We start from the raw sequence: 57,671 nt of genomic DNA, 5'->3' as shown, positions 1-57,671 counted from the left end.
GAGTCGGGTAAGCCCGAATCGCTGACTGCGATGACTCCGTTCGAACGCAAGATCGTTCACGATGCCGTGGCGGCCGTGGACGGTGTCGCGAGTGAGAGTGAAGGTGTCGAGCCCAACCGGCACGTGGTCGTGATCCCGGCCTGAGAATGTCGAATGGGTAAGGTAGGGCCCCCGGTTCATCGGACCGGGGGCCCTACTCTTTGTGTTGATGGATTTCGACGGTCCGGAAGGATGTTTCACGTGGAACGAGGCGCGGGTGCCACACCTCAGCACTCCCCCGGCGGTGACTCTGTCGATCTGACGCCGCCCGCGGTGGCGGCCGAGGTATTCGGCGATCGCCTTCCGCTGGCCGAGCAATACTGCGCCGCGCTGGCGACCGCGGGCGTCGAACGCGGTCTGATCGGACCGCGAGAGGTGCCGCGACTCTGGGATCGACACATCCTGAACTGTGCGGTGTTGGGCGAGTTGATTCCCCTCGGTGCCTCTGTTGTCGATATCGGCAGCGGTGCCGGGCTTCCCGGAATTCCCCTCGGCATCGCGCGTCCGGATCTGCGCATCACACTCGTCGAGCCGTTGCTGCGGCGCACCAAGTTCCTGGCGGAGTTCGTCGAATCGGCGGGTCTCGAGATCACCGTGGTCCGCGGTCGTGCCGAACAGCCGGACGTCCGGAAGGAAGCGGGCGGCGCGGATTACGTGACTTCTCGTGCGGTCGCTCCCCTCGGGAAATTGGCGAAGTGGTCCCTGCCGCTGATCCACGAGCACGGCCATATGTTGGCACTCAAGGGATCCAGCGTCGCCGAGGAGCTCGAGCGCGATCGGGGGGAATTGGCGCGGGCCGGCGCCGGCCACGCGGCGATCCTCGAATGCGGCGTCGGCATCGTGACGCCGCCGACCGTGGTGCTCAGCGTGGAGCGTGTCCCGCGCGCGGAGAAGCGGGCGAACAAGGAAGCGAATCGACGCGCCCGACGCGCACAGTAACTTTCGTTGTTTCATGTGAAACAACGCCCAGCGAAGCCGCATTCGGCGGTCGCGACGAGTCATTCCGCGCGTGTCGCATAGTGATTGCCGCGGTTCAACTTCCGTATTCTGGCCGGTGCTGGCAAGCTAGTTGTCGTCGAGCGTGAGCGCGCGGTTTCGCGGTTCCCGGCAGCTCCGCGTTCTGCTTGTTCGAGCCATGCGGCGCCGGTGCTGCCTGGGCACGTGTCTGAAGTTCTCGGGGTTAGGAGCCTGTATGTCGAACCGTCCGGCGAATGTTTCACGGGAAACAACATCCCGGGTGCCCGGAATGCTGGACAGCGGCGGCCTCGAGGGAGATGAATTCGCCAAGACCGCATTCGGAAATATCTCCGCCGCCGAAACCCCTATCGCGGCCGAGGCGCATCGCGCCAGCCAGGTCCTGCACCCCGGCTCGCTCAGCATCCCCAAGCCTCGCGAACAACGCATCATCACCATCGCCAATCAGAAGGGCGGCGTCGGCAAGACGACGACGGCCGTGAATCTCGCTGCCGCACTGGCGCTGCAGGGAATGACGGTGCTCGTCATCGATCTCGACCCCCAGGGCAATGCCAGCACCGCGCTCGGCGTCGAACACCACTCCGGTGTGCCGTCGAGCTATGAACTGCTGATCGGTGAGATCTCGGTGCAGGACGCGATCCAGCGCAGCCCGCACAACGAACGCCTGCTGTGCATTCCGGCGACGATCGATCTCGCAGGCGCCGAAATCGAATTGGTCTCCATGGTCGCCCGTGAGGGCCGATTGAAAGCCGCCATCCAAGAGGCCAACCTGGCGGGCTACGACATCGATTACGTCATGATCGACTGCCCGCCTTCTCTCGGCCTGCTGACCGTCAACGCGATGGTGGCGGCCAAGGAAGTGATGATCCCGATCCAGTGTGAGTACTACGCGCTGGAGGGCGTCGGCCAGTTGCTGCGCAATATCGGTCTGGTGCAGGCACATCTGAATCCGGAGTTGCACGTCTCGACCGTCGTCCTCACCATGTACGACGGCCGGACCAAACTCGCCGACCAGGTTGCCGAAGAGGTGCGCGGTCACTTCGGTGACGCGGTGCTGCGCTCGGTGATTCCGCGCAGCGTCAAGGTTTCCGAGGCGCCGGGCTACGGCATGACCGTGCTCGATTACGATCCTGGTTCCCGCGGCGCGATGAGCTATCTCGACGCGGGGCGGGAGATCGCGGCCCGCTCGGCCGTCGTCCAGAGCCGAGCGACGCCGGGCCAAGAAGGCGCTGCGGTCGGTACGGCTGGTGCAGCACAGGAAAGGGGTCGGTAGGCCGATGAGTCAGGCGAAGAAGGGTGGCTTGGGGCGCGGACTGGCCGCGTTGATTCCGACCGGTCCTGCCGATGTGCAGGGACTCGGAAGTGCGGCAGCCAATGCGGTGATCGGACTCGATCCGATCGGCCCGCATCCCGCGTCGGCCTATCTGCATCGGGTTCCCGATGCGGCCGAGGAATCGGGTGCCGGTGCGGTGTATCGGGAGATTCCGCCGGAACAGATCGAGCGCAATCCGAAGCAGCCGCGGCAGGTCTTCGAAGAGGATGCGCTCGCCGAACTCGTCCATTCGGTGCGGGAATTCGGCCTGATGCAGCCGATCGTGGTGCGGGTGCTGGAGTCCTCCCCCACTCCGCGCTATCAGCTGGTGATGGGTGAACGGCGATGGCGAGCCTGCCAGGAAGCCGGCCTGGAGACCATCCCGGCGATCGTGCGGGAGACCACCGACGACGCCATGCTGCGCGATGCGCTGCTGGAGAACATCCACCGGGTGCAGCTGAATCCGCTCGAAGAGGCGGCGGCCTATCAGCAGCTGCTGGAGGAATTCGGCGTCACCCACGAGGAACTGGCGAACCGAATCGGCCGATCCCGACCGGTCGTCACGAATATGATTCGCCTGTTGAAGTTGCCGATTCCGGTGCAGCGACGGGTCGCGGCCGGCGTGCTCTCCGCCGGACATGCTCGTGCCCTGCTCGGGTTGGAAGCGGGCGCCGAGGCGCAGGAGCGATTGGCCGAACGCATCGTCGCCGAGGGGTTGTCGGTTCGTGCGACCGAGGAGGCCGTCACTCTCGCTAACCGCTACCCCGAAGACGAAGTGAAGCCGACGCCCAAGCGGAGGCAGATTTACGCACCGGGGTTGGACAAGGTCGCCGAGCGATTGGCCAATTCGTTCGACACCAGGGTGACGGTGAGTATGGGCAAGAAGAAGGGCAAGATCGTCGTCGAGTTCGGTTCGGTCGACGATCTGGAGCGCATCGTCGGGCTGATGGAGCAACAACAGCTCTGACGAGACAGACCCCTGGGGTTCGGCGAGAAACGTCACTGTGACACCGCTGTTTTTCGCGCCGATCCGAATGTGCCGCGATCGATAAGGGATGGGAAATGAGGCGTTCGCTTTGATCGCATATTCTTGCTGGCGAGAAGATGTTGATGCGGCGTGAGCATAGATGAATCGGAAAGCTGGAGGCTGAGCAGAGCGGTGTCGACCAGCGTGACCGCACTAACCCTCGGCGGACTGGACAAACTTCCGGCGCACGCGCGTCGATGCGTGTTCTGGGAGATCGACCCGGCCGTGGCGGCAGATTCCCGGGAATTCAGCGACCCCGTCTTCGAAAAAGAGGCGTGGTTGTCGACGGTGATGCTCGAATGGGGATCCTGCGGGCAGATCGCTGTGGTCGACGGCCAGCCGGCCGGATGTGCGCTGTATTCGCCGCCGAGTGTGGTGCCGCGCGCGGCATTGTTCCCCACCTCCCCCGTGAGCCCGGATGCGGTCCTGCTGACCACGCTGCGGGCCGAACCGCCGCACAATGACGGGGATATTGCCCATCGGTTGATTCAGGCCGTCGTCGGCGATCTGATGCGCCGAGGTGTGCGAGCGATCGAGGCCTTCGGAATTCGCACCGATCCGGCCGCGACCGCGCTGCCGGCCCGCGGAGTGCGGTCCATGTTCTTCATGGAGCGCATCGACTCGCCGGGGCACGGTATCGCCTCCGCCCCGCGGCAGAAGGCCAACAGCGCCTGTTCGCCCGAAAGCTGCATGATCGACGCGGACTTCCTCGAGGACGTCGGATTCTCGGTGGTGGCACAACACCATCGATTCCCGCGCCTGCGGCTGGAACTCGACAGCGATCATCTGTGGAAGGAAGACGTCGAGCGCGCTCTGGACCAGCTGCTGGCCGCCGCCGCCATGCAGGCCCAGCCGGGCGTTCCCTGCCACTGACACGAAAAAGGGCCACTGACAGGAAAAGGAAGGCGCCCCCGGGATCGAATTCCGGGGGCGCCTTCCTGTGGTATTTCGGGACCTACATCCGATCGGCCGCGGCCAATTCCTCGGCCAACAGCTCGGCGAAGGTATAAGTGCCGGTGGGCTGATCGTCCTGGCCGAGCAGATACAGCCGCTTGACCGAGATCAGAATGGCCTCCGCGATCACATCGCGCATCCGGGGATTGGTCAATACCGAGGCGTCGTAATCGTTTGTCAGGTATCCGATATCGACCTGGACGGTCGGCATCTTCGTCAGTCGCAGCAGGTCCCAGGTGCGGGCGTGGGTGCGGCAGTCCTGCAACGAGGTTCGTGCCACGATCTCACGCTGGATGAATCCCGCCAGCACCTGGCCGATCATCGACACCGAACCGTGCGAATTCCCGAAGTGGAAACTGGCCACACCGCCCGCGGACGAACTGAGATTCGCCGCACAGCGCAGCGAGATCATCAGATCCGCATCGAAGGTGTTCGAGGTCTCGGCGCGTTCGGCGTCGGTCGGGTTGGCACCCCACGGGCGGGACAGGAACGTCTCCATGCCGGTGGCGGCCATCCGGCCCTCCAGGCGGCTCGCCAGATCCCAGAGGATCTCCGATTCGTATACGTCGCCGAATTCCGTCGGCACGGCCAAACCCTTGTCCTCGCCGCCCATTCCGGGGTCGATGACGATGCGCTTCCCGGTCAGCTGCGGGCCGGCCCGGTGGACGACCTCCTCCTCGGCGATGCGATGCGGATTGCCACCGGTGACCCGCGCGCCGAGCAGTTCCAGCGAACGCAGGGTGTCCGGACCACAGATGCCGTCGGCGGACAGGCCGATCTCACGCTGGAAGGCGGTGAGCGCATCGTGGGTGTGCGGGCCGAAATAGCCGTCGATGCGATGAACGTAGAAGCCCAGATCCTGCAGGCGGCGTTGCAGAGTGGCGACGTCGTCGCCGTACAGCGGCGCCGAGAGCTGATAGATCAGGGTGCGGGCGCCGAGGCGATAGGAGGCCTCCTTCAACGCGCGATAGGTGGCGGGTCCGACGACGCCGTCGACCAACAGGCCGCGCTGCTGCTGGAAAGCGCGTACGGCCGAATCGAGTTCACGATCGAAGACGGCGTCGGAGTCCTTCCAGTACTCCCCCTGCCCACCGGACCGGTCGGTCCCGTGCGGGTGTGGATGGAATCCGAGACTTGCCAGGGTGCTCCGGACCTCAGCGACGGCTGGACCAGTATCGCCGTGACGAAGTCGGTGCATGCGTGAGAGCCCTTTCCTTCCGCCAACCCGGGTACCCACTTATGCGATGGCACACACCCTCGCACGACCGGAGCGTCGGTCGATTGTCTCAGACCCGAGCCGTATTTCGGCAATTCTCCGGGTGCCGAAATAGTACACAGCCATCGGGTCCCGGAGTGCCTCCTGGTGAAACCGCATCGGGGCCCCGGACCGGGCACGCTCGCGACGTACCCTGACCCGGGGCCTCGACCGGGAGAACTCAGATGATGCCCTCGAGTTCGCGCAACAGCGCGGCCTTACCCTTGGCACCCACGATGCGCTTGGCCTCCTTACCGCCGGAGAACAGGATCATCGTCGGCAATGCCATCACACCGTAGTCGCGGGAGCTCGTGGGGTTGGCGTCGGCGTCGACCTTCGCCACGGTGAGCTTGTCGCCGTGCGCCGCGGCGATCTCCTCCAGCACCGGTGCGACCATCTTGCACGGGCCACACCAGGAGGCCCAGAAGTCGACGAGCACCGGCTTGTCGCTGCCGAGCACATCCTGTTCGAAGGTGGCGTCGGTGACGGTCTTGGTGGCTGTTTCGGACATGGCGGAACTCCTAGCGGTGTGCGGTGACGCGATATTCGAGAGGCTTCGGGGGGCGGATCAGCCGGCGGTCACTTCCACCGGGTTGCCGGCGTGATCGAGGGTGTTGCTGGTGATGTCGCCCTTCTCGGCGAGCCAGCGCTCGGCGTCGATCGCCGAACGGCAACCGGTACCGGCGGCGGTAATGGCCTGGCGGTAGGTGTGATCGACCAGATCGCCGGCCGCGAAGACGCCGTCCACCGAGGTCGCGGTACCGGGCTCGCGAACCTTCACGTAGCCCTCGGCATCGAGATCGACCTGACCACGGACCAATTCGCTGCGCGGGTCGTGGCCGATCGCCACGAACAGACCGGTGGCCGCCAGTTCGGAGGTTTCACCGGTCTTGGTGTCGCGCAGGGTGAGACTCGTCACGGCCGTGTCGCCGTGCACCTGGACCACCTCGGAGTTGAGGCGGAAGCGGATCTTCTCGTTCGCCTTCGCGCGCTCGAGCATGATGCGGGAGGCGCGGAATTCCTCGCGGCGATGCACGATGGTGACGCTGGAGGCGAATTTGGTGAGGAAGGTCGCCTCCTCCATCGCGGAGTCGCCACCGCCGACCACGACGATGTCCTGGCCCTTGAAGAAGAAGCCGTCACAGGTCGCGCACGCGCTGACACCGCGGCCGAGCAGCTCCTGCTCACCCGGTACACCGAGGTAGCGGGCCGCCGAGCCCATGGCCAGGATGATCGCGTAGGCCTGGTAGACCTCGCCGCCGACCGTGACCGACTTGATCGGGCCGGAAAGATCGATCGCCTCGACATCCTCGGTACGGATATCCGCGCCGAAGCGCTTGGCCTGCTCACGCATCTCTTCCATGAGATCGGGGCCCATGATGCCGTCGCGGAAGCCGGGGAAGTTCTCCACCTCGGTCGTCGTCATCAGCGCGCCACCGAACTGGGTGCCCTCGAACAGCAGCGGTTCGAGCTCGGCCCGGGCAGCGTAGACCGCGGCGGTGTAGCCGGCGGGGCCGGAGCCGACAATGATCAGATCGCGTACAGGCGTGCTCATGATGCCCTTCCGAAGTGTGTTCAACAGGCGTGTCGGTCAACAACAGGGTAAACGTAGATGTTCCCGCCGCCGACCGGCCGTACTCGAGACCGCGCCCGGAAACATCGCCGTCGACGAGGCGTTCGCGCACCTCGAGCGCCGTCAGCCGATATCGCGCATCTCGAGGATCTGCGGATCCGCTGCGCTGCAGCCGGTCCGGACGACCAATGCGGTGATCTTGGGCGGACGCGGGCCGGTGAGCAGGATCAGCACGGCCGATTCACCGCGATATGTGACATTCGTCGAGCCGAGCACCGTGCGGTCCGGAACCGCGGCTTTCACGCAGCCGGCCATGGCCCCCGGGCCCGAGAGCGCGCCGGTGACGTCGTTGCGGCCCATGGCACTCAGCACGGCCTCGGAGGACAACTCGTCGTCGAGGGCGACGGTGGCGCTGTGCTGGGCCGGCAGGGCCTTCGGGCTCACCGTGCGATCGGTCACCGCGTCCACGGCGACCAGGGTTCCGGCGATGACGGCCACTGCCGCCGCGGCCGCGGTGAACCAGCGCCATCGCTTCGCGCGGTGACCGTCCAGCGATATCGGTTCGCCCGGGCCCGGCGCGCCGGGAACATCGGCGTCCTGCCCGAGCGATTCCTCGGGCATCGGTTCCCCGGGCAGCGCCTCCTGCGGTACCGCGTCCAGAGCCGGCATCGGACGGGTCGAGGGCGGCTCGCCGCCCGCTCCGTCGCCGTAGAGATGGTGGACGGTGGCGACCGGCTGCGGCTGCTCGCCGCGCGACAACTCGTCCAGCAGCGCGTCCAGCCGGGCCGCTACCCGGGGCGGGATCGGATGCAGAATGTGGTCGTCCAGGCTCAGCGCGCGTAACTCGGCGCTCACGCCGTCGAGCGAGTGCAGGAAACGAACGGCGTCGGGGTCCCGGCGAACTTGCGGCCACAGCAGCTCGGCCTGTTCGGGAGGGACGTTGTCGGCGTGCAGATCGGCCAGCAGATCGGTGGAGAACGGAGGGCGCGGCACCGGACGGGCTGCCATCACACCTCCTGTGTCCGCTTCGTCGCCCCACACCCCGGAACGGCGTCGCCGCGCGGCGAATTCGCCCTTGTCGTCCATCGCCTCTCCGGGTCCGGCCTCATGATGTAGTGCCTGTCATCGCAGCGATGCGGCGGCAGGCACAACGAATAATTGTCCGTCTATTAGTAATGACGCTTCTCGGCTACGTCCGGTTCCCCGGATTTCGCAGGAATTCCAATTCCTGTTCCAGCCGTTTACGGCCACGGGCGCAGCGACTTTTGATCGTCCCCTCGGCGACGCCCAGCAACTGCGCCGCTTCCGCTACGGTATACCCTTCCATGTCGATCGCAACCAGCGCTGCTCGCTGATCGGGCGGCAGTGTGAACAGTGCCGCGGCGACAACCATCTTCACCTCGCGCTGCGCGATGTCGTCGCGTTCCACCGCCGGTTCGGCCACCGACTCGTCCGACAGCGACGTCGCGGGCCGAGACTTGTTGCGCCGCATACGATCCAGGCACGCGTTGACCACGATGCGATGCAACCAGCTGCGTACCTCCGCATCCCCGCGGAAGGTGGCGGCATTGCGGTGCGCGGACAGCAGCGCGTCCTGCAGCGAATCGGCGGCATCCTCCGGAGTGCGGCAGGTGCGCAGCGCCAATTGCCAGAGCCGGTGGTAATGGCGGCGGAACAGAATGCCGAAAGCATCGCGGTCGCCGGCGACATGGGCGGAAAGTAATTCGAAATCGGTGGTTTCGTCCGGATCGATCGAGCGACGACGGACAGCAGACGACTCCGGTGTCCCCCCACTGGCGATCGCTTCGAACGACACACAAACCCCTTGGACAGCGCTCACGGCGGCACGAAGTCCTACACCGGACAGGCCGCTAATTCCGCATCATCCAGGACCGAGACACCAGATCCCAGGAAGCTCCCCTGCTGAGAGCGCGCTGTGAATCATAACGTTCATTACGAATCGGTAGCAACCAGAGCGAGGCGATATCACGGGGCCGGGACGGTCGCCGGCCGCGACGGCACGAATCAGGAAGCTGCCTCGAAGCGAATGTCGCCGAGCGATGTCTGGAACTGGCCGCCGTTGTTGGCCAGCTGGGTGATCCAGATCAGGACGTAGCGAGCCGGTTGATCGGACTGCACGGGGATCGTGGTGGTGCCGTCGGCCAGGGTGGCCTGGCCGACGAGCTGGGTTTGATCCAGGGTGGGAACCGCGGTGGGCGAGGTCCGCACCTCGACCACCGTGCCCGGTGACGCGGAATCGATGACGACCTTGCTCACCTTGCTGGGACCGGGCAGCGTCGCGAGCACGCCGATCCCCTTCTTCAGAGCCGGAAACTGCTGGAAGTACTGATCGGTGTGCCAGGTGGTGGTCGGATTTCCGTCGAGCAGCGCCGACACGTTGCCGGGACTGTCCGGGGTGCCCTCCGGGGAGTACACCGAGACGCCCGTGGCCTGCAGCGGAAGTCCGGCAGCCGTGCTCGGCGCGGGTCCCGCGGACTGCGCCGCCGGGGCAGTCGGTGCGACGCTGGCCGTGGTCAGGCCCAGTTTGCGCTGCTGTTCGTTGAGCGGTTCGTCGGCCGAGCCCGGCGCGAAGATGCTCAGCAACCACCAGATGATCACGCCGACCACCAGCGCCGCGAGCACACCCAGGCCGACCAGGATCCACAGCATTCGCTGCGACCGCTCCCGCTCGGCGGCGAGCAGTTCCGGATCGGCGAGGGTCTCGTCCGGATTCGCCACCGCACGCTGGCCCAGACGCAGGACCGGGATGAAGTCGGTCTTCTGGTCGACGACCGAGGCCTGCTCGAGCACGTGCTGCACGGTCGCCGCCGTCCGCACGCCCTTGTCGGCCTCGAGCGAGCGGACCGCCACCGCGGAGATCTCGAACGGCACCTCGGGACGAATCTGACGCGGTTCCACCGGAGAGCCGTCGCTGCCGAAATCGGCCAGCTTCAGCCCGCCGACGGTCGCCGCGGCACCGGTGACGCCGCCGGTGCGGATCGGCCAGCGGGCGGTGATCAGCGCGTACAGCATCGCGCCGAGGCCACGCACATCCGATTGCGCGTCGGAATCGGCCAAGGTGCCCGGGAAGGCCAGCACCGCATCGCCGGAGGCGCTGATGCGCACCCGGTCCGGATGATCGATCGACAGCGAACCGCCGCCGCGATGGGCCAGTTCGGCAGCCGCGGCGAGGGCCCGGATGGCCCGCGCCGCACCGATCGGCGAGGGCTTTGTCTCGGCCATCTCCCGCAGCGAGCGGCCGGGAGTCCACTCCGCGACCACGATGCCGCCGGAACTACCGCGCACCACATCGAGCACGCGGGCCAGGCCGGACGAGTTGATCCGGCCCAGGCGCAGCGTGCGCGAGAGGATGGCCTGCGGGCCGTCGTGGCCGGGATTGTCGGCGGCCTTCTGATCGGCATCGACGAAGGTGAGCGCGACCTCGCGGTCCAATTTCACATCCAAGGCCTGCCAGAACCGCAGTCCGCGTGCGCCGCCGTGGTCGGCGAGCAGCCGATAGCGGCCACCCGCCACGGAGGCGCCCGGAATCAGTTTCGGACCGCGCGGTACCCGCCGGGACGGCGGTTCCACCCGCATCGGGGGCATCTCCGGCGAACCGACCGGCAGCATGCCGGTGTCGTAGGCCGGATCCCGCGGCGGCACCGCTCCGGGCGGCACCGCTTCCGCACCGTTGCCGCCGACCGCGTCCGCGGTGTTCGGCACGTCGGGGACATCCCCGTCCACACCGGCTTCGGCGTCGGGCGCCGCACCGGCGTTCGACGCTTCCGTATGGTCGGATGCGGAGTCCCGAGTGCGGTCGGCCGGCGGAACACTCCCGGGCGGGACGTCGTCGGTGCGCACTGCGCCTGCCGCGTCGGCAGCCTCGGCGGAAGGCTGACCCTCCGCCGCGTCGTCGCTCACCCTCGCTCCTCCTTCGCCCTGAACTGTCGAAGTCCGTTGCGCCGGTGCAGCACCGGCATTTGCGTTTCTCTGCCGAACAGGGTACGGGAACTCGCCCTGGCCGGTGCGGTCAACCGCACCAGGACGGATTACCGGCAACACCATGGTCTGGGCGTCGGTGTACGGGTCGTAGCTGTAGTAATACGGAGCGGCCAGTTCCGGACGCGGCAGCACCATCGTGTCGTGCATATCGACCGCGGTGTCGTCCAGGCCGAGGTCGGGCGCCGGCGGGGTGAAGCCGAGGCGCCGCGACACCGCGACCGTGAGCGCGACGATCTCCGGAACACCCGCCAGGCGCATCAGGCCGAAGGCGACGCCGAACATGACGATCGCGTCCAAGCCGACCCGCAGTACCGAGGCGAGGCCGCCGTCGAGCCGGGACAGGCCCAGCACCTGATCGATGATCAGTGTCACCGCCGCGCCGGCCACCGAGGCCAGCACCACGCGGGTGACGGTCCGGCCGACATTGGCCATCCGCAGATCGCCGAGACTGCGATGCAGCAGCCAGCCGCCGATCACCGCGCCGGTCACGAAGCCCAGACCGTTGGCCACACCCAAGGCGATGACGACGTGCTCGTCGCTGAAGAAGACCGGCGTGAGCAGCGACAACACGATCTTGACGCCGGTGATGCCGAGGATGATCCAGGTCGGTGTCCAGGCCTGTTCCCGCGCGTAGAACACCCGCAGGTGAATCAGCACCAGCGCGTAGGGAATCAGCGTGAACGCCGACCAGGAGACCGCCTCGCCCAGGCGGCCCGCGTCCGAACTGCCGAAATGGCCGTACCCGTACAGCGCCTGGCCGATCTGCGGACCCGCGATGGTGAGGAAGGTGACCACCGGGACCAGCGAAATCATGGTCAGACGGGTGGCGACGCCGAGGTCGTCGACCACCGCCGGATTGTCGTCGGCGGCGGCATTGCGGCTCAGGCGCGGCATGATCGCGGTCAGCAGCGTCACGCCGAGCACGCCGTACGGCAACTGCAGCAGCAGCCAGGCATTCTGATAGATGGTCGGACCCGCGACGTCGGCGTGCGAGGAGACCCGGGTGGCGATGGTCCAGCCGATCTGGCTGATGAACACGTACAGGATGATGGCCGCGCCCATCCCGGCGAACTGCTTGAGCCGGGCGTCCACCCCCCACAGCGGGCGCAGATCGATGCCGAGCCGCCGGATGGCCGGCAGCAGGCTCACCATCTGAACGATGACACCGACGGTCACACCCACGCCGAGGACCAGCAGCTTCGGATCGCTCATCCGGACCGGATCGAGGCTGATCTCTCCCGGCGTGACCGCATACAGGGTCAGAATCGCCAGTACGACCACGTTGTTCAGCACCGGCGCCCAGGCACCCGGTTTGAACACCTGATGGGTGTTCAGGATCGCCATGAGCAGGCCCGACATCCCGTAGAAGAGGATGGCCGGCAGCAGCAGGAAGGCGAGCGCCGTGGTCAGCGCGGTATTCACCTTGCCGTCGTTGGAGAGGAAGATATGGGTGGTCATCACCGGTGCCGCGGCGACGGCCAGAACGGTGCCGATGGCCAACACCGTGAACGCCGCGGTGACCAGGCGGCGGACGAATGCCGCGCCGCGGTCGGGGTCCTCCTTCTCCGCGCGGACCAGGGTCGGCACCACGATGGCGGTGAGCACCGCGCCGAGCAGCAGCTCGGAGATCATGGTCGGGATCGTGCTGGAGACCGTGAACGCACTGGCGATGGCCGGGCCGAGCACGGTGACGAGCAACAGCTGCTTGACGAAGCCGGTGATGCGGCTGACCAACGTGGCGACCGCGATGGATCCGGAGTCGCGGACCAAACGCGAAGTCGACGAGTCTTCCGGTTCCTGCTCGATGACGGCCTGCTGGGCGGTGCGCGGACCTGCCGAATCGCTGCGCGCGCGTGTCGGCCGTGCCGAATCCGGACGCTCCCCTGCCGGCCGGCGGCGGGGCTCCGCCTCGGACGGCGGGATGTGGCGCGGCATCGCCCGCTCCGCGCGCGGTGCGCGAGGAACCCGGTCGACCGGACCGCTCGGCGGGCCCGGCGGATAGGACCGCCGCGGATCCGGACGCTGCGCATCCCGGCGCGGGATCTCCCGGTTCTGGGTCTCGCGGTATTGAGGGTCCCGGTACCGAGGATCCTGATTCGGAGGCTCGACCGGCGGGCGCGGGCCGCGCTGCGGCGGACGGGGCCGTCCCGGCGGCGCGCCGTCCTGCGGCGGGCGAGCAGCCCGATGATCCGTCGGGGGGACTTGACGGAACGGCTCGCTCGGTGGCGCATTCGGCGGTAGTGGCTGACGCGGCGCGTTCGGCGGCGTCTGGCGCAGCGGCGCGCTCGGCGGGCTCTGCCGGCGCGGCGGATTCTGCGGTCCCGGACTCCGGGGCCCGTCGGGTGAATTCGGCGGGCCCGGACGGGGCGATGCCCCCGGTGGAATCTGGCGCGGGCCGGCACCCGGGGTCTGACGGATGGGTGCGCTGGGCGGCGTCTGCCGGCGCGGCGGCGGAGTGGGTCGTGCTCCGTTCGGGCCGGGCGTCCGGCCCGCGGGCGGTACCTGCGGAATCGGGCCACTCAGCGGCCGCCGCGGATCGGCCGGATCGGGCCGGGCGTCGTTCGGCGGTAAGCGGTGCGGCGGCGTCCCGCTGGGCACGACACCGTTGGCGCCCGAGGGCGGCATCGAGGGATCGGGACTCAGCCGACGCGGTCCACGCTCCCACGGCGCGGCGGGCGCGCGTCGCGGAAACTGCTCGTCGTCGGCCTGATCGGGCACGACGGGGCCGTCGTACTCGGTCACCGGACCTCCGGTCTGCACGGCATTCGGGCCGGCCCGTGAATCACCTGGTCGGCACAGTAAGCCGCTGGGCGATTGTCGCTCACTGTGCCCCGTGACCTGCGGGACACCCGCACCCGGTCGGCACAGTAAGCCGCTGCGCGATTGTCGCTCACTGTGCCTCCTCTTCCTGCAGTACTCGTTTGCGGGCGCGCAGGTATCGGTTGAGCCTGCGTCGTTTTCCCGGGTCCAAACCCTTGTCGGCCGGATCGGGCTGTCCCCGGAAGCGGCGCCACAAGCGGCGACCGGCGAGCAGGAACAGCAGTGCACCGGCACATGCGGTAATTATCGCCAACGCTTGACCGTAAGCGTTCGAACGTACCGAAACCGAGGTGGCATTGCCGAGAGGCACTCCGGCCGGTGTGGTAAGGGATATCGGAATCACCAGGTTACGGCTGTCGCTCACCTTGGTCGGAATCTGGAACGACCGGGTACCCTCCGCCGGAAGCTGCTGCTCACCGATGTCGGTGATATTCGTCTCGGCGGGCGCTCCGATCTTGAACCGGATCCGGATCGCGACCGGCAGATCGTTGCGCGCGACCAGCAGCAGCGGACTCTGTTCCGAGGCCAGCGTGTACACCCCGCCCGGCGGCAGCACGCTCACCGAGGAGAACAGCCCGTCCATGGTCCGGGTGGTCTGTTCGAGTCGCCGCTGGGCGGCGGTGTCGGCCTGCGAATCGGTGCCGGTGCGGTCCGAGAGCGTCAGCACCCGGATGAGATCGTCGCGCAACGGGGTGAGGAACGTCCGTGGTGTCGGCTCCTGCTGGGGGATCTCCACCAGGGCGCTCATCAGATCGTCGATCCGATGTTCCTGCTGCCCGACCGGTGCGACGAACTGGTCCGGCACCGCCTGCGCCGCCGCGTCCCCGGAGTAGTCCAGGTCGTACGGGCGCGGATCGACCGGCTGCGCGAGCAGGTCGGTGAAGGAACGTGGTGTCGCCAGACCGCTGCGGAACATGAGCTCCAGGTGCGAGAGCAGCGCTCCGGCCTCGTCGCGGTCGGCGCCCCACTGTTGCGGCGGCATGAGGAGGGTGGCGCGGGGACGGGTCTCGGTCGTATTCAGCACCGGCCAGCTCAGCGCGCCCAGTGCGTCCTGTAGTCGAGCCGTGCGGGAGTCGTTGGTGACCGCGTACCGGACCCGGTCGGGAGTGAACGCCGGAGTCGGCGGATTCGACCCGACCGCGGCCAGCGCGGTCGCCGACCACATGTCGAAGGTCGCGACCTTCAGCCCGGAATCGGGCGCCGGCGGCGCGGCGTCGGGTTTGGCCGGTGCGGCGGCCGGCAGGCGCACCATCTCCGGCACCACCGGCGCGATGTCCGCGGCGACGGAGGCGGTACTGCGCACCGTCGCCTCGCCGCGCCCGGAACCCGTTGCGGTGCTGAGGGACCCGCCCTCGGCGACCGCATTGCCGGAGAGGACGGCGGTGGTGAAACCGCGCTCGGTCAGCATGGTCGCGGCATCGGCTCCGATGGCTCCGGAAGCGGGCAGACTCACCCCGCGCACGGATTTGACCGACAGCAGCGAATCGACGATATCCGCGGGCGCGGTGATAGCGCGGGCGACCAGATCGGCATCATGGACGCCGGCCAGCGCGGTCGGGTCGACCTGCGCGAACGGCAGCGCCACCGTGCACATCGTCGGCGCCAGCGCACGCAGCCGGTCGAGCCACGCGCGCGCGGCCTGCGGACCGGTGCCGTCGCGTGTGGGCCCGTCCGGATCCGACGGGGAGGCCAGTACCCGATATCCCTCGGTCATCTTCGACACGGTGAGCAGCAGATCCGGGTCCACGGCCAGGCACAGCGATCCGGCCAGTCCGGGACCCGCGCGGCCGGAATCGTGCGAGGGGTCGGGTCGCAGCGCCGACTCCAGGGCAGAGACCAGCTGATCCAAGCGGCCGCCCGCGGCCAGTTCCCCGGCCAGTTCGTCGTCGGTGAGCAGCGCCTTGCCATCCACCGAACCGGGGATGCCGGCGACCATGCGGGGCCGGTCGGCCAGCGGCCACAACATGGTGGTCGCCACCGGCGGCTGCGGTGCGGCCGGAACGGGTTGTGACCCCTCCGCCGCGGCATCGGCGCCGTTCGGCAGGGCGGGCAGGCCGAGCACCGGCAGCAGGAACCGCGCATCGTCGAGGTGCGCCTGAGTGCCGTAGGCCGGTTCGCCGTTCACATTCAGCAGCAGCGGATACACGCCCGGTTCGGTGATGCCGAGCGAGTCCGTGACCGGCGGATTGGCGGCCGCGTTGGACATGCCCTCGCGCACCCCGATCCGCAGGGTGAACTGTTTGCGCTGTCCGGGCCCCAACTGATCGGCGACGTCCTGGAACTGCGCGCTGACCGGGAAGTCCGATTGATCCTGGCGCAGCGTGGATCGCAGTTCGCCGGGTTCGGCGATGGCCGCTCCGCGCTGCACTCGCACGCTGACGTCGTCCACCACGCGATCGCCGATATTGGTCACCGTGCCGGTCAGCGCGAGGACGGAATCGCTGGTGGTGGTGATCGTGCTCGGCGACACCGAATCGAGCGTGAGTTTGAGGAATTTCGGCGCGGCGGTCGAACCTCCCGACCCGGACGGCTGCGCATGGCTCGACCCGGCCGACGGCACGCTCAATACGGCGAGCGCCAGCGAGACGAGCAGGAGCACCCAGCGGTGCCCACTGCGACTCGCACGCGTCATTGTCTGCCGCTCTCCATCCGATCTATCAGCCGATTCGCGACCTCGGCCAGACGCCGTTCGTCGGCGTAGGCGAGCCGGGAATCGAGTTCGCTCAACGGCACCCAGGCCACCTTGGTGACCTCGACGTCGGCATCGGAGAGCTCACCCCCCAACGACCGCATCAAGTAATGGTGCACGGTCTTGTGTACCCGACGGCCTTCGGTGACGAACCAGTAGTCGATGCTTCCCAGTTCCGCGACCACCCGGCCGTTGATGCCGGTCTCCTCGGCGACCTCCCGGACGGCGGTCTGTTCGGCCGTCTCCCCCTCTTCGATATGCCCCTTCGGCAGCGACCACAGCAATCGGCCGCGGCGGTCGGTGCGGCCGATGAGCGCGGCGCAGCGCTGTTCGGCGGGTCCGTCGAGGCCGTCGACGACCAGTCCGCCCGCCGAGGTTTCCCGGACGGTGCGCATGCGAGGTTTCGCCGCATTACCGGCCGAACCGCGGCGCCGGGGCTGGCGGCGTCGACTGTTCGCGCGATCGGCCGGAGACACCGGGTCAGTCTAGCCGCGCCGGATCGATGCACTGAACGTGTTCGATGCCGAGTGTCATGCCGCAGCGCGGCGGGGCATCCGTCCGGTCCGGGCGGGTGCGCACCAACTAAGCTGCGTTTCCGTGGTTTCGCCGAAGTCCGTTGACGCAGAAGTGGAGGACGGCACACAAGTGAAAGGAAGGGCCGTGTCCGACCCCGACGATGATCGCCGGACGCGATTGCTTGCCGCGGCGGCGATCACACTGGGCCGGCTCTCGGATGTGCTGACTCCGCTGGGCGGCCTGTTCGCCGCGCGCGGCCACGAGCTGTACCTGGTCGGCGGCAGCGTGCGCGACGCCGTGCTGGGCCGGCTCGGCACCGATCTGGACTTCACCACCGACGCCCGGCCCGAGGTCGTACTGGAGATCGTGCGCGGTTGGGCCGACCATCTCTGGGATACCGGCGGTTTGGCGTTCGGCACGGTGAGCGCGTCGAAATCGGGCCGGCAGCTGGAGATCACCACCTTCCGTAGCGACAACTACGACCGCGTCTCCCGTAACCCCGAGGTCACCTTCGGTGACAGCCTCGAGGGCGATCTGGTCCGCCGCGACTTCACGGTCAACGCGATGGCCGTACGTATCGGCCCGGCCGGTGATCTGGAATTCGTGGATCCGCTCGACGGCATGGAGGCCCTGCTCGCCGGTGTGCTGGATACTCCTGCGGCGCCGGAGGATTCGTTCAACGACGATCCGCTGCGCATGCTGCGCGCGGCCCGCTTCGTCTCCCAGCTCGGCTTCGAGGTGGCGCCACGGGTGCGGGTGGCGATCGCGTTGATGGCCGACGAGATCCGCCGCATCACCGCCGAACGGGTGCGTACCGAACTGGACAAGCTGATCGGCGGCGAATACCCCACCGACGGTATCGACATCATGTGCGAGACCGGGCTGGCCGAACGGGTGCTGCCCGAGGTTCCGGCGATGAAGCTGGAGATCGACGAACACCATCAGCACAAGGACGTCTATCAGCATTCGCTGACGGTGCTGCGCCAGGCCATCGACCAGGAGCAGGGCGATCCGGATCTGGTGCTGCGCTGGGCCGCGCTGCTGCACGACATCGGCAAACCGCCGACCAAGCGCAACGAGCCCGGCGGCGGTGTCAGCTTCCACCACCATGAGGTCGTCGGCGCGAAAATGGTGCGAAAGCGTATGCGCGCCTTGAAATATCCGAAGCAGTTCACCGAGGACGTGGCGCGGCTGGTGTATCTGCACCTGCGTTTCCACGGCTACGGCAAGGGCCAGTGGACCGATTCGGCGGTGCGCCGCTATGTCACCGATGCCGACGACCTGCTGCCGCGGCTGCACAAACTGGTGCGCGCGGACTGCACCACCCGCAACAAGCGCCGCGCCGCGCTGCTGCGCTCGACCTACGACGATCTGGAAGCCCGGATCGAACGCCTGCAGCAGGAGGAGGACCTGCAGCGGGTGCGTCCGGACCTGGACGGCAACGCGATCATGGAACTGCTCGGCCTGGAGCCGGGACCGCAGGTCGGCCGCGCCTGGCGCTACCTGAAGGAACTGCGGCTCGATCGCGGCCCGCTGACTCGCGACGAGGCCGAGGCCGCGCTGCTGGAATGGTGGAACGCGGGCGGACAGTAGCGCCGCGAACCCGACTCGGCGGTCCGGAGGTCTCAGAACACGATCAGCGTGGTTCCGGCGACGATGGCCGCACGCATCTGCCCCAGGTCGAACGAGCCGGTGACCTGCGGCAGTTCGAGCCGGAAATGTACCCGGTCGCCCTGCCGGTCGGCACGCACGATGCGCACGTCGTTGGGCAGGTCCGCCAGCGTGACCGGCGCCACCGAGACCCAGCGCCGCGGCACCCGGACGCCCGACCAGGCAGCCTGGTGGACCGCGATCGTGACGAGGTTGTCGCTGATGGCGGCGTCGACCAGTGCCTGGAATTTCCGGGTGCGATGGCGCGCGCTGATCAATCCGCTCGGATGCACCTCGAATCGCCAGTCCAGCCGCTCCTCGTTGAGCCATTCGACCAGCGCCGCGGTGGTCACGGTGCCGGTGACATCGAGTCCGGCGGTGCGCACCTTCGTCGGGACACCGGGAATCAGCCGCACTCCGTGCGCGATCACTGTCATCTCATCGATCGGATGTCCGTTCCAGCGCAGCTCGGTCAGCACCGTCTTGGTCTGGAAGTGGGCGCCGCGGCGGCGCACCTTGAGGGTCTGCAGGATCGCGGTCAGATCGTGTCCGAGCAGGGTCGCGGTGACCTCCCGGCCGCCGAAGCGACTCAGAATTCCCTCGCTGAGCAGCGTCATCAGCACATCCGGCATGAGTGCGGTAACCGTACCCGCGCCGAGATCCGCCACCGGGTCGAGCCATGCGGTGGTGAAAGCCGTCCATTGATCCAGCAACTCCGGGTCGAACAGCCGTCGGCCGAGATCCACTGCCCGCAACGGCGACCAGGATTTGGGATCGAAGTAGGTGGCCATGATTGATTCGAGAGTACTGGCCGCCGGTGAATTCGCCAGAGGCGGCGAATGACATTCTCGCGCGGTGCGGCGCGGGCCTACGGATCGGCGGGTTCCGGGTCGTTCAGCGTCGCGTGCATCAGGTAGACGTTGTAGCTGTCCCAGGCCGACATCGTGAAGTACAGGTCTTTACCCGTCGACCAGGGGTGGATGAATCCGCCGTAGGCCTTCGGATAGTCGTTCGTGTCGGCCAGCAGCGTGCCGTCGGTCCAGGTTCCCTGCGGTTCGGTCGCGGTGCGCAGCACGATCGCGTGCCGAGCCGGGTCCAGGTACACCATCTGCCACTGCTTGCTCGACTCGTCGTAGCGCACCGAGAGCTCGCCCGCGATACCGGGAAGCAGCGGCGTGGCGCGATTCTCCTGCGCGGGGGCCCACGTGCCGTCGACCCAGTACTGATACGCGGACTTGTTCAGCACGTCCTTCTTCGGCACCCGCGCCAGGCCGATCATGCCGATGCGGCCGTTGGGCGTACCGAACATGTAGACGTAGTCGCCGTGCGGCACCATCGTCGCGACCTGGAAGCGATCGATGCCGAACATGTTGTCCCACTTGGCGTACTGATCCTTGACCCAGGTACTGCCGCCGTCGTCGGAGTAGGCCAGACCACCGTTGTTGGTCCACCACATCCCCGGGACCCTGCTCCAGTGATTGACCGACATGTAGCTCATGTACTGCCGGTCGCCGAGGGCGAATCCGGAGGTGGGGATCACCGTGGTCTCGAAGTTCTTGATCTTGCGGCTGTTCAGCAGTTCGGCGGCGTGGCAGCGGCTGTCCTGCACCATGTCGTCGATGATCAGTCCCTTGGACAGGTCCCGTTCGGAGCTGAACCCGAGCACATTCGATCGCCAGTCCGGTCCGCCGGCCTGGCCGTACTCCCAGCCCTTGCCGAAGGTATCGCCGAATACCACCGCGACCTTGCCCGGTCCGGTCTCCCACATGATGCCGAGATCGGTCCCGTCGACCTGCCAGCGCATATCGGTGCGGTTGACCGAGCCGTGGCCGGTCACCTGATTGACCAGCTTCACGTTCTCGACCGTGCGCGGCGCGGGTGCCGCCGCGACCGCGCCCGGGTCGGTCGACGGCCGCACCGGCGTCGGCGGGGTCTCCGGCGCCGGCGGTTCGCCGCCGGGGATCGGGATCGGTTCGGGTTCGGGATTGATATTGATGTTCGGCAGATTGAACGGGCCGGAATTCGATCCCGAGCCGGTGCCGGAGCCGGACCCGGAACCTGTGCCCGAGCCGCTGTTCGAGCCGGGTGCCGAACCGGAGCCGGATGCCGAACCGGAGCCGGGGACGGATTCGCCCGGCGCGGAAGGATCTTCCACCGGCGGCGGTTTCGGGGTATCGCGAATGTCCGGGCACGGGTTGTGGCACGGGTCCGCCGGCAGGGGTTGCGGGACGATCCTGGTGTTGTCCGGCCGCGGGCCGGGTACGGGTACGGGCACGATCTCCGGCACCGGCACCGGGATGTCGATCCTGGGCGGAAGAATCGGCGGCGCAGGCGCATTCGGATCGGGCTGGCGCGCGAGCGGATCGAATCCCGTTTCCCCGCAGGCATTCTTCGGTGGCGGTGCCCACGGGGCGAGTTCGGCCGACGCGGGGACGGGTGCGAGCGTGCCGAACACCAGCAATCCGGTGACCGCGGGCGTGAAAATCGCCGAGGCACAGCGCTTTCCGATGTGGGTGGAGCCGCGCGCCGCCGCCGCTCCGCCGGCAGCAGCTCTCCCCGTCGCGTTGTTCCCGAACACCGCACTCCTCGACTACCACTCGCACCGCTGGTGACATGCACTGTCAGTCACCGCATCAGCTGGGACCGAGCACAGCGGCTAACAATCTAACCGATCAGCCGGGATGCGTCTGCGAACGTCCGGAGGAATCGCGTGGCGTGCGCCGGCGGCTGTTGACCGCGATCGCCGCGATCCCCAGCGCGTACAGTCCGGCGCCGGCCGCCACCACGCCGAGGGAACGGCCGTCGGCGGGAATGACCAGGGCGGTCACGGCGACGGCGACGACGAACGTGATGTTGAAAATCGTGTCCTGCAGGGCGAATACCTGTCCGCGCCGAGCGTCGTCGACATCGATCTGCAGGGTCGCGTCGCCGGTCAGTTTCACCATCTGCCCGGCCATGCCGAGCAGGAACGCGCCGACCAGCAGCAGTTGATGGGCCCGATGTTCGGCCGCGCCGGTGGCGACGGTGATCGGCGGGACCAATGTCGCCTGCACCAGCAGCGCCGCCGACAGTCCGGCGACCACCGTGCGCGGGCGCCCGAGCCGCGGAATCAGCAGCGGCGTCAGTACCGCGGCGGCGAGCATGCCCGCGGCGACCGCGGTGATCGCGACGCCGAAGCCGACCAGTCCCGAACTCGCCGACATGCCGGATTCGTTGGGGCGACGCAGGACCAGCACCATGAGCAGAGTGTTGGCGCCGAAAACGATGCGGTGGGTACCGACGCCGATCATCGCGGTGGTGCAATCCCGCGATTCGGCGACCGCACGGGCGCCGGTGCGCAGACCGGTCAGCACGGCGCGCACGGACTCGGCGGTCGCACCGCGCCCGGATGCACCGATTCGATGTTCGGGTCCGAGCTGACGGCGCGCGAAGCCGATCGCGGCCACCGCCGAGATCACCGACCCGCAGGCACTGGCCGCCACCGCCACCGCACCCGCGACGTCCCCCGCGCCCACCGCACCGATGATCGCCACCGCGACCGCGGCCCCCGCCCCGGCGCATCCCGATGCCACCGTGGCCAGGACCGAATTCATCGGCACCAGCCAGCGCTGTTCCAGCACCCGCGGCAGCGACGCCGAGATCCCGGCCAGGACGAATCGGCTGATCCCGACCACCGCGAGCGCCAGCAGCAACAGCGGCGTATCGCGGATTCCGGCCCACAGCCAGACCGCAGTCACCACGATCAACACCGCCCGCAGCACGTTGGCGATCAGCAGCACCATCCGGCGGTCCCAGCGGTCCAGCATCGCTCCGGCATACGGTCCGATCACCGAATACGGCAGCAGCAGTACCGCGAACCCGCCCGCGATGGCCAGCGGATCGGTGGCACGTTCGGGATTGAACAGAATCGCACCCGACAGCGCTGCTTGAAACATTCCGTCGCCGAACTGTCCGGAGAACCGGATCAGCGCCAGCCGCGGCATTCCGGGCCGGCGGACGGCGGCGGCCACCGCGGCCCGCCGCGCAGCGTCGGGTCGCATTTCGGTTCACCTCCGGATCAATGTGCGGGGCCGGTGCACAGCCACGGTAGAATCTACCCGGCGGCCTCGACAGCAGCTCGAGAGGAGGACCCCCGTTGTCCACACTCACGACACCACACATCGATGTTCATCGCGCCGGTGATCGCATGAAAACCCGTGTGGCATGGCTGGATTCGAAGCATTCGTTCTCGTTCGGCGAGCATTACGATCCGGAGAACACCCATCACGGGCTGCTGCTGGTGAACAACGAGGACATCGTGTTGCCGGGCGAGGGATTCGACACTCATCCGCATCGCGATATGGAAATTGTCACCTGGGTTCTGAACGGTTCTCTGGTGCATCAGGATTCACTCGGACATGCCGGTGTCATCTATCCCGGATTGGCGCAGCGAATGAGTGCGGGAACCGGAATTCTGCACTCGGAAAAGAATGATTCTTGGCGGCTTCCGCCCGAACAGGGCGGCACGTCGCCGCATTCCGAAGCGGTTCATTTCGTGCAGATGTGGGTAGTACCGGACGAGCCGGGAATTACTCCCGGATATCAGCAACTGGAAATCGACGACGAACTGGACCGCGGCGGCCTGATCACGGTCGCCACGGGTATGCCGCGCTATCGCGATCGCACCGCGATCGCGATCAGCAGCAGCCATTCCGCCCTGCACGTCGGGCGTATGCCCGGTGCGGCGGGAGCGGCTGCGGGGCAGGCGATCACCCTGCCCGAGGCGCCCTACCTGCATGTCTTCGTCGCCCGCGGTGAGGTCGAGATGGAGGGCGTCGGAACCCTCTACGAGGGCGACGCGGTGCGGATGACCCGAAGCGGCGGGCAGCGCATCGTCGCCGAGGTTCCGGCGGAGGTCCTGGTGTGGGAAATGCACGCACGTCTCGGCGGTCAATAGAGTCGGCAGACGCGGCCGTCGAGGGCCCGTGCGTCAGAGGAGAGGACAGCGATGACCGAGAATCCACCGCCCGGGAACTACCCCCCGCCGGAACCGTATCCGCCGTCGGGTGGCGAACCCGGACGTCCGGGCGAATATCCCCAGCAACCGGGCCAGTACGCACAACAACCCGGCCAGTACGGCCAGCAGCCCGGACAGTATCCGGGTGGATATCCCCCGCCGCCTCCGGGCGGCTATCCCGGTCCGCCGGGACAGGGCACCTGGGAGCAGCCCAAGGGCAAGGGGCTGGCCATCACGGCGCTGGTCCTCGGCATCATCGCCGTGCTGACCTGCTGGACGGTGGTGGGCGGCATCCTGTTCGGCCTGGTCGCCCTGATCTTCGGCATCATCGCGACGGTCAAGGCGCGGCGCGGCACCGCGGCCGGGGGCGGGATGGCGATGGCCGGTCTCGTCCTGGGCCTGCTCGGCCTGATCGCCGGGATCGTGATCGCCGCCATCGGGGTCAACTTCTTCGTCAACAACGGCGGCAAGGATTTCCTCGACTGTGTGAACAAGGCCAACGGCGATCAGTCGAAGATCGACCAGTGCCAACGTGATTGGAATCAGACGCTGGAGAACAAGTACAGCGTGACCCTGAGTCCGCGGCCGACCTCCTGATCGCCGCTGGTCAGTACGGGTCCGGCCGGCACTGGCGGGTTGCGGTGAGCACCTCGGCCAGTTCCGGCCGGTAATCGCTGTGCGGCGAATCGATCCACACCCGGTATCCGGTGCGCTCGTCGGCCGGTGAGGGCAGCACGATGGTGGTGCCCGGGGCGACCAGAGCGGCGCAGCGGTGGAACATATCGGACGCGATCGCGGCGTCGGTGGCCGATTCGTCGACATGTCCGGTCAAGAAGGTCCAGCGCGCCGAGCGCGGATGTCCGATGATCGGCCCGCGATGTCCACACACGGTGAGATATTCGCGAATCGGAGCTCCGAGGGCGGCCGGCACGGTGATCGCGCCGACCGGGCCTATTTCCAACAGGATGCGACCTCGGACCGGTTCGACGATGCCGTAGAGCCCGTTCTCCTTGCGGTAGCGACGACAGCGGACCAGCGCTTCCTGGGTGACTGCGCGCGGCGCGGTGGTGATGGTGGTGATATTCGGTTCGATCGCGCCGGCCATCGGGTCGCGCGTGCTCATGGCGAACCTCGTCTCGTCGTCGAGTGCAGTGCCACCGATACGCAGACCGTATCGCCGTGCAGTTGAAATGACAATAGTCAGAGGCGTGTCGCGGCGTCCGGCGTAGCATCTGCCCGCATGGCCCCTACCTCGCCAGTGGTCGCCCGGTGGGAATTGGTCCGTCGCCTGCGCGAACTCCGCGAACAACGCGGCTTCGACTCGGCCGGCTTCGCTCGGGCGGTGGGCTTCACCCCGGCGAATTGGTCGCATGTCGAAAAGGGCCGCCGGGTGCTGACCGGCAACACGATCGGCCCGGTGCTGGATCTGCTCGCGGTCGGCGAGCGGGAACGCGTGGAACTGCTCGCCTTGCTTGCCGCAGGGAAAGGGCGCGGCTGGTGGAGCCGCTCGGCTCTGATCGGCCCGGAACTGCAGCGCTACTACGGGATGGAATACGGCGCGGACAGTATTCGCAGCTACGACAGCCTCGTGATCCCGGGCCTGCTGCAAACCGAAGCGTATGCGCGGGCGCTGATCGCGGCCGATGTGATGATCCGCCCGGCGCAGGTCGAACAGCTGGTCGCGATGCGGATGCGGCGCCGCAAGCGCCTGCACGGCCACGATCCCGTCGCGCTCACCGCGGTCGTCGGCGAGGCCACGCTCGTGCAGCGGGTCGGCGGCCAGGACGTGCTGTGTGCGCAGCTGGAGTATCTGGCCGGGCTGTTGCGCACCAGGCCGAACGTGGACATCCGGGTCATCCCGTTCGCGGCTCCCGACGGCGCTGTCCTCGGCGGAGCGAGCTTTCACCTGCTGGACTTCGCCTCCGAGTACCTGCCGACCTTCGGCTGGGCCGAGAGCGCGGTCTTCGGCGCGCCGGTCGACAATCCCGACCAGGTGCACGATCTGGCGTTCGCATTCGTGCGAGCTCTCGATCAATCCCTCACGCGCACAGAATCATTGGCGCTGATCGAGAAATACGCAGCCGTGTAAACTCCCGCCCATGCCCACCCCCGCGAGGTATCGGCCGGAGGTCACGTCCTGGTTCACCTCCACGCGCACCAACAACGGCAACCAGTGCGTCGAGGTCCGTTTCGACGGTGACGTGGTGCTGATCCGCGACAGCAAATACCGCCGCGACCCCGCGAACAAAGCCGAACTCGAGCCGGTGATCACCGTCGGGGCGCTCGCCTGGATGGCGTTCCTCCGCATGCTCCTGCACGGTGGCATCGAGGGAGACCTGCGCATACGCCCGGCCCCGGACGGCGGCACGGTACTTGTCCACGACACCACGGAGCTGTCGTTCACCCCCGGCGAGTGGCAGGCGTTCCTGGCCGGCGCCCGTGACGGTGAATTCGACCGCATCCCGGTGGCGACCGCCCCGCAGGGCTGAATGCGGCGGCGGCGCGACGCCGTCGTCGGCATACTGGAGGTCGTGACTTTCGACGTGACGACTCCCTCGGGCATCGATCTGACCTATCGCGACGACGCTGTGCGGGTGCAGGACGACCTGTTCGCGCACGTCAATGGCAAATGGCTGGATACCTACGACATTCCCGCCGATCGCGCGGTCGACGGAGCGTTCCGCACCCTCTACGACCAGGCCGAACTGGACGTCAAGAAGATCATCCAGGACTTGGCGGCCGGAACCGTGGCCGCGGTGCCGGACGAGGAGGAGGCGCGCAAGATCGCCGACCTCTACAACAGCTTCATGGACGAGGAGGCGGTGGAGGCCGCCGCGCTCACCCCGATCGCCGCGGAACTGGCGGCGGTGCGCGAGGTGAACGACCGCGGTGAACTCGCTGCACTGCTGGGCCGGCTGCAGCGCACCGGTGTGGGCGGGGCGGTCGGCGCCTACGTCGATACCGACGACAAGAATTCACAGCGCTATCTGGTCAACCTGACCCAGTCCGGGCTCGGCCTGCCGGACGAGTCGTATTACCGCAACGACGATTACGCCGAGATCCGCACCAAATACGTCGAGCACATCCGGCGCATGTTCCAGCTGGCCGCGCTCGAGTACGACCCGCAGCGCGTCTTCGAGCTGGAACGCAAACTGGCCGCGGGACATTGGGATGTGGTGCGCCGCCGCGACGCCGAATTGAGCTACAACCTCACCACTTTCGCCGACCTGGCCGCCGCGAATCCGGAATTCGACTGGACCGCGTGGACCGAGGAACTGGCGGCGGGGGTTTCGGCCTCCGGAACCGAGTTGTTCGCCGAAGTCATCGTGCGCCAGCCCGATTACGCGCGTACCTTCGCGCAGCTGTGGGCCGCGGAGCCGCTCGAGGCCTGGCAGGCGTGGGCGAGCTGGCGGGTGCTGCGGGCACGAGCCCCGTATCTGACCGCCGCGATCGTCGAGGAGAGTTTCGACTTCTACGGCCGCACCCTCACCGGCGCCCAGGAGAATCGCGAGCGCTGGAAGCGCGGTGTCTCGCTGGTGCAGGATCTGCTCGGCGAAGCGGTCGCGAAAATCTATGTCGCCGAACACTTCCCGCCCGAGGCCAAACAGCGGATGCAGGAGCTGGTGGCGAATCTGATCGAGGCCTACCGCCGCAACATCAGCGAACTGGAGTGGATGAGCCCGGAGACCCGTGAGGCCGCGCTCGCCAAGCTGGAGCGGTTCACCCCCAAGATCGGCTACCCCGACACCTGGCGCGACTATTCCGCGGTCCGCGTCGATCCCGCCGATCCGGTCGGCAACTATCGCAGTGGCTACGCCGCCGACCACGACCGCGATATGAACAAGCTCGGCGGCCCGGTCGACCGCGGCGAGTGGTTCATGACGCCGCAGACGGTGAACGCCTACTACAACCCGGGAATGAACGAGATCGTGTTCCCGGCGGCGATTCTGCAACCGCCGTTCTTCGACATGAACGCCGACGACGCCGCCAACTACGGCGGCATCGGTGCGGTGATCGGGCACGAGATCGGGCACGGCTTCGACGATCAGGGCAGCAAATACGACGGCGACGGCAATATGGTCGACTGGTGGACCGAAACCGATCGTTCCGAATTCGGTAAGCGCACCAAGGCGCTGATCGACCAATACAACCAGTTCGAACCGAAGGCGCTGCCCGGCCACACCGTCAACGGCGAATTCACCATCGGCGAGAATATCGGTGACCTGGGTGGGCTCTCGATCGCGTTGGAGGCCTACAAGATCTCACTCGGCGGCGCGGAGCCGCCGGTGATCGACGGACTGACCGGGCTGCAGCGAGTGTTCTTCGGCTGGGCGCAGGTGTGGCGGACGAAGGCCCGCGACGAGGAGGCGATCCGCCGGCTGGCCGTCGACCCGCATTCTCCGCCGGAGTTCCGGTGCAACGGTGTGGTTCGCAATCTGGACGGATTCCACGAGGCGTTCGGTGTCGAACCAGGCGACGCGTTGTACCTGGAACCCACCGAGCGGGTGCGGATCTGGTAGCTACCGCGGCAGTTTCGGTTCGATCTGCCGGTCGTAGATGGTCTGCAGCCGATCGGTGATATCGGCGAAGGCCGACGTCACGTCCCGGTTCTGCAATCCGATCTGTTCCAGCCCGGTGCCGATGATCTGATCGGCACCGGGCAGGAACACCCGGGCGTAGTCCTGCGAACGGGTCAGCGGCAACTGGTCGACGGCGGTCGCGAAATTGCGGTTGGCGGCGAGGAATTGCTGTTCCGACGGATCGAGGACCGCCGACTTGCGCACCGGGATGTAACCCGTCGCCTGCGAAAAATAGGCGGTGTTCACCGGATTCGTGATGAACTCGATGAAGCGCAGTGCGTTGATCTTGCGCTGATCGGAGATGCGCGACGGAATCGCCAGTCCCGCACCGCCGGTGGTACATCCCGGCCCGTTCGGATGCGGTAGGAATGCGGTGGCGAAGTCGAGTTTGCCCGCCGCATTGGCGACGATGCCCTTGATGTCGCCGGTGGAGGTGATGGCCGAGCCCACCACGCCGGTGCCGAAATCCACGGCCAGCTGTGGGCGGATGGCGGCGTAGTGTTTGCGATTGATCATGTCGCGCAGGAAGTTTCCCGCCTCGACCGTGCGGGGATCGGAGAACTTCAGTGTCCACCGATCCGAGTAGGCGCCGCCGAAAGTCCAGTTCGGACCCTGAAATGTCCAGGCCAGATAGTTCTTGGCATCACCCCAGCCGTGCGCCCACTTCCCCGCGCCGATGGCACGTTGCAGTTCGGGGCCCCATTCGTCGAATTCCTGCCAGCTCTGCGGGCCACGGTCGGGCAGACCGGCGCGGGCCCACAGGCCGCGGTTGTAGCAGAAGATCTGAGTCGAGCGCGCATACGGCAACGCCCACAGCTTTCCCGCGAACCGGTAGTCGTCGACGAAGCTGTCGACGTAGTCCGCCAGTGGCACAGCGGCGGCCGTGATGTGCTCGTCGAGCGGTTCGATGGCCTTGTTCAACGCGTAGTTGAACCACCAGACGTCCGAGAGCACAACGACATCCGGCAGCGCGCCGCCCGTCAGCGCGGCATTGAACTTCTGCGCCACCTCTTCGTAGTTGCGCCCGGCGTCCACCAGCTTCACCGTCAGATCGGGATGCCGCGCGCGGAACCGGTTGATCAGCTCGGTTTCCTGATTCTTCGAGGTGCCCGGATGATTCGACCAGAAGATGATCGTATTCGGATCGCCGCCGACACCGGTGCTGCCACCCATCCCCGCACACGCGGACAGGGCCAGCCCGGCGGCCGCCGAGGTGGCGGTGAGAAATCCGCGACGGGTCAGTGTGCGCGGTCGGGTCACGGCACTCTCCTCGAGCGAATCATCCTTTGACGGCACCGGTGGTGAGGCCCTTGATCATGTGCCGCTGCAGCAGCACGAACACCACCAGAATCGGCAGCATGGTCAGCAGGGTTCCGGCCATCACCGGCCCCCAGTTGGTGACGCTGGGATTTTCGGTGTTCTGCAGCAGTGTCAATCCGACGGGCAGGGTCGCGACGCCGGAGTCGTCGGCCATCAGGAACGGCCACAGATATTCGTTCCATTCGTTGACAAGGGTGACCACCGCGAACGCCACCATCGTCGGGCCGGACATCGGCAGTACCACCCGCACCAGCAGCTGCCACCAGTTCGCACCGTCGATGCGCGCCGCCTCGATCACCGAAACCGGCAGGGACAGAAAGTGATTGCGCATCAGGAAGGTGCCGAATGCCACCCCGCACAGCGGCACGATGATGCCCGGCAGCGTATTGCGCCACCCCAGCTGGGCGATCAGCGCGTAGTTGGAGATCACGGTGATCTGGTTGGGCACCATCAGCGCGGCGATGATCGCCAGGAAGATCAGTGTCTTCCCAGGAAAGCGCAGGAAGACGAGACCGTAGGCGCTGAAGACGCCGAGCGCGAATTTGACCGCGGAGACGACGGCGGTGACGATCAGCGAATTGCGGAGGAAGGTCCAGAACGGCAGCGTGGTCGTGGCCTCGCGATAGTTCTCCGGATGCCAGCTGCGCGGCCACCACACCGCCGGCTGGGTGTAGATATCGGGCCGCGCCTTGAACGAGGTGATCAGGATCCAGAACAGCGGCACCCCGACGACGATCAGCACACACACCATCGCCGCGTAGCCGAAAACCGTGGCCAGCAGGCGTTTCCGCTGCCGGCCGCGGGTGGCCGGCGCTACCGTCGCGCTCGTCATCAGTCTCGATCCATCACTCGCACCTGGACCAGCGTGATGATCAGCAGCACCACGAACATGATCGTCGCGACCGTGGCGCCGTAGCCGGCGCGGAAATTACGGAAACTTTCCTGGTAGACCTGATAGACCATGGTGGTCGTACCGGTGCCCAGCGGGCCGCCGCGGGTCATCACGTTGATGATGTCGAATACCTGCAGCGAATTCAGCATGACCGTGATCGACAGGAAGAACGTGGTGGGCCGCAGCTGCGGCAGCAGGACGCGGGTGAAGGTGGTCCATCGTCCGGCGCCGTCGATCGCGGCCGCTTCCAACAGGTCACGCTGGACACCCTGCAGCGCGGCCAGGTAGATGACGAAGGTGTAGCCCAGGTTCTTCCAGATGTAGGTCACCGTCACCATGAACAGTGCCCAGTGCGGTTCCTGATAGAAATCCGGCACATTCGTGATGCCGATGCGGTGCAGCAGATCCTGCACCAGGCCGAAGCCCGGATCGAAGATGAACTGGAACGCCACCCCGATCGCGGCGCCGGAGATCACGAACGGGGCGAAGATCACCGAGCGAACCACGTTGCGGCCGAATAGTTTCCGATCGAGCAGCAGGGCCAGTGCGAGACCCAGCACCATACTGCCGCCGACCGCGAAGACGGTGAAGATCACGGTATTGCCGACGATCTGCCAGGTGTCCGCCCGCGTCCACCACTCGCGGTAGTTGCGTACTCCGACGAAGTGCGCGAAGGGTTCGGCGAGATTCCAGTCGGTGAACGAGAGCCGGATGTTGTCGATCAGCGGCCGGTAGACGAACAGCCCGAGCAGTACCAGATTCGGCACCACCAACACCAGAAACAGTCCGTGGTCACCCCACGGCCGGCGCCGCAGACCGCGCCGCCGATTCTGGGGCAATACCCGTTCGGGCCGTCGGCGCACGGTCGCAGCCTCCCGCTTTCGTGCGAACACGCGGTGAAATCCCGTCGCCGGGCGTTTGAACGGTGTGCGCGAACTTCCGTCGGCGAGGGTGGTCTCCGACACCCGGGTCATGCGCCGAATACTAAGTGGCCGAGCGCGTCCACCGGTGGGATTCGGCGACAGTGCGCCGTGCCGCCTGGGTGCGGCAACGACAGCGGCCCCGGAGCGCAATCGCTCGGGGGCCGCTACCGGACAATGTCGTGACTACTAGCTCCAGTCGCCCATACCGTCACCGGCGCTGAGGTTTCCGGTGGAGTTCGTCACCACCACGGGATCACCCTTCTGCGCGTTCTCGAAGAACCACTGGGCGTCCTCGGTGCTGACGTTCAGGCAGCCGTGGCTGGAGTCGGACACACCCTGCTGGGCGAGCGACCACGGGGCGGCGTGGACGAAGATGCCGCTGTTGGACAGCCGGGTCGCGTACTCGACCTCGAGCTTGTAGCCCTGCGGATCGGTGATCGGGACTCCGTAGGTCGAGGAGTCCATGATCATCTTCCGGTTCTTCTCCCCGACGTAGTAGGTGCCGTTGGGGGTTTCGTGATCCTTCTTGCCCATCGAGGTCGGCATGGTCTTGATGACCTCGCCGTTGCGGGTGACGGTGATCGTGTGGGTCGCGTCGTCGGCGGTGGCGACGACCGCGTCGCCCACCTTGTAGGCGACCTTGGTGCCGCCGGCCTCGACGGTGATGTCGGAGTTGGCGGGCCAGAACTCCTCCGGCCGCCACCGCACCTGCTTGTCACCGCGCCAGTAGAAGTGGCCGTGGGTGGCATTGCTGGAGGTGATCCGGATGGCCTTCTCGGCCGCGGCGTGGTCGCCGACGGGATCCTTGAAGTTGATGATGACGGGCTGGGCGACGCCGACCACGTCGCCGTCGCCGGGGCTGATGCTCGGCGCGGCGAAGTTCGCCTGCGGCAGTGGCGGCGGGTTCTTCACCGGCGCGGCACCGGGTTCGGGCTGCGGCGCCTGCACGACGGCCGGAGCGCCGGGGACATCGGGCCCACCGGGCCACAGCGGCGCTGCCGAGGCGGGCGCCATGGCGATGGCACCGGCGGCGGTCACCGCCAGGGAGGTTGCCGCGAGGGCTAACAGGCCGGTCCGCTTGGACAGGCTGGTCTCGTCCCGAACGGGCTTCCGACAGGTTGTGGTGCGCACAGCCGTTTCGTCCTCTCCCACCTAGATCGCGCGCCACGGCGCACAGGAATATTCGCGCGCCTGTGCGCGAACGGTCTATCAGGCCCCGGCCCGGCATCCATTACTACATCTCTTGCGGGCATCGGCCAATTGCGTTCCGCCAGTTATGAAGTCCGCAGCACACCTGTGTGATCAGTCACCATGGGCAGGTGGCGTAGTGGTGACAGGGTGAAAGTCCCGTTCGCATCGGCGAGTCGGGTTCGAGGTCGGGACGGGTGGATGAGAGGCGAATCGATACCCAGCAAACCTCATTGTGAGGCAAATCACTTCAGGGGTGGCGGATTCCCTCCACCGTGAAGCGGATCCCACGATGCGGACCGGTCGCGATGTTGTGCGGCACCGAGCGCGGAATTCGGCCACGACGATAGCGCGGGAGCAGCGACAACTCGACCCGACTCACGATGGTGGCGAGCGCGATTCGCAACTCGTAGTCGGCCAGGGTGGCGCCGAGACAGCGGCGATGGCCGCCCCCGTAGGGCAGGTACTCGAACGGTCCGTAGCGGCGGTCCACGAACCGCTCCGGGCAGAACCGCTCGGGCTCGTCCCAGGTGCCGGGATCGGAGTGCACGAGCGGGATCGCGACACCCATCGTGTCCCCCTCGGTCAACTCCACCCCGCATACCGTGTGCGGTCCGGTGAGCCGCCGCAGCAGGATCGGCACCGGCGGATGCAGTCGCAAAGTCTCCTGGCACACCGCATTCAGATACGGCAGACCGGCCAGCTCCTCGGGATCGGCGTCGGGTCCCGCGGCACTCACTTCGGCGCGCAGCCGGGCCAGCGCGCCGGCGTCGCGGTGCAACCGGAACAGCGCCCACACCAGACTCGTGGCCGTGGTCTCGTGACCGGCCACCAACAGCGTGCGCAGTTGTTCGCGCAGATCGGCATCGCTCACCCCGCTGCCGTCCTCGTAGCGAGCGGTCGACAGCACGCCGAGCGCACCGTCACCGGGCGTGCCGGACACCCGCCGCGCGGCGATATCGGCGTCGAGCAGCGCGTCCAGCCGGGTGCGCGCCCGCGCGAATCTGTCCCACTGCGACAAGCCGAATGCGCTGTGCCGCAACGCGGGAACGAGCATCAGCGGTCCGGTGAAGGCGGTGAGGAAGTCGCCGACCGCAGCGGTGTAGATGTCGCGCCGGCGCGGATCGTCGGCGCCGAAGATCAGCGTGAGGATCACCCGCAGCGTCAGCGCCCGCGCCGCCACCCGCGCATCGATCACCGTTCCCGGCAGCCATGCGGGACCGGCGCCGGCGCCGGCGAGTTCGTCGCGGGTGCTGTCCCGAATTACCGTGCCGTACTGCGCAATTCGGGCGCGATGAAATGCGGGCGTCAGCACCGTCCGATCACTGCGATGACGCTGATCACGAGCGAGTATCAATGAGGCCGGACCGATAAGCGGTTCAATGGGATTCGGTTGCGGCGGATGCAGAATTCCGATCGGCGAGCGGAGAAATTCCTTCGTGCCACCCGGTGTCCCCGTGAACAATACCGCGCCGAATCCCGGGAAGCGGACAAGAAACGGATCGCCGTCGTGCGCGCGGCGCAGCCGGAAGTACCGATCGAAATCGATTCCGGCCGCCAGCGCGTGCGCCGCGACCCACCGCGGTTGCCGGGGTGCGGCCCGTTCGCCGGAAATCTGCGGACTGCGATGCCGGCCTGCTGTTGCTGCGCGCATACCCAGCACACGAAGCAGCCACGGCCCGGGTTCGATGCCGTCCGCGCCCCGTCAGCCGAGTGCCGCGCGGGCCTCCGCGGCCAATCGGGCCAGCCGCCCGTCGCCGATCGTGTTCAGCGAATTACCCAGGCGATTGGTGACGAAGGCGACCGACATACCCGATTCCGGATCGGCGAACGCACCGGAACCGCCCACGCCGTAGTGGCCGAACGCCCGGCGCAGCGGGCGCCGCGAGGCGATCGGCGGCCGGTGATATCCCAGTGTGAACGGCACGGGTACGCCGATGACGTAGTCGCGATGTTCGCTGCGCTGCACATGATTGATGTTCTCGATGGTTTCCGGGCGCAGCAGCGGTTCGCTCCAGGTCCGGTCCGGCAGCAGCACCCGGCCCTCGTTCGCCAGGGCGCCGTACATCCGGGCCAGGGCACGAGCGGAGAACACCCCGTTGAAGCCGGGCATCACCGCGTCGTGCACGCGCGGATCGCCGACCAGTACATCGAAGCCGGCCGGCATCCCGGCCTCGGCGATCGCACCGACCGTGCGGCTGCGGGCGATCACCTTCGAGGCGGTATCCCAGCGCAGCCCGGGAATACGCAACCGCGGGAAGGTGCGGGCGATGCGGTACCGCTCGGACTCGGGGACCCGGTACCAGAACTCCTCGGTCTGCAGCGGTTCGGCGATCTCGCGCCGCAACACCTCGGTGAACGGCTCGCCGGTCGCCCGCTGCACGATTTCGGCGACCAGCCAGCCGAAGGTCACCGCGTGATATCCCGACCCCTGTAACCGCCGCGGATCCGGTTCGGCGGCTGCCAGCGCCGCGATCATCGCGTCGTAGTCGAGAATGCCGTCGGGATCGGTCGCCAGGCCGCGCACCTTGTGCAGTCCCGCGCGATGGGAGAGCACCTCGCGAACGGTGATGTCCTGTTTGCCGTTCGCGGCGAATTCCGGCCAGTATTCGGCCACCGGAGCGTCGTAATCGACCAGCCCGCGTTCGGCGATCCGATGCAGCACCGTGGTGACCACACCCTTACCGGTGGAGAAACTCAAGGCCACCGTATCGGACTGCCAGCGCTGATCCGGCGTCGACCAGCCCGCCCACACATCGACGACGGGCCGCCCGTGCAGGAAGACCGCGAACGCGCCGCCGCCCCGGTTCGGCCGGGGGAACAGCCGGAAGAAATGGTGCACGACCGGCACGAACCGTGGGTCGATGACCATCTGCGGTGCGTCGTCGGTATCGGCGGCCCCCGCCACCTGCGCCGCTTCCACCTCGGCTGCCTGCCGCGAACGTGCCGAATCCACCTGTGCCGACCTCCTGCCGCCGCATCGTCGCGGCGTCGTTACGTCTACCTGCCAGGGTAGGTGAGCTCCTGAACCGTGCTCAGTGCGCGGCCGGGACCTGCCACAACCCGAACGGCGTCGCGAGACAGATCGCGCCGGTTCGCGAATCCCAGGCCAGCGCCGCCGAGCCGAGGCAGACCGTGCTGCGCTCACCCGAAACCACCTGCGCCTGTGAACCGCTCATCGCGAAGGAGAGCCCGATCCGGCCGGGAACGGGCTCCGGAGCGAGGGAGGTGAAGGCGAAGGCGTCGGGCCCCATCCCGACCGCGACCGGCAGTCCGGACGCGCCCTCGCTGGCCCCGATTCCGCCGCCGGCGCCCAGGCCGAGGGCAATCGCACCCGTGGTTGCCTGGGCATAGCCGACGCCGTCGATTCCCGCCGACCGGGCATGACCGGAATCGTCGCCCGTCGCACGGCATGCCGTGGTATCGGCGATGATCGTGATATCGCGGTTGCGGTCGGCATCGCAGTGCACGGTGGTTGCCGAGGCGGTGCCGGTGGCCCCGCACACTACGGCCCCGGCCGCGACGGCCCAGCCTGTGATCGCGCTCGTCACCTTCACGGAGTGCTCCTTTCGGGCCGGCAACCCTCACCATAACCGGACCCCGCGGCGGCCGACCCGATCCGCGCCACGCGGCCGGCCCCCGCCCCGGACACGGAAAACGGGCGGCGACTCGGATGTCATACCCGAATCGCCGCCCGTTACAAGGGTTGTCGTGCCGCCGATCAGACCGGCGCGTAGCCCGCCCCCACGCCACCGCGTCCATTCATGTCGTTGACGATCGCCGACATGTTGGTGCCGACCTCGGGGCCGAAGCAGGCCACCGCCAGGTAGGCGTTCACCATGCCGACCAGGGTGGTGCCGATCACGACGGGGGCGCCGGAGTCGCCCTCGACGACACACATCTCGGCCCACGTCTCGTCGGTCTGGAAGACGTCGCCGAAGGCCAGGCCGCACGTATTACCGGTGGTCCGGCCTTCCTTGCAGACGATGGCGGGGAACTGGGCCGGTGCCCCGACGTTGGTGATCGTCACGTTGCCGATCCGATTGACCGGAGTGACGTGGCCCGGATCGAATTGGATGACCGCATAGTCCAGGTCGTGATTGGAATAGACGAAATGTCCGATCACGCCGGCGCCGCGGTCCTGTTCGGACCACACCTCCGAACCCGCCTCGCCGCAGTGACCGGCGGTCAGGCCCACCAGGCGGCCACCGGCGTCGTGGCCGATGGTCGTGATGGTGCACTCGAACTGGTTGTCGATGATGATTCCGGAGCCGCCGCCGATCACCGGCGATCCGGGACCGGCTTGCGCGACCCCCGCGCCCGTCCCGAGCAGCGCCGCGCCCAGAGCAACGGCGAAGGCGGCATGAGCCGCCCTGACGAGTTTGTTGAACATTTCCCTCCAGACGTCGGAAGTCCGCACGATATCAGCCTTGTCGTACTACATCCTTGCAGTTCTCGGGCCCGAGTGCGCCCGGTATGGCCATGCAGTTTGCTGGATCGATGCCGTGGCCGCGCGACGACACGTACGAGGCCGACGAGATGCGACACCTGCTCACGACGACCGCTGTTTCGCGGGCACTCGCTATAGGCTTTCGTCAGTATTCGGGGCAAATCTTAATAACGAGAATTTCAATCCGATAAAAGGGGTATCGGATCTCGAGTTGGACATTCGATCAGGAAACTAGAACCTGTTCTAGGAAATGGTCGTGTTCATTGTGATCGATACCAGTCCGGTGGGCCCGATCACAGGCCCGGAACCAACGTGATCTGGGTCTATGACCACAGCCACACTTTGTGCTGTGTTTTTCCTAACTCCGTAGTAAGGTGCCTCAAGCGAAACAGTCGTCGGGGCGGGTAACCGGCGTCGAGAGGGGTAGCCAGTGCAAGTCACCAACGGTCCGGACGGGTCGGGGGCAATTAGTTCACCATCGAGAATGAGTGCCGCGGCGGACTGGACGAAGGCGTACTGGCAGGATCACCCCAAGCGGTCCCTCGAGACCTTCGGACGACAGATCACGATGGGCTTCTCCGCGGTCGCGGAACTCTTCGTCGCCATCTTCCGCCGGCGCTTCCCGTTCGGTGAATTCGTCCGGCAGTGCGCATTCATGGCCAGCGTCGCCGCCGCGCCCACCTTGCTGGTCGCAATTCCGATCGGCGTCATCGTCTCCATTCAGGTGGGTTCGGTCGCGCAGCAGGTCGGCGCCACTTCGTTCATCGGTGCGGCCAACGGGCTGGGCATCATTCAGCAGGGCGCGCCGCTGGTCACCTCCCTGATGATCGCCGGCGCCGTCGGCTCGGCGATCTGCGCCGACCTCGGTTCCCGCACCATCCGCGAGGAAATCGACGCCATGAAGGTCATGGGCGTCGACCCGATGCGCCGGCTCGTGGCTCCCCGGCTCGGCGCCGCCATGCTGGTGTCGGTGCTGCTGTGCGGCTTCGTGATCTTCGTCGGCTTCCTGACCGGCTACATCTTCAACATCTTCGCCCAGAACGGCACCCCCGGCTCCTATATCGGCACGTTCGCGTCGTTCGCGGTGACCAGCGATTTGCTGGTGGCGTTGATCAAATCCCTGATCTTCGGCCTGCTGGCCGCGATCATCGCGTGTGATTCGGGCTTGAACACCCGCGGCGGCCCGGGCGGTGTCGCGAACTCGGTCAACACCGCCGTGGTGTTGTCCGCGCTGATGCTGTTCGGCACGAATCTGATCATCACGCAGATCTACAACGCCCTGTTCCCCCCACAGATGGTTTGAGCCGGTGTCGTCAACTTATGTTCCGCCGCTACTGCGGCCTCTGCAGCGGATCCGCAGCTCCGCCGGCGCCCCGCGAGACTGGCTCGCACGGGTCGGTCACCAGGTCTTCTTCTTCCTGCGCTCGATCGGCTCGATGCCGTTGGCGCTCAAGCACTATCCGAAGGAAGTCTGGCGGCTGCTCTCGGACGTCACCTGGGGTAACGGCAGTCTGATCGTCGGTGGTGGCACCATCGGCGTGGTCCTGATCCTCAGTGCCTTCGGCGGTATGACCGTCGCCATCCAGGGCTACACCTCGCTGAACCTGCTCGGCTTGAGCCCGCTGACCGGTGCGATCTCCGCCTTCGCGACCACCCGTGAGCTCGGCCCCATGCTCGCCACCCTCGCCTTCGCCGCACAGGCCGGCTGCCGCTTCACCGCCCAGCTGGGTTCGATGCGCATCGCCGAGGAGATCGACGCGCTGGAGTCGCAGGCGATCCGGCCGCTGCCCTATCTGGTCAGCACCCGGATGATCGCCGCGATGATCGCGATCGTGCCCCTGTACTGCCTGGCGCTGCCGGTCGCCTACCTGTCGTGTTCCATCACGGTCGGATTCATCGGCGGCACGGCTTCGGGCACCTTCCAGCACTACTTCTATCAATTCCTGGTACCGCACGACGTGCTGTGGTCGTTGCTGAAAGCCATTCTCTTCGTGGCGATCACGACATTCATCCAGTGCTACTACGGCTTCTTCGCCTCGGGCGGTCCCGAGGGCGTCGGTGTGGCCGCGGGCCGGGCGATCAAGCTCTGCATCATCGCGGTCGTCTTCGCCGACCTGTTCATGACGCTGGCGATCTGGGGCGTGAACCCGGGCATCAGGATCTCGGGATAGGGGCCTGAATATGATCATCGATCCGAGTGGCCGCGGACCGACGATGCGGCAGCTGCTCATCGCGGGCGTCTGCGGAATCGTCGTCATCGCCGCGGCGCTGACCCTGCTGATGGCCCGCTACAAGGGCTACATCCTGAACCCCAAGGTGGAGGTCACCGCCAACCTGACCACCACCGGTGACGGACTGCCCGCCCAAGCCGACGTGAAGTTCCGCGGCGTGCTGGTCGGCGCGGTCGAGGAAGTGTCGGTGGCCGCCAAGGGCGAGCTGCAGCAGGTGCACATCAATATGAAGCCGGACTACATCTCCGATATCCCGGCCAATGTCACCGCCCGCGTCGTCCCCAGCAACCTGTTCGCCGTCACCTCGGTCGAACTGGTCTACAACGGTCCCGACAACGCCTCGCTGAAGGCCGGTTCGCAGATCGCCGAGGACCACAGCCAGGGCACCATCGCGCTGCAGGACACGCTCACCACGGTCCGCACGATCCTGAACAAGATCGACCCCATGCAGCTGGGCCGGGTGCTGAGCACCCTGTCCTATGCGCTGGACGGCAGCGGCCGGGTCCCGGGTTCCACCGTGGAGCGCCTCGACAACTGGTTCACCCAGGTCCGGGCCGCGGTGCCGAATCCGGAGGGCACGCTGAACGATTTCTCCGCCTCGTTCCACGCGCTCAACCAGTCCGCGCCGGATCTGATGACGACGCTGTCGGAATCGGTCAAGACCGCGCAGACCATCGCCGACAAGCGCAGCGAACTGGCCGGCCTCATCACCGGCACCTCGGCGACCATCGACAAGGTCAACAACCTGTTCGCCCGCAACCCCGACGTCGGCAAGCAGCTGACCTCGGGCACCGGCGACATGTTCGGTGCGCTCACCGAGGATCCCAACGCGATCCCGCAGGCCATCGCGAACCTGAACACGTCGGTCCGCAAGCTGAGCACGACCTTCCACTGGGGTCCGCAGCAGCAGATGATCTGGAACGCGGGGCTGACCTTCACGCCGTACAAGCCGTACGACCGCTCCGACTGCCCGCGCTACGGCGACATGGCGGCGCCGAGCTGTGGCACCGCCCCGGTAGTCGCCGATATCGGCCCGCCGACGCCGGCCCTGAAGCCGCGCACGCTGGACGCGTCGCAGGGACTGCCGAAGCTGCCGCCGATGCCGGGCCTGCCCGCCATCCCGGGCGTCACCACCGGTGACACCGCGCAGACGGCGGCGCCGCAGCAGGCGCCCAAGCCGGGCAACCCGTTCGCCGGAACTCCGCTGGAGGGTCTGTTCCCGCAGCTGCCCGGCCTGCCGGGTGCGCCCGCGGCCCCCGCGCCGCAGCCGGCTCCGGCCGCTGCTCCGGCTGCGGACGGGCAGAAGCCCACCGCGGGGCCGATCGCCTACTACACCGGACGTGACGCGATGAGCGCGCTGCTCGGCCGGGAACCGACGACTGCCGAATATCTGCTGCTGAGCTCGATCCTGAGGGGTGGAACCTTGCAAGTTTCCGAAAGCGGTGCCAGCTGATGAGAGGAATTCGCAAACCGCTGATCGGGTTCGGTATCTTCGCCATCGTCTCGGTCCTGGTGACCGTGGTCATCTGGAATACGCTGGCGCGCACCGTGAACGGCTCCACCCACAGCTACTCGGCGATCTTCACCGATGTGCTGGGCCTGCGTGAGGGCGACGACGTCCGGATGGCCGGCGTGCGGGTCGGCAAGGTCACCAAGATCGAGGTCGAGGGACAGCACCAGGCCAAGGTGTCGTTCATCGTGCAGACCGATCAGACCGTGTACGGCAACACCAAAGCCCTTGTGCGGTACCAGAACCTGATCGGCCAGCGCTATGTGGCGCTGGCGCCGGGCAACAAGGGCGACAATTCGGCGCTGCGCAACAACGCGACCATCCCGGTCGACCGCACCGAACCCTCGTTCGATATCTCGGGTCTGCTCAACGGTTTTCAGCCGCTGTTCGAAACCCTGCAGCCCCAGCAGGTCAACGATCTGACCAACACCTTCATCCAGGCGTTGCAGGGCGACGGTGTCTCGCTGAGCTCGTTCATCACCCAGGCCGCCGCAGTGGCCGGTGACTTCCAGCGACGCGACGTCATCCTGGCCGACGTGATCACCAAACTGTCGGGCGTGATGTCGGGACTGGCGAAACGAGGTGACGAATTGGAGACTCTGGTGACCCAGACTCGCGCGCTGATCGGCGGGCTCTACGAGCAGGGACAGTCCCTGCAGGCGTCGACCGTCCAGATCGCGAATGCCACCAGCTCCCTGGTGAACATGGTCGACCAGGTGCAGCCGAAGATCACGGCCGCGCAGAACTCGTCCACCGACGCGCTGACCATGCTGATCAACAACGGCGCCAAACTGGATCAGGCCGCGATCGACCTGCCGGGCATTTTGGCCAATGTCGGTAAGTTCACCTCCGACGGCGCCTATGCCAACGCCTACCTGTGCACGCTGGACATCTCGCTGTACGGGGTGCTGTTGCCGCGCGGTCTGGTCAACCAGATCGGTGGACCCAACCACTCGGCGGTGTGCCGCCCATGACGACATTCGGTACGCGAATCAAGAATCGCTTCCAGGGCAACCGCTTCTTCTGGCTCGGCGTCATCGGCGCCGTCCTCATCGTGGTGCTGCTGGTGGTCTCGAGCGGTTACAAGAAGTTGGGCGTCGGCACCAAGGACGTGCAGGCGGAGTTCGTGCAGACCGCCGGCGTCCAGACCGGTGACAAGGTGAACGTCGCCGGTGTGCCGGTGGGCACGGTCGCCGGGGCGAAGCTCGAGGGTGACCACGTGCTGATCACCCTGCACGTGAACAACGACGTGAAGCTCGGCCCCGATGCCCGCGCCTCCATCAAGATGGCCACGCTGCTGGGCGCGCGCTTCGTCGATCTCGACCCGGGCAACGGGAAAGGCTTGCCGGGCAACCGGATTCACAAGTCCAACACCAAGGTTCCCTACGACCTGGCCGATGTGGTGCAGATCGGCACCCCGAAGTTCGAGGCGCTCGACACCGAGAAGCTGGCCGAATCGCTGAAGGTGCTGGGCGACCAGATCGACGGTTCCCCGCAGCTGACCGCGCAGGCGCTCGACAGCGTCGGCGCGCTCGCCAAGACCATCAACGATCGGCGCGACCAGGTCGACGGTCTGCTCAAGGATCTGGACAAGGTCACTCAGATCCTCGGCGACAACCGCAACAGCGTGCTGCTGGTGATCACCCAGGGTGAGGCCATTGCCGGCCGGGTGATGGAACGTCAGGAGCTGCTCAAGCAACTGCTGAACAACACCGCGACCCTGACCAAGCAGCTGCAGCAGATCGGCGCGGAGAACAACAACCAGCTCGGCCCGACCATCGAACAGCTGAACACGATGGCCCAGGGCCTGCAGAAGAACAAGGACAACCTGGACAAACTGTTGACGATCATGCCCGCCTCGCTGCGGCAGTTCAACAACGTGTTCGGCAACGGCCCCTACGGTGAGGTCGGTGTGCCGTGGCTGTTCCCGGACAACTGGTTGTGCTTCGCGCGAGTGATCGAGGGGTGCCAGGGATGATGCTGAACAAATGGCTGGCCCGCGCTACCAGAACGGTCGCGATCGGTGCCGTGGTACTGGTGGCCGGCAGCTGCGGTTCGGTGCAGAACGCGGTGGGCGGTTCGACCCACATCACCGCCGACTTCCGCAATATCGCCGGCGTATTCGAGGGCAATCCGATCACCGTGCTGGGCCTCGAGGTCGGCAAGGTCGACAAGATCATCCCCAAGGGTGAGTACGTCGAGGTGCACATGACGGTGAACCACGATGTGGACATCCCGAAGAATGTGACGGCGGCGATCGTGTCGCCCTCGATCGTGACCAACCGGCACATCGAACTGACCCCGCGCTACACCGGCGGGCCCAAGCTGGCGGACAACACGCACCTCACGGTGCAGCAGACCCGCACCCCGGTCGAACTGGACACGATGATCAAGACCATCGACCAGTTCACCGCCGCTCTGAAGCCGGCGCCCGGCCAGACCCAGGGCCCGCTGTCGGGCACGCTGCTCTACGACATGGTCAACGGCCAGGGTGAGCGGATCCGCGACACGCTGAACGCGCTGTCGGGGGCGTTGAAGGTCGGCGTCGACAACAAGGACGCCATCTCGACGATCATCATCAAGCTCAACGAGCTGACCGCGATGCTGGCCGACAACGACCAGTCGGTGCGCGACTTCAGCAACAAGGTCACCCAGATGTCGTCGCTGCTGGCCGAGCAGGCGCCCGGTCTGCAGGCCACGCTGGACCAGCTCAACGACTTCCTGGCCAACACCAGCGGCGTCTTCAGCCAGTACCAGAGCCAGCTGTCGGAGAGCCTCACCGGGCTCACCAAGGTCACCGACCAGCTGCGGCAGAACGCGGCCGGTGTGATCGAGACCGTCGACGTGGCGCCGCTGCTGCTGCAGAACCTGGACCGTTCGATGGACCGCAACCGCGGCTTCGTCCGCCTGCACGCGGTGCTCGGCACCGCACTGTCCGGTGAGGTCGTCAGCCTGTTCTGTGAACGCATTCAGATGAAGGCCGACGGCTGCCGGACCGGCAAGATCGAGGATTTCGGACCCGACCTCGGGTTGTCCGCCGCACTGTTGGGACTGACGAAATGACGGCATCGACGCGCCTGCGGCGCACCTGGCTGGCCCTCGGCGTCTCGGCGGCCGTGGCGGCCTCCGGCTGCGGTCTGACCGTGGAGAGTCTGCCGCTGCCCAAACCGGGGCAGTCCGGTGAGACCTATACCCTGCACGCGATTTTCGCCAACGCGCTCAACCTGCCCGATCAGGCCAAGGTCAAGATCGGTGGTTCCGATGTCGGTGTGGTCACCCACATCTCGACCAAGAACTACCAGGCCATCGTCGACATGAACGTGCGCAAGGACATCACCCTGCCGCGCGAGTCCACCGCCGAACTGCGCCAGGCCACTCCGCTGGGCGATGTGTTCGTGGCGTTGTCGAAACCGAAGTCCGACGAGACCACGCCGATGCTGAAGGACGGCGACACCATCGGCATCGACCACACCTCGGCCGGCGCCACTGTCGAGGAACTGCTGCTCTCGGTCTCGATGCTGTTCAACGGCGGCGGCGTGGCCGCGCTGACCAAGCTGACCTCGGAACTGGATTCGGTGGTCGGCGGCCGGCCCGAGCAGCTCGCGAGCCTGATCAAGCAGATGACGAGTGTGGTCACCACGCTGCACGCCAACAGCGATCGCATCGACAGCACACTCAACGGCTTCGACGCGCTGACCAACACCATCGAGGCCAATCACGACCAGTTGGGCCAGGTGGCGGATTCCCTGCCGCAGATGATCGGCGCCATCGCGGAGAACAACAAGCAGATCGGCGATCTGCTCGGCAAGATCTCCACCACCAGCGCGGCGCTCGGCGACTACGCCGAGACCAGCCACGATCAGCTGGCGAGCCTGCTCGAGAATGTGCACAAGCTGATGGACGCGCTCTCGCGGGCCGGTAACGACCTCGGCCCGGCGCTGGACGCACTGCACGAGATCCGGCCGAAGGTCGACGCCTCGTTCAAAGGCAACACCCTCGCCGTCGCCGCGACGCTGACCCAGCTCGACGTCGGCCTGCTCACCGACCCGCCGCACAGCAAGTTCTGGGATCTGCGCGATCTGCAGGACATGGCGGGCAGTTTGATCCAGGTGCTGCAGATCGTCTACGGCCGAGTGACAGGGGGCCACCGATGAGCTGGCTGCTGCGACACAAACTGCTGCTGTCCACGATCGGACTGGTGATCGCGTTCGTCGTGGGCGCGACGTACCTGGCAGTGGACGTCATGCGGATCAATCCGCTGCGCAGTACCTATACGGTGACGGTCGCACTCGACCGCTCCGGCGGTCTGCAACCGGGTAACGACGTCACCCTGCGCGGATTCCGCGTCGGCAAGGTGAATTCGATCAAGCTGGCGGATCGGGGCGCGTCGATCGCGGCCGAGGCCCAGATCGACACCCGGTACAAGATCCCGAAGGCCACCCAGGTCGTCGTGCACGCCCTCTCGGCCGCCGGTGAGCAGTACATCGACTTCCAGCCCGAAACCGACAAGGGTCCGTACCTCACCGACGGCTCGGTGATCCCGTTCGATCCGCAGAAGGTGCAGACCCCGACCCCGGTGTCGGCGGTGCTGGAGAACGCCAGCGGGTTCTTCGATCAGATCGACCCGGACCGGTTCAGCACGATCCTCACCGAATTCGACACCGCGCTCAGCGGCGGACCGGATCAGCTGCGCGACATGGTCGATGCGCTGAGCCTGGTGACGGCCGGTCTGGACAATCTGCTGCCGCAGACCACCAACCTGCTCACCAGCCTGCGCACCATCGCGGCCACCACATCGAACGCGCAGCCGGATCTGAGCACCCTGACCCAGAACTCGTCGACGTTGTTCATCCAGTTCAACAACGCCAACGACGAACTCCGCAAGGTGCTGGACCAGGCCCCGGCGCAGATGAAGTCGCTGGGCGCGACGCTGGACGAGACCACCGATCCGATCACCAGCCTGGCGACCAACTTCGTGGCCGTCACCAAGGCGGCGCAGCTGCGGCTGCCGGCGCTGCGGGCGCTGTTCCCGTCGCTGGTCGTCGGTAGTTCGGCCATGGGGGTGCCGGCCCACGACGGAGAGTTCTATACGATCCTCGATATCTGGCCGCGCCCGTTCTGCCAGTACTCGCACGCGCCGGTCGCACCGAGTGTCGTGACCGACGGTTCGTTCCCGAAGTACAACTATTGCACCAACGCACCTCCGGACCAGCAGATTCGTGGTTCGGCCAACGCGCCGCGGCCCGACGTTCCGAACAACGGAGCGCAGATGCCGTCGGGTGCCGATCCGAACGCTCGGACCCCGAAGCCGGTGCGGTAAGTAGAGTGGCCCGAAACATACGGCGTGGTTTCCACATGCCGGGAAGGTGACAGATCGATTCATGTCCGATGACGACACCGCCAAGGACAAGGCGAACAACGATGCCGAGTCGACCGAGAAGGTCGATGCGGCGCAAGACAGCACCGCCGCGGACGCAACGGTCAAGTTCGAATCGGACTCGTCGGTTGCCGCCGATAAGGGTGCCGATACCGCGAAGGCGGCCGATGCGGACAAGACGGTGAAGCTCGAGACCGCGGGGCCGGCCGCGGCCGATGCGGCGACCGTCAAGTCGGCGGCCCCTGCCCCGGCCAGCGTGCCCTCCTCCGGGAAGAGCACTCCGTGGGTGCCGATCGTGTCGGCCTTCGCCGCGGGCGTGCTGCTGGTGGCCGCGGTCACCGCGGTGGTGGTCTTCTATCTGAAGGCCGACAATCGCGAGGATCAGCTCGCCGCGCGCGATGATTCGACCAAGGCGGCGTGCGATTTCGGCAAGGCCGTGGCCAGCTACGACTCGAAGGATCTCGACGCCTACTTCAAGAGCGTCAACGATCTCTCGACGGGTGAGTGGGGCAAGTTCTTCAGCGGCGCCTCGGACACGCTGAAGCAGGCCATGGTCAGCGTGCAGGCCAAGTCGAAGCTGGACGAGATCCACTGCGCGTGGGAGTCCGGCAACGACAGCCAGGCCAACGTGGTGCTGGTGATCACGCAGGAGCAGACCAACCAGGCCGTTCCGCAGCCGGACAAGCTGACCATCCCGGGCGTGGCCCAGATGGAGAAGCACGACGGCAAGTGGCTGGTCGCGAAGTTCGACTCGCCGGTCACCAAGGGTATGGGCCCCTCCGGCCCGGCCCCGGGCGCGCCGCAGCCGGCTCCAGGTACCAGCCCGCAGGCCAACGGTGGGGCGCAGCCCGCACCGGCGCCGCAGCCGGGTAACTGAATCCGGTTACAGGACAACACTTTCCGGCCCCGTGACGGTTTCCGTCGCGGGGCCGGAACGCGTTCGTGCAGGTGATCCGGCTGTGAGCACGTGACCGAGGTGGTAGCAACCGGGCGCCTCCGGCGGTGGGCCGACCCACCACCGCCGGAAGCCATTCGGTTGGTCTGACGCGTGCCCGGTCAGAAAAGGGTGAGGGCGTCCGCGGTTTCGGCTGTCGCGCGTCCGCGTTTCGGCGCCGGCTTGTCGGTGACGACGACCGTCAGCGGCGTCGTCGCGGCGGTGTCGGACATCGTCTCGGCGGGTGTGGCGGCGGGGCGAACCGCGGAAGGCAGCGGCGGGAGATCGACGATGCCGTTCGGGGTCGCATCGGCCCGGCCCGCGGCGGCGCGGGCGGCCTCCCCGGCGAGTTTGTCGGCTTGTTCGTTGTAGTAGTTGCCGACGTGCCCGCGCACCCAGCGGAAACGCACCGGACCCGGCCGGGTGGCGATCGCGTGATCGATCCACTGGACGAGTTCCACATTCTTCACCGCGCTGCCGGTGGCGGTGCGCCAGCCGTTGAGGCGCCAGCTCGGTAGCCATTCCGACGCACATTTGATCGCGTACAGCGAATCGCTCTCGATGAACAGCGGTTCGGGGCCCGGATGCGCGCGAATCGCCTCCAGCACCGCGCGTAGCTCGGCCACCTGGTTGGTGCCGGAGGCCGCGCCGGCGCTGGCCGAAGTGCCCTGATGATTGACCCACGCCCAGCCGATGGCGCCGCCAGGATTGCGCAGGCAGGATCCGTCGGTGCTCACGATGATCATGACCGGTACCCTACGCAATCCGGCCGACAAGATCCGTGCCGTGGAATTCCTCGATCTCCCTGCGCAATTGCGTCTCGCTACGACGGACCGCCGCCTTGGCCAGCGCATCGATGGCCTTGGCGACCGGACGGGCCAGCCAGCCGTGCGCCGGCGGGTAGTCGGCCTCCGAGGTCAGCACCGACCGGCCGTACCCGAGCGGATCGAATCGCAGGGTCAGCGTCGCGAGCGCGGGGGCCGCTTCCGGGTCCTGCGCAGGCGCCACCTTCCCCGGCCGGCGCCTGCGCAGGGTGTACCCGATGACCGCGTTGCGGCGGTATTCGGTGATCTCACAGTCGACCGTGGGATGCCACAGCCCCAGCCGGAACGTCGCCGCATAGACCGCACCCGGTCCGTGGCCGGCTTCGCCGACCGGTTCGAACGCTGCGATACCGAACATCCAATCCGGGACGAACAGATGGTTGTCGGTGTACGTGAATGCGACCTCCACCGGAGCCCCGACGTCGCTCGCGTACCTGATGTGGCCCATAGGCCCTCCCTGTTCCACGCTTGCCCCAAAAGTACTACAGAATTCCTCTTTATTAAACGGTTACCGGGGAATAACGTGCGGCCCGCGCGCCGAGTGGCGGATATCCGCTGACGAGGACAAATGCGGCAAACGACCAGTACGTTTCGAGTGTGCTCGACGGGAGCGGGCACAGACGACAACCGGCCAGGCACCTTGACGGTACCCGGCCGGAGGGATGTCGAAACGCTATGCCAACGTGGAATCCGGCGCTGCCGGAATCACTGCCGCCTCCGCAGAATCGGCGGCCGGATCGCCGGTGTGGTCCGCGGGAATCTGCTCCGGGCCGAGTGTGGGCACCGGAGCCGGGCGCGCGTGCCGCTGGACCTGTACGTCGTGGCGGCCCAGCAGGGGATCGCTCATCGCGACGCTGAATTCGCCACTGTGCACGTCGACGTCGGTGCGGAATTGGGTCACCGCATCCTGCGCGGCGTCCTGCCGATGGTCCGGGGAGCCGTTCGCGCCCAAGGCGGCCGGCACATTCGTGTCGAGGGTGACGGCGAACGAATGCTGTTGTGTCCTGGACAGATTCGCCCCGACGTAGGTGTCGCCGGTGAGGTTCAGGCGTCCCCCGACGCCGCCCGGACGGGAACTCGCGGGTGCTGTGTCGATGCCCGGTGACCGGTCCGCCGGTCCGGGCACGATGTGCACCGGCGCTGTCGCGCCATCGGCCGCGAGGAACGGCAGGCGACGGGATTCGGCGGCCGGGCGCCACGACCCGGTGGTGGCGGGAGTGCTGCTCGGTGACGCCTCGGATCGGTGGGTGTCGGGCGCCGGGACGATGGTGTCGCCTGGTTCGCCGGAACCGATGACGCCCGGCAGGCCGGTACCGCCGATCTGGTTGACGATGTAGGTTCCGGCGGCGACGGTCAGGCCGATACTCGCCATTCCGGCGAATACGACGGCGGTGTGTTGCAGAATTTGGCCGGTGGACCGGGACTGCGCGGACTGAGCCATAGCGGTGCGTCCTTCCCTCTCCCCTGGTTCCCCTCGTTGCCGACCCGCACCGTTGAAAGTCGTACGCACGTCCAGGTTACTGCCTGCCGACGGGGGATTCCGAGGCCCTGCGGTCAAGATCACAACAGCGGGCGAAGCGGCGTGAAAACCGCTGTTCACATCGTTCGGAGGGCGCCGGTGCGCCGCCCACGGCCGCCGGCCGCGCAGGTTTGCGTCGGAACGACGCCGGGTAACCCGCCAAAGCTGGCGAGCGTCAACTTCGAGATGCGATCTCGAAGTCCTCCGGCCAACGGCGTCCGGTCGGCCACAAGCACGTCGCACCTGAGTCGGCGCTCGCCCGCTCTATCCGGAGTCTTCAGGCGCAGATCTTCAGGCGAACTGGCCCACTTCGCGCCCCGATCCGGGGGGCCCGGCGAAGGCCTGCGCGATCGTCAACCATTCCGCGGCGTCGCTTCCGGTGGCCACCAGCGGGAGATCGTCACGATGCCGGCGCTGCGTCACCAGCAGGCAGAAGTCCGACGCCGACCCGCTCACGCGCTGCGCGGCATCCTCCGGGCCCCAGCTCCAGACCGACCCGTCCGGTGCGGTGAGCTCGACTCGGAACGGTTCTGCGGGTGCCTGGCGACCGTGCACCGCGTAGGCGAAATCGCGGGTCCGCACGCCGATATGGGCGATATTGCGCAGTCGCGCCGTCGGCGTCCGTTCCGCGCCCAGCGCATCGGCGACATCCTGACCGTGCGCCCAGGTCTCCATCAACCGTGCGCTCACCATCGACATCGGGCTCATCGGCGGCCCGAACCAGGGCAACTTCGTGCCGGCGGGCACGGCGCGCAGCGCCTGCGCCAAACCGGCCCGGCCGCGACGCCACCGCTCGAGCAGTTCCGGCGCCGGTGTGCGCGCCACCTCGGCGGCGGCGTCGTCGACGAACGTGGCGATCGTGGCGGTCGCCTCGCGCAGCAGCTCGGCGAACGCCGCGGCATCGGTGGCCGCGATCGTCGATACCTCGTCGGTCCAGGTCAGGTGGGCGATCTGGTGTGCGATGGTCCAGCCCGGGGCGGGCGTCTCCCGCGTCCAGCCGGCCGGATCCAGCGGCGCGACGAGACGGTCCAGGTCCGCGCATTCGGCCTCGAAGTCGTCGAGCAGCGCCTCTAGGTCAGCCATGACCGAAAGCATGGCAACGCCCCGAAAAAAATGCAAGCACGCGTGCTTGTATTTCTCACCAACCGAAGATCAGCAGGTGCACGGCACCCACCAACAGGCCCAGCGCCGCGCCGTGCAGATATAACAGCCAGGCGTCCTGTTCGACCGAGGCGTAGAACATCTCCATGAACTCGCCCGGCGTGAGCTGTTTGAGCTTCCGCGCCGCGAATTCGTCGATCTTCTTGGCCTGGTCCAGGGCGAAGGCCTCGTCCTGCACCAGACTCGGCGCCAGGCTCACCGCGGCCCCGGCCGCGCCGACCTGCAGATTGTCGAACTGCCGCGCTCCGAAGGCCGCGCGCACCACCGAGCGCGTGGGTCCGAGCTGGGTGCGGATCTCGTCGGCGATCAGATGTTCCACCAACTGGCGGGTCTTGTCCCCGTTGGGACCGTCCAGCAGTTCCGCCGCCAGATTCGGCAGGGTCAGCACCTGGTAGGCCAGAATCTGGGCGAGGTCGTCGGCGGCCTGCGGTTGCCGCTTGGCCAGCAGCGCCTGCCGCCAGAGGTATTTGTAGCGCGGCTGCGGATCGCCGGGTTCGAACACCATCTTGATGGCGATCATGTTCACCAGCACGCCGATGGTGGCGGCCGCGGCCAGGACAACGAGCCATCCCGGGATCCACCCGATCACCGGAATGTCGTGATGGACATGCATATACAGTGCCAGCAGCACACCGAACGGGGCGCCGAGCAACCCGATCCGCACCATGAACCGCAGCTCCGGCGCGGCGATCGTGGTGGTCAGATCCTTGAGGATCTCCGGATTGGCCTGCAGATAGCGGATGACGAAACTCTTGATATCGATGAGCTGGTCGACATTGTCGCCGAGTTGCTCGAAACCGCGCCGGCACAGTTTCGGCAGTTCCCGGTCGATGCGCTGATAGAGAATCTGTTTCGCCGGCCGCGGCACGGCGCGCCACAGTTCCGGATTCTCCCGGTACATCACATCGTCGACGATCTGCTGCAACTGTTCGTGCGCGCGGTCGGCTATGTAGTCGGCGATACCTTCCAGATCCAATTCGTGGATGAAATCGCGCGGGCTGCCGATCCGCATGATCGCCATATCCACGCAGATGCTGGCCATCTTCTCCGCGCGGGCGGGAATGAAGCCCTGGAAGCCGAGTCGCTCACCGTCGCCGGAGAACGTCGGCAGCACCTGCACCCGGCGCGGGAAATAGGGATACAGCACCTTCAGTCCCGGAATCCGGACGCCGCGAAATTGCAACGGCCAGAACAACATCAGCACACCGGTCCAGTTGGTGAGCCAGCCGGCCACCGCGCTGAAGATCGGGAAGGTGATCAGGTCCACGACGAATTTGGACTGTCCGGTCAGTTGTTCCCAGTCGATGAACACACCGCCGGCGACTACCGCCATCGTGGATCCCCCTTGCGCCGTGCGGACTTGCGAGTTGACTGGGACCCCACATTCTCACCGGGGCCAGACGGTGTCAATGCGGCGGGGCGGCACTTTCCCTGGTCGGCGGGGCAAACGCACCCGGTTCAGGGGCGCAGGACGAGCCGAATCGGATTGCCCTCTTTGGATTCCAGTGCCCGCACCGCGGCCGGGGCTTCCGAGAGCGGCAGCACCGCGCTGACCGAACGGGCGAGATCGAGACGATGCAGCCGCCGCAGCCCCACCAGTTCGGTGACATGTTCGGGCTGCGATCCGTAGTGTCCGCGCAATTGCTGCTGGAAGAAGCTGAAGCCGATACCCCCGGTGATCGTGATCGGCTTGTCGGTGAGGCCGACCAGCACCAGCCGCCCGCCCGGCCCCAGGCAGGTGACGGCCTGTTCGCGCACCGCCGCCACTCCGGCGAAATCGAAGGCGGCCGCCAAACCGGCGCCGCCGGTCGCGGCGAAGATCCGCGACCGCAGTTCGGGATCGGCCGGATCGAAGGCCAGATCCGCACCGAAACCGAGCGCCCGTTCCCGCGCCGCGGGCAGCGGATCCACCGCCACGATGGGCGCCGCGCCGACCATGCGCAGCAATTGCACCCCGTGCGCGCCGAGACCGCCCACACCCCACACGCCCACCGGTTCGGCGGGCCGCACCTGAGCGGTCGCCGTGATCGCGGCCCACGGCGTGGAGACCGCGTCCGGGATGAAGCAGGCCTGTTCGAAGGGCAGATCGTCGGGAATGGGAACCAGGGTGTCGACCCGGGCCAGGGTGTACTCCGCCCACCCGCCGTCGTAGTCGACACCACGGGTGAACACCGCGCCGTCGCGCAGTTCACCCGCCTGCAGCAGCACCCGGTCCCCCACCTTCGCGCCGGTCACACCCGGTCCGAGAGTGTGGACCGTGCCCGCGACCTCGTGGCCGAGCGTCACCACGTCACCGGCGAGCATCACCGGGGTCAGAGTCCCGTCGATCAGATGGACATCGGACAGGCAGACACCCGCCGCTTCGACCTTGATCAGGACGTGGTCGGGACCCGGTTCCGGAGTCGGCACATCGTCGAGTCCCAGTCGGCGTTGCGGTCCCAGGTGAAGGCGTGCGGCCAGCATGTCGGGCTACTCCTCGTGGATCGGGCGGGCGGACCCGCGGGGTGGATCGGGCGGGCGGACCCGCGGGCCCGGCGAATCCGGTCGAGTATCGCATCGACATCGCGGTTTCGGCCGGAGTTGCGGGAGGGTGCGGTCGCGGGCGCCGTCCGAATCGCCGGGCTCCAGGGATTGTGTGGGACTACGAGTCCCATATATCCTCGGAGGATCACACCTGCTGGGTGTCGACCGCCGCCGGGGCCGAGCCTCGGGGCCGGGAGCTAGGAGGCCCGATGAGCCACACTGCGAAGCCCGCTCGCCGGGCCGACCGGGTGCGGGGGTTCCGCGGAGCAGAGGAGACATCGATGACGCTGTCGAAATCCATTCGTACCGACATATTCGGCCCGGACTACCGGGAGATGCTGGCGATCCTGTCCGAGGGATCGGTCCATCGCAATTTCGACCCCTATCTCGATATCGATTGGGATTCACCGGAATTGGCGATCGATCCCGACGATCCGAGATGGGTGCTGTCGCCGGAGCTCGACCCGCTCGGCGGAACCGACTGGTACAAGTCGTTGCCGCTGGAGCGCAGGATCGAGATCGGAAAGTGGCGCACGGCCAACGTGATCAAGGTCGGCGCCGCCTTCGAGAGCATCCTCATCCGCGGCATGATGCAGTACATCATGAAGCTCCCCAACGGATCTCCGGAGTTTCGTTACTGCCTGCACGAGATGACCGAAGAGTGCAACCACATCCAGATGTTCCAGGAGTTGATCAACCGGATCGGCGTGGACGTCCCGGGGATGCGGCCGCTGTTCCGCGCGTTGTCGCCCTTCATCGGCGTGGCCGGCGGCTACGCGCACGCCATTCTGTTCATCGGCATCCTCGGTGGTGAGGAGCCGATCGACCACTATCAGAAGGCGATCATCCGGGAGGGCGAGTCGATGCCCCCGGCGGTGCTGCGCACCATGCAGATCCACATCGCCGAGGAAGCCCGGCACATCTCCTTCGCCGGTGAGTTCTTGAAGGCGCATATCGAGCGGATGAGTCCGTTCGGTAAGGCGATGTGCGCGTTGGCTTTTCCGATCACGATGCGCTGGCTGGCCGGTGAGATCATGGCGCCACCGCGCTCGTTCGCGAAGGAATTCGACATTCCGCGCGAGGTGATCGAGGACGCCTTCTGGCGGTCCCCGAATTCGCGCCGGATCCTGTCCGGCTACTTCGGCGATATGCGCAAACTCGCCGACGAACTCGGCTTGATGAATCCGGTGACGCGCAAGTTGTGGACACTGCTGCACGTCGACGGTGATACGTCGAGGTATCGCGGTGAGCCCGAGCGGCGGAACGCTGCGACCGCGGTGGCGGAGCGGCTGCCCGTGGTCGGTTCTCTCGTCGGCTGGTTGGCGGCCTGACCGGCCGAAACTCGGCGCGCCCGATCAGGGGATGTCGTCGACTCCCTCGGCCAGTGCGTTGATGAGTTCGATCAGCGGCAGTTCGGGGTCCAGGGTCAACCCGTGGGCGCGGGCCGCGCCGTCGAGCACGCTCCAGGCGTAGCCGGCGACCTCGGAGATCAGCTGTTCGCGGCTCAGCAGGGGGTCCGGATCGCGGGCCCATCGGCCGACGGTCGCCTCGGTCATCGACACGATGGCGAAGGTCATCGTGTCGGCCGTGGCCTCGTCGACCACACCGATCACCCCCGCCAGGCTCGACACGAGCAGCCGGGTCCGCGCCGCGATGGTGGCCTTGATACTGCTGAGCGCGTCCACATCGTCGGGGTCGCCCATCGCCGGCCCGCTGCGTGCGAAGTCGTACAGCCGCGCATGCTCGGTGAGCCAGTCCGCGACCGCGGCGACCGTGCGATGCAGGATCCGATGAATCGATCCGTCCCAGATGTCCAGCGCCGCGTCGACGGTATCGATGAACTGCTCGGCGATCACGCTCCGAGCCCGCCGATCCAGTTCGTCGCGCCCCGAAAACTGGCGATACACCACGGATTTCGCCAATCCGGACCGCTGCGCGATCTGTTGCATCGAGATCTCGCCGCCGCCGGACTCCTCCAGCAGTTGGATCAACGCCTCGACGATGCGCCCCCGCCGATTGTCGTTGTGCGTTTGCCACCGCGCCTGCCGGCCCCCGATCGGGGCCGGTTCGGACGGGGAGGGAATCGCCACGCGGTCGAGTTTAAATCACCGGCTCCCCCGCGAATGACCTTCGCTCGAGTCCGGCCCGGATGCGGCCGGCGCCGGTCACACCTCGTTCGCTGCCGGTGAACAAGGGGTCGGAACAACTCGGCACACCCTGTAGTTGAGTAGGTAGCGCTCAACCCTGGAGGCGAAGAAACACAGGATCCGGGGCATGCTTTGGAAGGGGCTGAATCTGTGAGTACTCCACAGCGTCTGCCGGTGCTGTTTCTGACCGATCCGGTCGTGTTGCCGGGCATGGTCGTCCCCATCGAGCTCGACGAATCCGCACAGGCCGCCATCGACGCCGCACGGGCCGCGAAGTCGGACTCCGTGCTGCTCGCACCGCGTCTGGACGAGGGCTACGCCGCCTACGGTGTGATCGCGACCATCGAACAGGTCGGCCGGATGCGCGGTGGTGCCGCTGCCGCGGTGCTGAAGGCCGAGCAGCGGGCGAGGATCGGACACGGAGTCACCGGTCCGGGCGCCGCGCTGTGGGTGGAGGCCGAACCGGTCGACACCCCCGCACCCGATGCGCACACGAAGGAACTGGCCGCCGAATACAAGCAGCTGGTCGTGTCGGTGCTCCAGCGCCGTGAGGCCTGGCAGGTCATCGACGTGGTCAACCGGCTGACCGACCCGTCGGCCCTGGCCGACACCGCGGGCTACGCGCCGTATCTGACCGATGAGCAGAAGCGCGAACTGCTCGGCACTCCCGATGTCGCCGAGCGCCTGACCCGGCTGATCGGATGGACCAAGGACCATATCGCCGAGGTCGAGGTCACCGAGAAGATCAGTGAGGATGTGCGCGAGGGCGTCGAGAAGTCGCAGCGGGAATTCCTGCTGCGTCAGCAGCTCAACGCGATTCGCAAGGAACTGGGCGACGGTGAGCCCGACGGCGCGGACGACTACCGCACCCGGGTGGAGACCGCCGAGCTGCCCGACAACGTCCGTGAGGCCGCGCTGCGCGAGGTCGACCGGCTCGAGCGCAGCAGCGATCAAAGTCCGGAATCGGGCTGGATCCGCACCTGGCTGGATACCGTCCTGGATCTGCCGTGGGCGGTGAAAACGACTGACAGCACCGATGTTTCGGCGGCTCGTGCGGTGCTCGACGCCGACCACCACGGTCTGGAAGAGGTCAAGGACCGCATGGTCGAGTACCTGGCCGTGCGCGCCCGCCGGGCCGCACGAGGTCTGGAGGTCGTCGGCGGTCGTGGCTCCGGTGCCGTGATGGTGCTGGCCGGACCTCCCGGTGTCGGTAAGACCTCGCTGGGTGAGAGCGTGGCGCGGGCCCTGGGCCGCAAGTTCGTGCGCGTCGCCCTGGGCGGTGTGCGCGACGAGGCCGAGATCCGCGGTCACCGGCGGACCTACGTCGGCGCCCTGCCGGGCCGGATCGTGCGCGCCATCAAGGAGGCGGGTTCGATGAACCCCGTTGTCCTGCTGGACGAGATCGACAAGGTCGGCTCCGACTTCCGGGGTGATCCGGCGGCCGCGCTGCTCGAGGTGCTGGATCCGGCGCAGAACCACACCTTCCGCGACCACTACCTGGATCTGGACCTGGATCTGTCCGATGTGCTGTTCATCGCGACCGCGAATGTCATGGAGACCATTCCCGGCCCGCTGCTGGACCGCATGGAACTGATCACCGTCGACGGGTACACCGAGGACGACAAGGTGGCCATCGCCCGCGACTTCCTGGTGCCGCGGCAGCTGGAACGGAATGCGCTGACCGCCGAGGAGGTGTCGTTCACCGACGAGGCCCTGCGGGAGATCGCCGCCAACTACACCCGGGAAGCCGGTGTGCGCCAGTTGGAGCGACTGCTCGCGAAGGCCTTGCGCAAGGCCGCGACTCGGTTGTCGCAGCACGAGATCGATGCGCAGACGGTTGCGGCGGACGGTGATTCGGATGCCACGGTGCTCGACCTGGGCTACGATCCCGCCCTCGGCTACGGCGAAAAGCCCGGTGCCGCAGGAAGTTCCGAGCCACTGGTGATCGGTCTCGGTGATCTGAAGGACTACCTGGGCCGTCCGCGCTTCACCCCCGATTCGGTGGAACGCACCTCGGTCCCCGGCGTGGCGACCGGCTTGGCAGTCACCGGTGCGGGCGGCGACGTCCTCTACATCGAGGCCAATGCCGCCGAGGGCGAACGCTCGCTGACCCTGACCGGTCAGCTGGGTGACGTCATGAAGGAATCCGCGCAGATCGCACTGACCTATGTGCGCTCGCACCTGGAAGAGATCGGCATCGAGGCCCCATCCGATGCCGCAGCTCCCGAGGACCTACGTGGTTACGCTCCGCTGCCGCCTCCGGCCCGCCGGAGCGCTGCGGGGG

Annotated in this window: 49 protein-coding genes (2 of these 49 only partly in view); 22 read left to right on the top strand and 27 right to left on the bottom strand. The window is 67.1% G+C overall.

The window, feature by feature from the left end; genetic code table 11:
- From C8258_RS12615 to C8258_RS12595, 5 genes are all read left to right on the top strand, one after another.
- A protein-coding gene (locus tag C8258_RS12615; protein ID WP_233225046.1) for a protein jag crosses the window boundary here: on the top strand, positions 1-144 show its 3' portion. Its footprint begins 429 nt before the window's first position; 144 of the gene's 573 nt are visible here — the last part of the coding sequence; its start codon lies beyond the left edge, outside the window; its stop codon occupies positions 142-144.
- Between the two features lie 87 nt (positions 145-231).
- Positions 232-978: a 16S rRNA (guanine(527)-N(7))-methyltransferase RsmG gene (gene rsmG / locus C8258_RS12610; protein ID WP_106955327.1), complete on the top strand. Its 747-nt coding sequence runs from the start codon at positions 232-234 to the stop codon at positions 976-978.
- A 307-nt stretch (positions 979-1,285) separates the two neighbouring features.
- Positions 1,286-2,287, top strand: a complete 1,002-nt coding sequence (locus C8258_RS12605) for a ParA family protein (protein ID WP_233225054.1) — start codon at positions 1,286-1,288, stop codon at positions 2,285-2,287.
- Positions 2,288-2,291: 4 nt separating this feature from the next.
- On the top strand, positions 2,292-3,293 hold the full coding sequence (locus C8258_RS12600; RefSeq protein ID WP_106955326.1) for a ParB/RepB/Spo0J family partition protein: 1,002 nt from the start codon (positions 2,292-2,294) through the stop codon (positions 3,291-3,293).
- A 192-nt stretch (positions 3,294-3,485) separates the two neighbouring features.
- Positions 3,486-4,226: a hypothetical protein gene (locus C8258_RS12595; protein ID WP_036507428.1), complete on the top strand. Its 741-nt coding sequence runs from the start codon at positions 3,486-3,488 to the stop codon at positions 4,224-4,226.
- 82 nt (positions 4,227-4,308) lie between these two features.
- Here the strand turns inward: C8258_RS12595 and C8258_RS12590 are convergent, their stop codons facing one another.
- From C8258_RS12590 to C8258_RS12555, 8 genes are all read right to left on the bottom strand, one after another.
- Positions 4,309-5,505 (bottom strand): N-acetylmuramoyl-L-alanine amidase, encoded by a 1,197-nt coding sequence (locus tag C8258_RS12590; protein ID WP_036507426.1) that lies wholly within the window; start codon positions 5,503-5,505, stop codon positions 4,309-4,311.
- A 238-nt stretch (positions 5,506-5,743) separates the two neighbouring features.
- Positions 5,744-6,073, bottom strand: a complete 330-nt coding sequence (trxA, locus tag C8258_RS12585; protein WP_030514055.1) for a thioredoxin — start codon at positions 6,071-6,073, stop codon at positions 5,744-5,746.
- Positions 6,074-6,130: 57 nt separating this feature from the next.
- On the bottom strand, positions 6,131-7,117 hold the full coding sequence (gene trxB / locus C8258_RS12580) for a thioredoxin-disulfide reductase (RefSeq protein WP_036507424.1): 987 nt from the start codon (positions 7,115-7,117) through the stop codon (positions 6,131-6,133).
- A gap of 141 nt (positions 7,118-7,258) precedes the next feature.
- Positions 7,259-8,143, bottom strand: a complete 885-nt coding sequence (locus tag C8258_RS12575) for a hypothetical protein (protein ID WP_146161218.1) — start codon at positions 8,141-8,143, stop codon at positions 7,259-7,261.
- Between the two features lie 181 nt (positions 8,144-8,324).
- Positions 8,325-8,888 carry an RNA polymerase sigma factor SigM gene (sigM, locus tag C8258_RS12570; RefSeq protein ID WP_063008932.1) on the bottom strand — a complete coding sequence of 188 codons (564 nt, stop codon included), beginning with the start codon at positions 8,886-8,888 and terminating at the stop codon, positions 8,325-8,327.
- Between the two features lie 272 nt (positions 8,889-9,160).
- A complete protein-coding gene (gene murJ, locus C8258_RS12565) occupies positions 9,161-13,072 on the bottom strand; it encodes a murein biosynthesis integral membrane protein MurJ (RefSeq protein WP_233225045.1) in 3,912 nt (1,303 codons plus the stop codon).
- Positions 13,073-14,027: 955 nt separating this feature from the next.
- Complete coding sequence (locus C8258_RS12560) at positions 14,028-16,589, bottom strand: DUF6049 family protein (RefSeq protein ID WP_106955324.1); 2,562 nt, start codon at positions 16,587-16,589, stop codon at positions 14,028-14,030.
- Entirely contained in the window at positions 16,586-17,122 is a 537-nt protein-coding gene (locus tag C8258_RS12555; protein ID WP_064923396.1) for an NUDIX hydrolase, read from the bottom strand. The genes C8258_RS12560 and C8258_RS12555 overlap by 4 nt, the downstream gene beginning before the upstream one ends.
- Before the next feature lie 184 nt (positions 17,123-17,306).
- On the opposite strand from C8258_RS12555, the gene C8258_RS12550 reads away from it, so the two are divergent.
- Entirely contained in the window at positions 17,307-18,755 is a 1,449-nt protein-coding gene (locus C8258_RS12550; protein WP_106955323.1) for a CCA tRNA nucleotidyltransferase, read from the top strand.
- A 32-nt stretch (positions 18,756-18,787) separates the two neighbouring features.
- Here C8258_RS12550 and C8258_RS12545 read toward each other — a convergent pair whose 3' ends face one another.
- From C8258_RS12545 to C8258_RS12535, 3 genes are all read right to left on the bottom strand, one after another.
- Positions 18,788-19,603, bottom strand: a complete 816-nt coding sequence (locus C8258_RS12545) for a hypothetical protein (protein WP_106955322.1) — start codon at positions 19,601-19,603, stop codon at positions 18,788-18,790.
- A 77-nt stretch (positions 19,604-19,680) separates the two neighbouring features.
- Positions 19,681-21,297 carry a DUF4185 domain-containing protein gene (locus tag C8258_RS12540; RefSeq protein ID WP_106955388.1) on the bottom strand — a complete coding sequence of 539 codons (1,617 nt, stop codon included), beginning with the start codon at positions 21,295-21,297 and terminating at the stop codon, positions 19,681-19,683.
- Between the two features lie 187 nt (positions 21,298-21,484).
- Complete coding sequence (locus C8258_RS12535) at positions 21,485-22,852, bottom strand: hypothetical protein (protein ID WP_106955321.1); 1,368 nt, start codon at positions 22,850-22,852, stop codon at positions 21,485-21,487.
- A 95-nt stretch (positions 22,853-22,947) separates the two neighbouring features.
- On the opposite strand from C8258_RS12535, the gene C8258_RS12530 reads away from it, so the two are divergent.
- Positions 22,948-23,748: a pirin-like bicupin family protein gene (locus C8258_RS12530; RefSeq protein ID WP_036507411.1), complete on the top strand. Its 801-nt coding sequence runs from the start codon at positions 22,948-22,950 to the stop codon at positions 23,746-23,748.
- Positions 23,749-23,799: 51 nt separating this feature from the next.
- On the top strand, positions 23,800-24,405 hold the full coding sequence (locus C8258_RS12525) for a DUF4190 domain-containing protein (protein WP_106955320.1): 606 nt from the start codon (positions 23,800-23,802) through the stop codon (positions 24,403-24,405).
- 10 nt (positions 24,406-24,415) lie between these two features.
- Here the strand turns inward: C8258_RS12525 and C8258_RS12520 are convergent, their stop codons facing one another.
- Positions 24,416-24,931, bottom strand: coding sequence for a hypothetical protein (locus C8258_RS12520; RefSeq protein WP_233225044.1), 516 nt, complete (start codon positions 24,929-24,931; stop codon positions 24,416-24,418).
- A 117-nt stretch (positions 24,932-25,048) separates the two neighbouring features.
- Here C8258_RS12520 and C8258_RS12515 point away from each other — a divergent pair, with 117 nt between their 5' ends.
- Genes C8258_RS12515 through C8258_RS12505 form a run of 3 tightly spaced genes read left to right on the top strand, consistent with a single transcriptional unit; the run spans position 25,049 to position 28,328 of the window.
- Positions 25,049-25,897, top strand: coding sequence for a DUF5753 domain-containing protein (locus C8258_RS12515; RefSeq protein ID WP_106955319.1), 849 nt, complete (start codon positions 25,049-25,051; stop codon positions 25,895-25,897).
- 10 nt (positions 25,898-25,907) lie between these two features.
- Positions 25,908-26,297 carry a DUF397 domain-containing protein gene (locus C8258_RS12510; RefSeq protein WP_106955318.1) on the top strand — a complete coding sequence of 130 codons (390 nt, stop codon included), beginning with the start codon at positions 25,908-25,910 and terminating at the stop codon, positions 26,295-26,297.
- Positions 26,298-28,328 (top strand): M13 family metallopeptidase, encoded by a 2,031-nt coding sequence (locus C8258_RS12505; RefSeq protein WP_199195681.1) that lies wholly within the window; start codon positions 26,298-26,300, stop codon positions 28,326-28,328.
- On the opposite strand, the gene C8258_RS12500 is transcribed toward C8258_RS12505, so the two are convergent.
- The 8 genes from C8258_RS12500 to C8258_RS12465 all read right to left on the bottom strand — a co-directional run bounded on the left by C8258_RS12500 (position 28,329) and on the right by C8258_RS12465 (position 37,104).
- A complete protein-coding gene (locus C8258_RS12500; protein WP_233225043.1) occupies positions 28,329-29,648 on the bottom strand; it encodes an ABC transporter substrate-binding protein in 1,320 nt (439 codons plus the stop codon).
- 19 nt (positions 29,649-29,667) lie between these two features.
- Positions 29,668-30,540, bottom strand: coding sequence for a carbohydrate ABC transporter permease (locus tag C8258_RS12495; protein ID WP_106955317.1), 873 nt, complete (start codon positions 30,538-30,540; stop codon positions 29,668-29,670).
- Positions 30,540-31,463: a carbohydrate ABC transporter permease gene (locus C8258_RS12490; RefSeq protein WP_106955384.1), complete on the bottom strand. Its 924-nt coding sequence runs from the start codon at positions 31,461-31,463 to the stop codon at positions 30,540-30,542. Before C8258_RS12490 ends, C8258_RS12495 begins: the two co-directional genes overlap by 1 nt.
- Positions 31,464-31,709: 246 nt before the next feature.
- A complete protein-coding gene (locus C8258_RS12485; RefSeq protein WP_106955383.1) occupies positions 31,710-32,537 on the bottom strand; it encodes a L,D-transpeptidase in 828 nt (275 codons plus the stop codon).
- Positions 32,538-32,961: 424 nt separating this feature from the next.
- Positions 32,962-34,365 (bottom strand): cytochrome P450, encoded by a 1,404-nt coding sequence (locus C8258_RS12480; RefSeq protein WP_106955382.1) that lies wholly within the window; start codon positions 34,363-34,365, stop codon positions 32,962-32,964.
- A gap of 51 nt (positions 34,366-34,416) precedes the next feature.
- Positions 34,417-35,583 carry a serine hydrolase domain-containing protein gene (locus tag C8258_RS12475; protein ID WP_106955381.1) on the bottom strand — a complete coding sequence of 389 codons (1,167 nt, stop codon included), beginning with the start codon at positions 35,581-35,583 and terminating at the stop codon, positions 34,417-34,419.
- Between the two features lie 163 nt (positions 35,584-35,746).
- On the bottom strand, positions 35,747-36,268 hold the full coding sequence (locus C8258_RS12470) for a DUF6764 family protein (protein WP_233225042.1): 522 nt from the start codon (positions 36,266-36,268) through the stop codon (positions 35,747-35,749).
- A 164-nt stretch (positions 36,269-36,432) separates the two neighbouring features.
- Positions 36,433-37,104 carry a peptidase S1 family protein gene (locus C8258_RS12465; protein ID WP_106955316.1) on the bottom strand — a complete coding sequence of 224 codons (672 nt, stop codon included), beginning with the start codon at positions 37,102-37,104 and terminating at the stop codon, positions 36,433-36,435.
- 541 nt (positions 37,105-37,645) lie between these two features.
- On the opposite strand from C8258_RS12465, the gene C8258_RS12460 reads away from it, so the two are divergent.
- From C8258_RS12460 to C8258_RS12420, 9 genes are all read left to right on the top strand, one after another.
- Positions 37,646-38,464 (top strand): ABC transporter permease, encoded by an 819-nt coding sequence (locus tag C8258_RS12460; RefSeq protein ID WP_030514080.1) that lies wholly within the window; start codon positions 37,646-37,648, stop codon positions 38,462-38,464.
- A gap of 4 nt (positions 38,465-38,468) precedes the next feature.
- A complete protein-coding gene (locus tag C8258_RS12455) occupies positions 38,469-39,332 on the top strand; it encodes an ABC transporter permease (protein WP_030514081.1) in 864 nt (287 codons plus the stop codon).
- Between the two features lie 10 nt (positions 39,333-39,342).
- Complete coding sequence (locus C8258_RS12450) at positions 39,343-40,845, top strand: MlaD family protein (protein ID WP_106955315.1); 1,503 nt, start codon at positions 39,343-39,345, stop codon at positions 40,843-40,845.
- Positions 40,845-41,876 carry an MCE family protein gene (locus C8258_RS12445; protein WP_106955314.1) on the top strand — a complete coding sequence of 344 codons (1,032 nt, stop codon included), beginning with the start codon at positions 40,845-40,847 and terminating at the stop codon, positions 41,874-41,876. Before C8258_RS12450 ends, C8258_RS12445 begins: the two co-directional genes overlap by 1 nt.
- Positions 41,873-42,880 carry an MCE family protein gene (locus C8258_RS12440; protein ID WP_106955313.1) on the top strand — a complete coding sequence of 336 codons (1,008 nt, stop codon included), beginning with the start codon at positions 41,873-41,875 and terminating at the stop codon, positions 42,878-42,880. Before C8258_RS12445 ends, C8258_RS12440 begins: the two co-directional genes overlap by 4 nt.
- Complete coding sequence (locus C8258_RS12435) at positions 42,877-43,965, top strand: MCE family protein (protein WP_036507351.1); 1,089 nt, start codon at positions 42,877-42,879, stop codon at positions 43,963-43,965. Before C8258_RS12440 ends, C8258_RS12435 begins: the two co-directional genes overlap by 4 nt.
- Entirely contained in the window at positions 43,962-45,056 is a 1,095-nt protein-coding gene (locus C8258_RS12430) for an MCE family protein (protein ID WP_036507349.1), read from the top strand. The genes C8258_RS12435 and C8258_RS12430 overlap by 4 nt, the downstream gene beginning before the upstream one ends.
- On the top strand, positions 45,053-46,222 hold the full coding sequence (locus tag C8258_RS12425) for an MlaD family protein (RefSeq protein WP_036507346.1): 1,170 nt from the start codon (positions 45,053-45,055) through the stop codon (positions 46,220-46,222). Before C8258_RS12430 ends, C8258_RS12425 begins: the two co-directional genes overlap by 4 nt.
- A 61-nt stretch (positions 46,223-46,283) precedes the next feature.
- Positions 46,284-47,156 carry a hypothetical protein gene (locus tag C8258_RS12420; RefSeq protein ID WP_106955312.1) on the top strand — a complete coding sequence of 291 codons (873 nt, stop codon included), beginning with the start codon at positions 46,284-46,286 and terminating at the stop codon, positions 47,154-47,156.
- A 179-nt stretch (positions 47,157-47,335) separates the two neighbouring features.
- On the opposite strand, the gene C8258_RS12415 is transcribed toward C8258_RS12420, so the two are convergent.
- From C8258_RS12415 to C8258_RS12390, 6 genes are all read right to left on the bottom strand, one after another.
- Positions 47,336-47,959, bottom strand: a complete 624-nt coding sequence (locus C8258_RS12415) for a ribonuclease H (RefSeq protein WP_106955311.1) — start codon at positions 47,957-47,959, stop codon at positions 47,336-47,338.
- A gap of 10 nt (positions 47,960-47,969) precedes the next feature.
- Entirely contained in the window at positions 47,970-48,485 is a 516-nt protein-coding gene (locus C8258_RS12410; RefSeq protein ID WP_106955310.1) for an SRPBCC family protein, read from the bottom strand.
- A gap of 225 nt (positions 48,486-48,710) precedes the next feature.
- Positions 48,711-49,478, bottom strand: a complete 768-nt coding sequence (locus tag C8258_RS12405; RefSeq protein WP_106955309.1) for a hypothetical protein — start codon at positions 49,476-49,478, stop codon at positions 48,711-48,713.
- 369 nt (positions 49,479-49,847) lie between these two features.
- Complete coding sequence (locus C8258_RS12400; RefSeq protein ID WP_106955308.1) at positions 49,848-50,639, bottom strand: TIGR03084 family metal-binding protein; 792 nt, start codon at positions 50,637-50,639, stop codon at positions 49,848-49,850.
- Between the two features lie 55 nt (positions 50,640-50,694).
- Positions 50,695-52,050: a hypothetical protein gene (locus tag C8258_RS12395; protein WP_106955307.1), complete on the bottom strand. Its 1,356-nt coding sequence runs from the start codon at positions 52,048-52,050 to the stop codon at positions 50,695-50,697.
- A 125-nt stretch (positions 52,051-52,175) separates the two neighbouring features.
- Positions 52,176-53,180: a zinc-binding dehydrogenase gene (locus tag C8258_RS12390; protein WP_106955306.1), complete on the bottom strand. Its 1,005-nt coding sequence runs from the start codon at positions 53,178-53,180 to the stop codon at positions 52,176-52,178.
- Positions 53,181-53,521: 341 nt separating this feature from the next.
- On the opposite strand from C8258_RS12390, the gene C8258_RS12385 reads away from it, so the two are divergent.
- Positions 53,522-54,571: a diiron oxygenase gene (locus tag C8258_RS12385; protein WP_051025302.1), complete on the top strand. Its 1,050-nt coding sequence runs from the start codon at positions 53,522-53,524 to the stop codon at positions 54,569-54,571.
- 24 nt (positions 54,572-54,595) lie between these two features.
- Here C8258_RS12385 and C8258_RS12380 read toward each other — a convergent pair whose 3' ends face one another.
- Positions 54,596-55,330 carry a TetR/AcrR family transcriptional regulator gene (locus C8258_RS12380; protein WP_106955305.1) on the bottom strand — a complete coding sequence of 245 codons (735 nt, stop codon included), beginning with the start codon at positions 55,328-55,330 and terminating at the stop codon, positions 54,596-54,598.
- 267 nt (positions 55,331-55,597) lie between these two features.
- Between C8258_RS12380 and lon the strand changes: the two genes are divergently transcribed.
- Positions 55,598-57,671: the 5' portion of an endopeptidase La gene (gene lon / locus C8258_RS12375; RefSeq protein WP_369974747.1), read on the top strand. The gene runs 386 nt beyond the window's last position; the window shows 2,074 of its 2,460 coding nt (coding positions 1-2,074); its start codon is at positions 55,598-55,600; its stop codon lies off the right edge, out of view.

Origin of the sequence: Nocardia sp. MDA0666 (assembly GCF_003023875.1) — a bacterium.
Lineage (GTDB): Bacteria > Actinomycetota > Actinomycetes > Mycobacteriales > Mycobacteriaceae > Nocardia > Nocardia aobensis.
This window is presented reverse-complemented; position numbering and strand designations above follow the sequence as displayed.

Bases quoted from the DNA above. Each gene is read 5' to 3' on its own strand.
- rsmG (WP_106955327.1), top strand. From the start codon at position 232: ATGTTTCACGTGGAACGAGGCGCGGGTGCCACACCTCAGCACTCCCCC.
- C8258_RS12605 (WP_233225054.1), top strand. From the start codon at position 1,286: ATGCTGGACAGCGGCGGCCTCGAGGGAGATGAATTCGCCAAGACCGCA.
- C8258_RS12600 (WP_106955326.1), top strand. From the start codon at position 2,292: ATGAGTCAGGCGAAGAAGGGTGGCTTGGGGCGCGGACTGGCCGCGTTG.
- C8258_RS12590 (WP_036507426.1), bottom strand. From the start codon at position 5,505: ATGCACCGACTTCGTCACGGCGATACTGGTCCAGCCGTCGCTGAGGTC.
- trxA (WP_030514055.1), bottom strand. From the start codon at position 6,073: ATGTCCGAAACAGCCACCAAGACCGTCACCGACGCCACCTTCGAACAG.
- trxB (WP_036507424.1), bottom strand. From the start codon at position 7,117: ATGAGCACGCCTGTACGCGATCTGATCATTGTCGGCTCCGGCCCCGCC.
- C8258_RS12575 (WP_146161218.1), bottom strand. From the start codon at position 8,143: ATGGCAGCCCGTCCGGTGCCGCGCCCTCCGTTCTCCACCGATCTGCTG.
- murJ (WP_233225045.1), bottom strand. From the start codon at position 13,072: ATGCCGCGCCACATCCCGCCGTCCGAGGCGGAGCCCCGCCGCCGGCCG.
- C8258_RS12560 (WP_106955324.1), bottom strand. From the start codon at position 16,589: ATGACGCGTGCGAGTCGCAGTGGGCACCGCTGGGTGCTCCTGCTCGTC.
- C8258_RS12545 (WP_106955322.1), bottom strand. From the start codon at position 19,603: ATGGCCACCTACTTCGATCCCAAATCCTGGTCGCCGTTGCGGGCAGTG.
- C8258_RS12535 (WP_106955321.1), bottom strand. From the start codon at position 22,852: ATGCGACCCGACGCTGCGCGGCGGGCCGCGGTGGCCGCCGCCGTCCGC.
- C8258_RS12525 (WP_106955320.1), top strand. From the start codon at position 23,800: ATGACCGAGAATCCACCGCCCGGGAACTACCCCCCGCCGGAACCGTAT.
- C8258_RS12520 (WP_233225044.1), bottom strand. From the start codon at position 24,931: ATGAGCACGCGCGACCCGATGGCCGGCGCGATCGAACCGAATATCACC.
- C8258_RS12515 (WP_106955319.1), top strand. From the start codon at position 25,049: ATGGCCCCTACCTCGCCAGTGGTCGCCCGGTGGGAATTGGTCCGTCGC.
- C8258_RS12510 (WP_106955318.1), top strand. From the start codon at position 25,908: ATGCCCACCCCCGCGAGGTATCGGCCGGAGGTCACGTCCTGGTTCACC.
- C8258_RS12505 (WP_199195681.1), top strand. From the start codon at position 26,298: ATGCGGCGGCGGCGCGACGCCGTCGTCGGCATACTGGAGGTCGTGACT.
- C8258_RS12495 (WP_106955317.1), bottom strand. From the start codon at position 30,540: ATGACGAGCGCGACGGTAGCGCCGGCCACCCGCGGCCGGCAGCGGAAA.
- C8258_RS12485 (WP_106955383.1), bottom strand. From the start codon at position 32,537: ATGGCGCCCGCCTCGGCAGCGCCGCTGTGGCCCGGTGGGCCCGATGTC.
- C8258_RS12480 (WP_106955382.1), bottom strand. From the start codon at position 34,365: ATGCGCGCAGCAACAGCAGGCCGGCATCGCAGTCCGCAGATTTCCGGC.
- C8258_RS12475 (WP_106955381.1), bottom strand. From the start codon at position 35,583: ATGGTCATCGACCCACGGTTCGTGCCGGTCGTGCACCATTTCTTCCGG.
- C8258_RS12465 (WP_106955316.1), bottom strand. From the start codon at position 37,104: ATGTTCAACAAACTCGTCAGGGCGGCTCATGCCGCCTTCGCCGTTGCT.
- C8258_RS12460 (WP_030514080.1), top strand. From the start codon at position 37,646: ATGAGTGCCGCGGCGGACTGGACGAAGGCGTACTGGCAGGATCACCCC.
- C8258_RS12450 (WP_106955315.1), top strand. From the start codon at position 39,343: ATGATCATCGATCCGAGTGGCCGCGGACCGACGATGCGGCAGCTGCTC.
- C8258_RS12445 (WP_106955314.1), top strand. From the start codon at position 40,845: ATGAGAGGAATTCGCAAACCGCTGATCGGGTTCGGTATCTTCGCCATC.
- C8258_RS12440 (WP_106955313.1), top strand. From the start codon at position 41,873: ATGACGACATTCGGTACGCGAATCAAGAATCGCTTCCAGGGCAACCGC.
- C8258_RS12435 (WP_036507351.1), top strand. From the start codon at position 42,877: ATGATGCTGAACAAATGGCTGGCCCGCGCTACCAGAACGGTCGCGATC.
- C8258_RS12430 (WP_036507349.1), top strand. From the start codon at position 43,962: ATGACGGCATCGACGCGCCTGCGGCGCACCTGGCTGGCCCTCGGCGTC.
- C8258_RS12425 (WP_036507346.1), top strand. From the start codon at position 45,053: ATGAGCTGGCTGCTGCGACACAAACTGCTGCTGTCCACGATCGGACTG.
- C8258_RS12420 (WP_106955312.1), top strand. From the start codon at position 46,284: ATGTCCGATGACGACACCGCCAAGGACAAGGCGAACAACGATGCCGAG.
- C8258_RS12415 (WP_106955311.1), bottom strand. From the start codon at position 47,959: ATGATCATCGTGAGCACCGACGGATCCTGCCTGCGCAATCCTGGCGGC.
- C8258_RS12410 (WP_106955310.1), bottom strand. From the start codon at position 48,485: ATGGGCCACATCAGGTACGCGAGCGACGTCGGGGCTCCGGTGGAGGTC.
- C8258_RS12405 (WP_106955309.1), bottom strand. From the start codon at position 49,478: ATGGCTCAGTCCGCGCAGTCCCGGTCCACCGGCCAAATTCTGCAACAC.
- C8258_RS12400 (WP_106955308.1), bottom strand. From the start codon at position 50,639: ATGGCTGACCTAGAGGCGCTGCTCGACGACTTCGAGGCCGAATGCGCG.
- C8258_RS12395 (WP_106955307.1), bottom strand. From the start codon at position 52,050: ATGGCGGTAGTCGCCGGCGGTGTGTTCATCGACTGGGAACAACTGACC.
- C8258_RS12390 (WP_106955306.1), bottom strand. From the start codon at position 53,180: ATGCTGGCCGCACGCCTTCACCTGGGACCGCAACGCCGACTGGGACTC.
- C8258_RS12385 (WP_051025302.1), top strand. From the start codon at position 53,522: ATGACGCTGTCGAAATCCATTCGTACCGACATATTCGGCCCGGACTAC.